We start from the raw sequence: 57,671 nt of genomic DNA on the forward strand, positions 1-57,671 counted from the left end.
ACCCAGGGGCTCGCGGTACTGTCCGCCGTCCTCGTGCCGAAGGCCGGCGACTGGCTCGCGTGGACCGCGCTGGCCCTCTTCCTGCTGGGCCTCGTGCTGTACGTCGAAGCCCTCGCCCGCTTCGACCTCCGCCAGGTCGTGACGGGCGCGGGCGACCAGTGGATCGCGGGTGGCGCCATGGCGATCTCGGCACTCACCGGGTCGAAGCTCCTCGCCTCGGGCGTGTGGTCGGGCGACGCGGAGACGTGGGTGCGGACGGTGACGCTCGTGCTGCTCGGACTCGACCTGGCGTGGTACGCGGTGCTGCTGTGCGGCGAGTTCGTCCGGCCGCGCCTCGCGTACGACGTCCGTCGCTGGTCCACGGTCTTCCCGCTCGGCATGACCGCGGTGGCCGCTCTCTCCACCTCGGCGGCGACGGACATCACCTGGCTGTCCACCGTCGGCCGGGTGTTGCTGTGGATCGCCGTGGCCGCCTGGCTGACGACCGCCTTCGGCCTCGTCCGCTCGCTCACGGGACGGGCCGGCGACCGTTCCCCCGCCGCTCCCCCGGGTTAGCGGTTCCCCTCCGTCAGCCTGTCCACTCCAGCAGGACGGCCGCGACCTCCCGGACGTCGACGCGTCCCTCGGCCACCCGCTCCACGAGGTCGATGGCCTCCTCGGCCGTCACACCGACCGGGTACCCGGAGGCGTGCAGGTAGGCCGCGGCGACGACCACCCCGTACAGCTCGTTGGAGTGTTCGAGGGCCGGGACACGCACGAGCTGTTCCAGGAGCGCGGCGGCACGGTCGTGCGGCTGGTCGTAGACCGGCATGTCCATCACGCGGAAGACGTGGCGGGCGCGGGCCGCTTCGAGCGATCCCCAGTCGGATATCCCGGGGTCGCCGGGGATCTCCTGCTGCGCGACGTCCAGCAGCCAGGACAGGTCGATCTGGAGGAGCACGGTGGGGCCCGCCCGGCTCAGACGGCGTCGGCGCTGTGTTGCGTGGGGCGATCGAATCGCTCCGCGAAGGCGTGGCCGTGCTCGGCGACGAAGGAACGGGCGCCTTCGAGGAACCGCGTGCGCGTCAGGTCGGCGTCGAGCACCCGGCCCGCGTAGTCCTCGGCGGGCACGTGCTTCTCGGCCGCGACACGCTCCAGCGCCTCGTACGCCTCATCGCTGATCTCGATCCTGATCTCCCGTGCCATGGGACCACGGTAGCGGTCCGCCGCCGGGCGCGGCAGGGGACGGACCTGACGGACGTTCCCGCGTTCCGGGTGCGGCGGTGGTCGCGTCAGGGCGCCGTGGCGCCCCGCGCCCGCGGGTGTCGTGGCGTCGCCGCCCCCGGCTCCCGGCGGGGCGCCGCACCTCCCTGTGATCGGATGGGGCCATGGATTCTCGGACCCTGTACCTGTTCAGCAGCGCCGCCTCGCCCGTCTTCGACGTCGCCCGCGTCATCGAGGCGGCACAAGCCGACGGCTGGGACGTGTGCCTCGGTCTCACCCCGACGGCGGCGCGCTGGCTCGCGCACTCCCTCGACGGCCTGGCCGCCCTCACCGGCCACCCGGTGCGCTGGGACTACCGGCTTCCGGGCGAGCCCGACCTGTGGCCCCGGGCGGACGCGATCGTCGTGGCGCCCGCCACCTTCAACACGGTGAACCAGTCGGCTCTGGGCATCACGGACAAGTGGCTCGTCGGCGTGGTGGCCGAGGGCATCGGCAGGGGCGTCCCCATGGCGATGATGCCGTGTGTGAACTCCGCCTTCGTCGCCCATCCCCAGTTCGAGCGCTCGGTCGAGACGCTCCGGGGCGCCGGGGTCAGGGTCGTGTACGGCGAGGGCGGCTTCGTCCCCCATGAGCCCGGGCACGGAGACCCGGCGACGTATCCGTGGCGCGCCGCCCTCGACGCAGTGGCGGACGTCCTCCGGATCGCCGTCTGACACGGCGCACCGGAGGGGCGCCTCGGAGGGGCACCGGCCGCTGCCGCCCGTGGGATGAAGATCAGTCATCATTACCGCAGACCAGACCGGGCCGGGATCGACCGGTACCTGATCCACGGGGGCGTAGATGCGGGGCAACGGCGAGACGGTGTTGTGGCATGTCCTGGCGGGTGCGGCGGAGGCCGCGCCCGGCCGGGGCATCGTCCATGTGCGCGGAGACGGGGCCGGGGACGGCGCACCGGATGGCGCCGGTGGTGGGGGCGAACGGACCGTCACCTACCGTGCGCTGCTCGGCGACGCGCTGCGCGTCGCCGGCGGGTTCCTCCACGCCGGGCTGACGCCCGGGAGTCACGTGGTCCTGCCGGCCGACCGGAGCGAGGAGTTCCTGCCGCTCTTCTGGGGCGCCGTCGCCGCCGGGCTCGTACCGGTGCCGCTCGCCCCTGACGTACGGCGGGTGCTGCCCGTCTGGGAGTTCCTCGACGGGCCGCCGGTCGCCGTCGGCCCGTCCACCGCGCCGCTGCTCGGCGCCCTGCCCGACTCCGTACGCTCCCTGGCCCTCGGCGGGTTGCGGGAACACCCCGCGCCGCGGGCGCTCCCGGAGCGGGCACCGGATGACGTGGCGTTCCTGCAGTTCTCCTCCGGCAGTACGGGAGCGCCGAAGGGGGTCGAACTCACGCACGCGGCCGTGCTGGCCAATCTGGCCCAGATACGCGCCGCGGCCGGCGTCACCGCCACGGACGTCCTGGCCACCTGGATGCCGTACTTCCACGACATGGGCCTGATCGGCACCCACCTCGTCCCGCTGTCCGCGCGGATCCAGCAGGTACGCGTGGAGCCCCTGACCTTCGCCAAGCGGCCCGTGCGGTGGCTGGAGGCGGCGGCGCGGCACCGGGCGACCCTGCTCTCGGCGGCCAACTTCGCCCTGGCGCTCGTCGAGCGGCGCGTACCGGAGGACGCGCTCGCCCGCCTCGACCTCACGTGCGTACGGATGATCCTGGTGGGCGCGGAACCGATCTCCCCGGCGGTGTGGGGGGCCTTCGTTGGGCGCATGCGGCCCACGGGGCTCGCGGCGGGCGCGCCACAGCCGGTGTACGGCCTCGCCGAGGCGACCCTCGCCGTCACCTTCCCCCCGCCCGGCGAGGTGGCACGGCCGCTCGCCCTGGACCGGGCCGCGCTCGGCCGAGGACGGGCCGTGGACACCTCCCCCGGTCCGGAAGCGGTGGAGTTGATGGACGTGGGCCGACCCGTGCCCGGGTGCGTCGTGCGGATCACCGACGACGCGGGTGACCCCGTCGGGGAACGCCGCGTCGGCCACATCGAGGTCCGCGGTCCCCAGCTGGCCCGTGGCTATCACCGCGCGCCGCAGGCCACGGCGGACGCGTTCGTCGACGGCTGGTTGCGCACGGGTGATGTGGGGTTCCTGCGCGAGGGACGGCTCTGTGTGACCGGCCGGTCCAAGGACGTCCTCTTCGTCGACGGCCGGACGTTCCACGCGGCGGATCTCGAAGAGGTGGCCGGGGGCACGCCGGGGCTCGGTCGCTGCCCGGTCGCCGTGGTCGGCTCCACCGATCCGGCGGACGGGGGCGAGCGGGTGGTGGTCCTCGTCGCGCCCGCGCCCGTGGTGCTGTCGTCCGCCGCGCTCCCGGTCCTGCTGCGGGCGGTCGCGGGGCGGGTCCGTGAGGCGTTGGGCCACGACGACGTGCGGGTGTTGGCCGTTCCCGTACGGGCGTTCCCGCGTACGACCAGCGGGAAGATACGGCGCGGGGTGCTGCGCGAACGCTTCGAGGGCGGGGAGTATCCGGAGATCGCCGGGCGGGGGGCTACGGGGGTGGTCGCGCGGGGCGGCGGCTCGTCGGGGGCACGGCGGGGCGACGGCGCCTTGCCCGGGCAGCGGGGGGACGGCTCGTTGCCGGGACAGGGCGACGGCGTCTCCTTGCCGGGGCAGCGGGGTGTGACTTCGGCGGGGGCACGGGACGGGTTCACCGCGGTGCAGCGCCGGGACGACGCGTCGTCGCCCGCGCCACGGGCACGTCAGGACGTCGAGGCTGTCGTGGTCCGCGTCTGGGGGCGCGTACTCGCGCTGCCGGTCGAGGCGATCGGGCCGGACGACGACTTCCGCGCGCTCGGCGGCTCGTCCCTCAAGGCGATGGAGGTTCTGGCCGCTCTGGAGGACGAGTTCGGGGTGACGCTGCGTCCGTCCGAGATCCGCGACCACACGACGGTGGCGGCGCTCGCCGGGCTCCTCCTCCACACCGGAACCGCCGAGACCGCCGAGACCGCCGACAGCACCGAGTCCGCCGAGAGCGCGGGGCACATGGGGAGCAGAGGGAGCACGGGTAGCAGCGTCGAGGGTACGGGGAGCACCGGGAGCTTCGTCGGGTCTGCCGGCACCGGCCGTCCCGAGGTGCGATCGCAAGGTCCCGCGCCGGAGCCGGCCCGTGCCGACGCCGCGCCCGTCGTCGCCGTCTCCGCCATCGCCTGTCGTTTTCCGGGGGCCGATACCCCCGAGGCGTTCTGGGAGCGGCTCCTCGAAGGCTACGACGCCGTCACCGGCGTGCCCGACGGACGGTGGGCGGACCCGGCGGACGGTGACGGTCGCCGGGGCGCGTTCCTCGACGAGCCGGCCGGTTTCGACGCGGGGTTCTTCGGCATCGGCGAGGAGGAGGCCCGGTCGGCCGACCCTCAGGCGCGCATCCTCCTGGAACTCGCGCACGAGGCCCTGGAGCGGGCCGGTCACGCGGGCCCCCGCCGGCGGGGGCGGCGCGTGGGCGTCTTCGTCGCCGCCGGGGACAGCGGCTACCGTCGCGTCCTCGAACAGGCCCCTGAGGGGTCGGAGTTGCCCGCGTCGGCGCTGACCGGGAACCTGCCCAACATGCTCGCCGCCCGTGTCGCGCACTGTCTGGACCTGACCGGACCCGCGCTCGCGGTCGACACCGCGTGTTCGTCGGCGCTGGTCGCGCTGCACCTGGCACGGCGCAGCATCCAGGCCGGTGAGTGCGACCTCGCGGTCGTCGGCGGCGTACACCTGAATCTGACGCCGACCGGGTACGCGCTCCTGGAGAAGGCGAAGGCACTGTCCCCCACCGGGCGCTGCCACGCGTTCGGCGCGGCGGCCGATGGTTTCGTTCCCGGGGAGGGCGGGGCGGCGATCGTCCTGACCCGTCTGGAGGAGGCGGAGCGGGCGGGTGATCCGGTGCTCGCGGTGCTCCGGGGCACGGCGGTGAACAACGACGGCCGCTCGCTGAGCCTGATGGCGCCCAATCCCCTGACGCAGCGTGAGGTCATCACGCAGGCGTACCTCGACGCGGGGGTCGACCCCGGCAGCGTGTCGTACGTGGAGGCGCACGGCACGGGTACGCCGGTCGGCGACCCCGTCGAGGTCCGTTCGCTGGCGCACGCCTTTCCGCCGCGCTCCGACGGGCGGCCGCGGCTGCTCGGTTCGGTCAAGACCAACGTCGGGCATCTGCTCAACGCCGCCGGAATGCCGAGCCTGGTGAAGGTGGTCCTCGCCCTCGGTCACCGGCGGCTGCCGCCGTCGCCGCTCCGGGCCGTCCCCGAGGGCGGCCCCGGGATCGGACCCGCCCAGGGGGCCGCTCCCGCGCTCGACCTGGCCGGTCGCGGCTTCGCCCTGGTGGACGAGGTACGGGAGTGGACGGCGCCCGGGCCGCTGGTCGCGGGGGTCAACGCGTTCGGCTTCGGCGGCACCAACGCCCATGCCGTACTGGAGGAGGCCCCGGCCCGGACCGAGCCGCGTCGGGCGCCGTCGAGCGGCCCCCATCTGCTCACCCTGTCGGCGCAGGGCGCGGGTGCGGACGGGGCGGACGGGCTGCGCGCCGCCGCTGCCGCGCTCGCGGACCATCTGCGGGACCACCCCGGTCTCGACGTGGGCGATGTGTGCGCCGCCGTCGCCGGGGCGCGTGACGAGGGACCCCACCGTCTCGCCCTCGCCGTCGACGGCGACGATCTCCTCGACGGGGACGACCTCCTCCACGGGGACGACCACGCCGACGACGGCCCCGCCCGCAGCCCCCTCGTCCGCGGCGGACTCGCCCGTCTCGTCGAGCGGCTCGATGCCGTGCGCGACCGGAGGGCGCCTGCCCCGGCGGCCCCCGTGGTGTCTCGGGCACGTCTGGTCTTCCTGCTTCCCGGGCAGGGTGTACGGCCCGACGGCCAGGCCCGCGCGCTCCACGCCCACGCCCCCGCGTTCCGGGAGGCGCTCGACGAGGCGTCCGGCCACGCGGGGGTCATCGGCGGCCGCTCCCTCGCCGCCTGGTGCCTCGACCCCGACGTGTCGCCCGACATGCTCGCCGGGACCGACATCGCCCAGCCCCTCCTCGTCGCGTACGGGGTCGCGCTCGCCCGCCAGTTGGGGGCGTGGGGGATCACGCCGGACGCCGTCGCCGGTCACAGCGTGGGCGAGATCGCCGCCGCGTGCGTCGCGGGGACGCTCTCGCTCGGTGACGCCGTGCGGTTCGCCGCCGAGCGTGGCCGGCTGATGGCGGAACTGTGCGCCCCGGGTGCCATGGCGGCCGTGCGGTGCGCCGAGGAGACGGTGGCCGACCTGGTGGCCGAGGCCCGGGGCGCGCTGAGCGTGGCCGCGGTCAACGGTCCCGAGCAGGTCGTCCTGGCGGGTACGGAGGCGGCCATCGGGCGCGCCGTCGCCGAGCTCACCGCGCGGGGCATCGCCGCCCGCCGCCTCGGGGTGTCCCGTGCCTTCCACTCGCCCCTGGTGGAACCGGCCCTCGGCCCGCTCGCCGACGCCGCGGGGGCTCTCGCGCTCCGGCCGTCGTCGACACCTCTGATCAGCACGGTCACCGCCGCGTGGCGACGGGAACTCGACCCCGCCTATCTGCGGGACCACGCGCGGCGGCCCGTCCGGTTCGGCGCGGCCGTGGACCGACTGATCGGCGAGGGGTACGACACGTTCGTCGAGCTGGGCTCCACCTCCCTGCGCGGCCCGGTGCGCTCCGTCGTGGCGGCGCACCCGCGCGGAGCGGGCACGGTCGCGCTCTCGGCGGGCCACCGGGACGGCGCGCGCGGTCTGATGGAGACCGTGGGCGCGCTCTGGCAGCGGGGTGTGCCGCTGGACCGGACATCGCTGGATGCCGGGCGGTCCAGGGTCTCCGTACCGACGTACCCCTTCCAGCGGCGTCGTTACTGGCCCGCCGCCGCTCCCCGGCCGCTGCTGCACCGGTTCGGGTGGGACGACGCCCCGCTGACCGTCGGCTCCGGGCCGCGTTCCGTCCTGCTGGCCGGGCCCGACTCGCCGCTGGCCCGGGCGTTCGCGGCGCGGCTGACGGAGCGGGGGGTCACGGTCGGGCGGGTCGGGGCCGTTCCGGACGGCGGGGCGGCGGACCGCGGGTCCCTCGCCGCTCCGTCCTCCGCCCTGCCCGGTCCCGAAGTGGTCGTGCTGCTCGCCGGTCCGACCGTGGAGACGGACAGCGCCGCCGCGCTCGACACGGCGCACCGGGCCCTCGTGGAGCACCTCCAGGAACTGCTGCCGCACCTCGTCCGCCACCGGCCCCGCGTGCTCGTCGTCACCGAGGACGTCCATGTCACCGGCGCCGGGCCCGAGCGGCCGTGCCCCACGCAGGCGGTCCTGACCGGGCTGACCCTGGCGCTGCCCGAGGAGGTGCCCGGAGTCTCGGCCCACAGCGTCGACCTGTCCTCCTCGGACGGGGTCGACGCGAGGCTCGACGCGCTCCACCACGAACTCGCCGCCCGTCCGGGGGCGGCGCCGCCGGACGGGGGCGCGGATCGGCCCGCGACCGCCATCGCCTGGCGGGCCGGGCGACGTCTGGGCCGGACCGTCGAGCCGGTCGCCACGGAACATGGGCCCCGGGCGGCGCTGCCGGGCGACGGCGTGTATCTGATCACCGGCGGCGCCGGCGGGGTCGGCGCGGCGCTGGCCCGCGTGCTCGCGGGCCGGGGCCGGCCGACCCTGGTGCTGTCGGGTCGTTCGGCCGAGCCCCCCGCCGGGCTGCTGCCCGAGCTCCGCTCGCTCGGCGCCACCGTGGAGTACGTCGCCGCCGACGTGGCGCGCGAAGGCGACGTGGACGCGCTGCTGGCGGGTCTTCCCCGTCTCGACGTGCTGGTCCACGCGGCGGGTGTGGTCCGGCCCGGCACCCTGCGGGCCAAGACGCCCGGGGAGGTGGCCGAGGTCCTGGCGGCCAAGACGCGGGGCACTCATCTGCTCGCGCGCGGACTCCACCGGCACGGCCTGCGCCCCGCCCTCTGCGTGGCGTTCTCCTCCGTCGCCTCCGTACTGCCGGGGCTGGCCGGGGCCGTCGGCGACTACGCCGCCGCCAACGCCTACCTCGACGCCTTCGCCGCCGCCGAGCGCGCGGCCGGGCAGCCGTGGCAGGCGGTGAACTTCGCCGCGTTCGCCGAGACGGGGCTCCTCGCCTCGACGGGTGCGCCCGCCCTGGGCCCCGGTGCCGCACGCGGGCCCGCGCCGCTGGCGACCGCCGAGGCGCTGGAGGCTCTGCGGGCCGCCTGTGGGACCGACGCCGCCCATCTGATGGTCGCCGATCCGGGGCGGGTCGCCACCCGTCGTACCCGCGCCGGCGTCGTCGTACCGACGGTCGCTCCGTCCACCGAGCCGGTGCGTCGTGCCGACCCGCCGCGTCCACCGGCCCCGTCCTTCGACCCTCTCGGAACACCCGTCGGGGAAGCGGGTGGTGTGCGCGCGGAGGGCACGCCCGTTCTGGCGGAGGTCCTGCGGCGGCTGCTGTCCGAGGCGCTCGGCGTGGCCCCGGAGGACCTCGGTGACGACGTGCCGCTGCTGGGCCTGGGGCTGGACTCGCTCATGGCCGTCGATCTCGTCAAGCGGCTGGAGAAGGAACTCGATCGCGACCTTCCCATCACCCTGTTCTTCGAACACCGGACCCTGGGGGAACTCGCCCGTCAGCTGGGCGACTCTCAGGACCGTGCCGTCGCCACCCACGGACCCGGTGCGGAACGGACGACCGACGACGGTCTGCCCTTCGCCCTGACGCCGGTCCAGCTCGCCTTCCACGCCCAGGGCGGGCTGCACCCGGACGTCGCGGCCTACGGGTACGTGACGCAGGACGTCCGCGGTCCGCTCGACCCCGACCTGCTCGGGAGGGCGCTGGGCCTGCTCGCCGACCGCCACGCGATGCTCCGCATCCGGTTCCTGGCCCGCCCTGGACAGCCGGAGCCCACCCAGGCCGCTGTCCCGCCCGGCGGCCACGACGCTCTGCCCGAGTGGTACGAGGTCCACGACCTGCCCGGTGCGCACCGTGCCGATCCCGCCGCCCCGGCGGGTACCCCCGTCGGTTCCGCCGACTCCGCCGATGTCTTCGGCGGGGAGACGGCCCGGCTCGAAGAGGCCCTGTGCAACCGTCCGTTCGATCTCACCTCGGAGGCGCCGATCCGCGCGGTGCTGGTCCGTTCCGCGGTCGCCGGCGCCGCCCGACTCGTGCTCGTCGTGCATCACGCCGTCGCCGACGGCTACAGCCTGAACGTGCTCGGCGAGGAACTCTGGGCCCTCTACACGGCCCTGTCGCAGGGGCGCTCCCCGGAACTACCGCCACCCCCCGCCCCCTTCGCCGCGTACGCGACGCAGATGCGGACCGAGCGGTCCGAGGCGGTGCTCGCCGAGGACCGGGCGTACTGGCGCGAAATGCTCGCCCGGAGGGGCGAACCGCTCTCGCTGCCGTACGACGGTGATCCGCTGAGCCTGCCCGAACCCCCGCTCCTCGCCCACCAGGTGACCCCCGATCCCGAACTGTCGGCCGCGCTGCGCGAGGTGGCCGCGGCACACGGCGTGTCGCTGTTCCACCTGCTCCTCGCGGCGTACGCGCGCTGCCTGTCCCGGTGGAGCGGAGGCCGGGAGGCCGTGTCCGTCAACGTGGCTCGGGCCCGCCGCGAGACCCGGCTGCCCGGCATCGACCGGCTGGTGGGACCGCTGGCCGACACCCTGCCGGTCTCCGTCCACGTCGGCCCCGACGACTCGGTGTACACCCTCGCGGCGCGGCTGCGTGACGCGTGGCCCGAGAGCGAGCGGCACGGGCGGCTCACGAGTCCGGATCTCGCCCGGCTCCTTCCTCCGGACGGGGCGGGACCGCGTACGGCCTCACCCGCGTCGTTCAGCTTCGCCCGGTTCCCGGTCTCCCTCGCCCCCGACTGCCCGGTGGAGGTCCGTCCCACCTCGGCGGGGACGGCCTCCGCGGCCACCCGGCTGAGCCTGCTCTGCTGGGAGTCCGAGGGGGCACTGGCCTTCTCGTGGAACTTCCCCGCCCGGTTGTTCGACCGGACCACGATCGCGCGGCTCGCGCGCGAGCACCTGACCGAACTCGCCGCCGCCGCGGGGCTCACGGAGGCCGCCGCCGCACCCACCGAAACCCCCGACTCCGCCGTACAGGCCGGACTCACGGACGCCCCCGACTCCCCCGTACAGGCCGGACTCACGGACGCCCCCGACTCCCCCGTATCCGCCGGGCGGTCGACCGTCCCGGTCCCCCTCGGCGGTCCCTCGGGCGTCCGCCCCGACATCGTCGACCGGCTCCGTGCCCAGTTCCGGGCGACGCCGGACGTGGTGGCCGTCGACACGGGGGACGGCGTCCTCACCTACGCCGACCTGGATCGCGCGTCGGACGCGCTGGCCGCCCGGCTGCGGACCCGAGGCGTGGTCCCGGGCGACCTGGTGGGGCTGCTGACCGCACCGGGCGCCGACACCGTGGTGGGTGTGGTCGGCATCCTGCGGGCCGGCGCCGGCTGGGTACCGCTGGACGCGGCCCATCCCCCGGCGCGCCTGGCCGACCAGCTGGATCGGTCCCGCGCCCGTGCTCTCGTCTGCCATGCCGCGACCCGGGAGGCGGCGACCAGCCTCGCCACGGCCGCGGACCTCACGCTCGTGACGGCCGACGCCCCCTCGCCCGAGCCGTGGTCCGCGGGGACATCCGCACCGTGGTCCGAGCCGCCGGCCCTGTCGTCGTCCGACCGAGCCGAGGTGGCGATACCCGGCGCCGGACCCGACTCCCTCGCGTACGTGATCTTCACCTCCGGTTCCACCGGGCGCCCCAAGGCGGTGCCGATCACGCGTCGTTCGATGACCAACTACCTCGACTGGGCGCTGGCCACGTTCCGGTACGGCGAAGGCGACCGGCTCGCCCAGACGGCCTCGGTCTGCTTCGACGCGTCGGTACGCCAGATCTTGGCGCCCCTGCTCGTCGGGGCCACGGTGGTCACCCTGCCGCGGCGGCTGCTCCGTGACCCCGAAGCGCTGCTCGACCGGGTCGAACAGGCCCGCGTCTCGGTGTGGAGTTCGGTCCCGAGCCTGTGGTCCCGGCTCCTGGAGGCCGCCGAGACCCGGGTGCGGGACGGCGCGCCCCCGCCGGACCTGTCGGCCCTGCGCTGGATCCACGTCGGCGGCGAGGCGCTGCCGCCCGCCCATGTACGCCGCTGGTACGACCTGTTCGGGCCCGGTCACCGGATCGCGAACCTGTACGGGCCGACCGAGGCCACCATCAACGCCACCTTCCACATCGTCGACAGCCGCCCCGCCGACGACGTACGGGCCCTGCCCATCGGCACCCCCCTCACCGGCACGGAGGTCGACGTGGTGACGGCGGACGGGAGGAGCAGCGCGCCGGGAGAGCCGGGCGAACTCCTCATCTCCGGCGTGGGACTCACCCCCGGCTATCTGCACGCGCCCGAGTTGACCGCCGCCGCGTTCACCGTGCGGGAGGGGCGCCGCTGGTACCGCAGCGGCGACCGGGTCCGGCGTGACGCCGACGGCGTCCTGGAGTTCCTCGGGCGCCTCGACGACCAGGTGAAGATCCGCGGGCATCGGGTGGAGCCCGGCGAGATCGAGTCGGTGCTCCTGACGCATCCGGCGGTCGCGCGGGCCGCCGTGGTGCACCGTGACGAACGGCTGAGCGCCTTCGTCGCGTGCCGGCCGGGAGTCGCGGCGCCGGACTCCACGGCTCTGCGGGCCCATCTGGCCAGGTCGCTCCCGGAGTACATGCTCCCGGCGCGGATCCGCCTCCTCGACGAACTCCCCCTGACCGGGACGGGGAAGATCGACCGTGCCCGGCTCACCGCGCCCGCGCCCGCCTCGGTGTCCGCCCCCGTCTCCGGCCCCCCGTCCGGCACCGGTCCGGGCCGCGTGCCCGCATCCGAGCCGGTCTCGCCGGGAACGCGTCCGGTGACACCGACCGAGGTCCTCCTCGCCCGCGTCTGGTCCGAGTTCCTCGACGCGGAGGAGGTCCGGCGCGAGGACGACTTCTTCGCGCTCGGCGGCGACTCCCTGCTCGTCCTCCAGGTGTTCGCCCGCCTGCGGGAGGAGATCCCGGCCCTGTCCCTGCCGAGGCCCACGGTGGTGTACGGGCATCGCACCCTGGCCGCACTCGCCGCGGCCATCGACCGCGCGGGCACGGACGAAGAGCCTCTCGACACCCGGTCCGCGCCCGGTGAGGGCGAGGGCCTCCACGGGCCCGCCCCCTTCCCGCTCACGCCCTCCCAGCGCGGCTTCCTGCTCGCGGAGGCCATGGCCCCCGGTTCGGACACGGCGTGGCTCGCGTGTCTGCGGGTGGACGGGCCCCTGCGGCCCGAGGCGTTCCAGCGGGCCGTCGACGCCTGCGTCGTGCGCCATCCGATGCTGCGGACCGTCTTCCCCGCCGGGGTGCGGCCGCCGGTGCAGCAGGAGCTTCCGCCGTCCCTGCGGCTCCCGGTCGACTTCGAGACCCTCGCCGAACCCGGCCTTCTCGCGGACCGGGTCGCCGAGGAACGGGAGCGGCGTTTCGAGCCGTGGGCGTGGCCGCTGCTCCGTCTGCGGCTGCTCACCCTGGGACCCGACGAGCACGCGCTCGTCGTGCACGCCCACCATCTGATCGGCGACGGCTACAGCGTGGCGCTGCTCGGCCGGGAGCTCCTCTCCGCCTACGACCGTGTCGTACGGGGCGAGTCGGCCGAACTCCCGCCGCTGAGGGGTACGTTCCGTGATCACGTGGCCCGTCAGGAGCGCGTGGCGGGCGAGAGCGGCGACAGGGCCCGGCTCGACGCGCCCTATCGCCGCCCCGTCCTCGGGCACCGGTCCGGCGCCCGGGCGCCCGGCACGGACCCGGCGGCCCCGCCGTACCGCTCCACCGGGTTCACCCTGGAGGAGAACCAGGTCGCGGTCCTGCGCCGGATCGCCACGGCGGCGGGTTCGACGCTCTTCGCCCCGGTCCTCACCGCGTACTACCGGACGCTGGCCGCGACGGCGGAGCAGCGGGATCTGATCATCGGTCTCGCCGTCTCCGGCCGGGACGACGCCCGGCCCGATACCTCTCGGGTGTTCGGCCCGTACGCCGCCGCCGTACCGCTCCGGCCCGGTCCGCCGCCCGGCCAGGACACGGCCCGAACCTTCGCCGAGGACCTGCGTGCGGTGGTCGACGAGGTCGAGGCGGCCCGTACACAAGGGGTGCGGGCTCCTTCGGGGGAGCTCGGGCTGCCGGCGGCCGCCCAGTTCTTCTTCACCTTCCTGGACTTCTCGGCCCTCGGTCCGATGAGCGGCGAGACCCTCAGCATGCGGTGGGACGACGGCGACGCCGTCCTCGCGCCGCCTCCGGTGGGTACGGACACGTTCCTCGCGGTGCGGCCGGTCGGCGCGGGAGAGGTGCGGGTGACCCTGCGCGCGTCCACCGCCGCCTTCCCCGACCCGGGGGCCTTCGACGCGTTCGCCGACGCCTTGCGGAAGGAGCTGGCCGGGGCGGCGGACGAGGGCGTCCTGGACTCGGCGCTCGTGGGGTACCTGCCGCCGCCCGGTCAACTCGTCCCGCTCGGGGGGCCGGTGGCCGACGCCGCCTCGCGCGAGCACCTCCGGCGGCTACTGTTCCCGGACGGGCGCCCCCGCCTCGTGGAGGAGATCAGCACCCCGCTCGGCCGGTCCGGGTTCGTCTGCCTCCCCCTGTTCGCCGACGAGCTCGCGTCGACGCCCGACCTGGCCGACCGGACGGCCGGAGCCGTCGCGTACGCGTCGGCCCTGGGTGCGCGCTGCGTCTCGCTCGCGGGCATGATCCCCTCCCTCACGGCGTACGGCTTCGGCGTCCTGCGCGAGATGGACACCGGCGCCTCCGCCGGCATCTCCCCAGGCGCCTCCGCCGACACCGACACCGGCACCGGCGCCTCGACGGCGCTCACGACCGGGCACGCGGCGACGGCGGTGTCCGTCGTCAAGACCGTCCACGCCGCGCTCACCCGGACCGGCCGGGAACTCGGCGGCCTCACCGTGGCCGTGGTCGGCCTGGGCTCCATCGGCAGCTCCTCCCTCGAACTGCTCCTGACGACGGCGGACGAGCCGCCCGCCCGGCTGCTCCTCTGCGACGTCGCGGGGAGTGCGGCACGGCTGCGGAGTCTGGCCGAGGACCTGATGGCCCGGGGGCTGGCCCGGAACGTGGAGGTCCACGCCTCGGGTCCGGCCCTGCCCCCCGCCGCGTACGAGGCCGGTCTCATCGTCACGGCCGTCAGCGGGGGCGGTGCGGTGCTCGACGTGGCGGGGCTCCGGCCGGGCACGATCGTCGTCGACGACTCGTTCCCGCACTGCTTCGACACCACCGAGGCGCTGACCCGGATGCGGGAGCGGCGTGACGTCCTGCTCGTCGGGGGCGGCCTGCTGTCCGTAGGGGCGGTGGAACGCAGGACGGCACCGGACCTCCCGCCGGCCGCCGCCGCGGGGTACGCGGCGCGCACCTGGCTTCCCGGCACGGTCGCCTCGTGCCGTCTGGAGTCCCTGCTCCACGCCGCCCACCCGGAACTCCCCCTGGTCCACGGACTGGTGGACGCGGGGATCGCGCTGGCGCACTGGCGGGTGATGGAGGAGGCGGGCATCGAGGCGGGCCCGCTGCACCTCCTCGGTCACGCCCTGGCGACGGAGGAGGGCGATCTCGACGGGTTTCCCCCGCCCGGGCCCGCCGAGGGCCCGTGACGGCGCGGACGCCGGAACGTGACCGTTTCCCGGAGGACTTGGCCAGAAGACGTGCGCACTGTGGAGACGATGCGGAGAGGACTTTAAGAAACCTTGTTGAATAAGCCCTTACCCCTGGTTCCCTCTTGATTTGCTCCTGCCAACCCGCACAGGGTTTGTCTCGAACGTTTGACGCCCCACACGTCAACACGAGGAGAGAACCACCTTCATGGCAACTCACAAGCGATCCAACGGACTTCGCAACGCGGCCATAGCCACTGGTACCGCAGCCGCGGCCGCCGCCGTACTGCTGGCGGGGAACCTCGCCGGCGCGGCCGCCCCCGCCGAAGGCACCGTGCACGGACTCGGCGCCCCGGGCGCCGTGTCCGGCAGCTTCGTCGTGATCCTCGACGCATCCGCGAACAAGGCGGACCTCGCGAAGAAGTACGGCGGCACCCTCGAGCGCGCCTACGGCTCGAAGGTCAACGGCTTCTCGGCGTCCGGCCTGTCCGTCGAGGAGGCCAAGCGACTCGCGGCCGACCCCGCCGTCGGGACGGTCGTGCAGAACAAGCGCTTCCGCATCAACGAGACGCAGGAGCAGCCCCCGTCCTGGGGCCTGGACCGGATCGACCAGGCCGAGGCGGCGGGCGACCAGAAGTACACGTACCCGGACAACGGCGGTGAGGGCGTGACCGCGTACGTCATCGACACCGGGGTCCGGATCTCGCACCAGGACTTCGGCGGCCGGGCGGCCCACGGCTTCGACGCCGTGGACAACGACAACACCGCCGACGACGGCAACGGCCACGGCACCCACGTGGCCGGCACCATCGCCGGCACGGCCCACGGAGTCGCCAAGAAGGCCAAGGTCGTCGCCGTGCGCGTCCTCGACGACAACGGCTCCGGCACCACCGAACAGGTCGTGGCGGGCATCGACTGGGTCACCCAGAACCACTCCGGGCCCTCCGTGGCGAACATGAGCCTCGGCGGCGGCGCCGACGAGGCGCTGGACGCGGCGGTCAAGCGGGCGATCGCCTCCGGCGTGACCTTCGCGGTGGCGGCCGGCAACGAGTCCTCCGACGCCGGCCAGGGCTCGCCGTCCCGAGTGCCCGAGGCGCTCACCGTGGCGTCCAGCACGAAGGACGACGAGCAGTCGAGCTTCTCGAACTTCGGCGCGGTGGTCGACCTGTACGCCCCCGGCTCGGACATCACCTCGGCCTGGAACGACAGCGACACCGGGGTGAAGACGATCTCCGGTACGTCGATGGCCAGCCCGCACGTGGCGGGGGCAGCGGTTCTGTACCTGGCCGCCAATCCGTCGGCGACGCCGGCCGACACGGCCACCGCGCTGACGGGGGCGGCCACCGCGGACGCCATCAAGAACCCCGCGTCCGGCACCGCGAACAAGCTGCTCAAGGTGGGCGTGACCCCGTAGTCGCCCGGCACCTCCGTCCGGCCCGGCATCCGTGCCGCCGGCCGGCCCGGTGAGCAACGCAAGGTGTGGCCCCCACAGCGGTGGGGGCCACACGCGCGTGCCGATGCCGGATAATGCAGAGATGTCGCAGACGCCGCCCGCTGTGCAGCCCGAACCGATATCGGCCGACCCACCGCACCGCACGGACCGCACCCTGCTCACCCAGTCGTGGCTCGACCTCGCGTTCGTCCACTGGGCCGTGGATCCCGCCGCCGTGGCCCCGCTCCTGCCCGCCGGCACCGTCCCCGACACCCACGACGGGGTCACGTACGTGGGCCTCGTCGCCTTCCGGATGCACCGGGTCGGCTGGTTCCGTCTTCCCGGCCTGCCCTACTTCGGCACCTTCCCCGAGACCAACGTCCGGCTCTACTCCGTGGACGCCCACGGGCGCCGAGGCGTCGTCTTCCGCTCCCTCGACGCCTCCCGCCTGATCCCCGTGACCGTGGGCCGGTGGGCGTTCGGGCTGCCGTACGTCTGGTCGCGGATGAGCATCCGGAGCGACGGCTCCACCGTGACGTACGCCAGCAGACGGCGGTGGCCCGGCCCCCGGGGGGCGCACAGCGCGCTCAGCGTCGACGTCGGCGAGCGGATCGAGGAGCCGACGGCGCTGGAACACTTCCTGACCGCCCGCTGGGGCATGCACAGCTCGTTCCTCGGGCGGCCGCTCTACCTTCCGAACACCCACCCCCGCTGGCCCCTGCACCGCGCCCGGCTCCTCGCCTGCGACGAGTCCCTGCTCGCCGCAGCCGGCCTGGACGGGCCCCTCGGCCCGCCCGTGAGCGTGCTCTACTCCCCCGGCGTCCCGGTCCGCTTCAGCGGCCCGCCGCCACGACCGCGCGGCGAGCCGGTTGCACAACCGCGTGACGGCGCCTAGCGCCGCTCCGCCCCAGAGGGGCGAGCGGGCTCACGGGGGGAGGCGACCGGCCGGGCTCAGCGGGCGGCGATCGCGGTCTCGGCCGCCGCCTTGATGCGGGAGCCGAAGCCTTCGGCGTCCTTGCGGGCGGCCGAGAGCGCCAGGCCGACGAGGAGCTTGCCGACGCCGTGGCCCTCCAGCGCGTTGTAGAAGCGGACCCTGGTCCGGCCGCCGGCGAGGGGCTCCAGGTCGTAGCCGCCCTCCCGGGCCGTCACGAGGTTCTTGGACACCTCGGCCCACCGGAGTTTCACCGGCGCCTCCAGCGCCGTGACGCGGATCTCCCTGCCGGTCTTCATCCCGGCGTCCTTGACGGTGCTCCGGAAGACGGTGCCCACGGCGGTCGGGGTGTCGGGGACCCGCTCGATCCTCAGCACCCGGGGGCTGAACTGGGGGTCGTTGCGCCCGTCGGCGAGGTAGGCGAACACGTCCTCGACCGGCCTGTCGATCTCGAACGTCGTCTCGAACTGTCCTGTCATCGCGCACCTCTGATCGGTCGATCCGCGTAGCGGCATCACGACCCTACGTGACCGCCCCGGGCAGCGCCCGCCGAGCATCGCCGACGGTCGGGTGGGGGGACCGAGGGAACGCGGGTGTCCCCCGGCCGTGGCAACGGCTCGGACGCCGCGTACCCTCACAGCGGAACCGGGGAGGAAAGCCCAGGTCCGGCGGACGCGGACACGGGTGTCGGCGTCGGGACGGGCGCGGACGCGGATACCCGATTCGGTGCGGACGCCCGCGTGACGGTGTGACCGTGTGCGCGTGTGACGGTGTGCGGGTGTGACCGTGTGACGGTGTGCGGGTGTGACCGTGTGCGGGTGTGGCGGTGTGGCGGTGTGACGGCGAGCAAGGAACGGAACATGACTCAGGCGCGCGGGCAGCGGACGGAGCCCGGTGGGGACGACCGGGACCGGGCGGCGACCGTCCGCGTGTTCATCGCGCTCGCCCCGCCCGACGACGCGAAGCACGAACTGGAGCGGGCACTGGGCCCCGCGTACGACGCGTACCCCCGCATGCGCTGGAACCGCATCGAGGACTGGCACATCACCCTGGCGTTCCTCGGAGAGCTCCCGGTGGGGACCGTGCCTCTCCTGCGGCCGCCGCTCGCGGATCTCGCCGCCTCGCGCCGCCCCGTCGAGCTGGCGCTGCGGGGCGGTGGGCACTTCGACGAGCGGGTGCTGTGGAGCGGGATCGACGGGGACCTCGAAGGACTGCACGCGCTCGCCGCCGGTGTCCGCGCCGTGGTCGAGGAGTGCGGCGTCCCCTTCGAGGACCGGCCGCTGCGCCCCCATCTGACCCTGGCCCGCGCCCGCCGCGACGATCCGTCCAGCGTGGTGGAGGTGGCGGCGGGACTCGCCGGGTTCTCCGGCAGCCGCTGGCGGGCCGGACGGCTCCATCTGGTCGGCAGCGACTTCGGCCGTGGCCCCGGGCCGATCCGGTACCGCGACATCGAGTCCTGGACGTTCGGCGGACGCTGACGCCCTGTCCGCCCTCGATTCTCCGATGCCGGGCCGTCCCGGACGTCGAGGCTGCGAGGATGCCCGGCATGGAGACGAAACTGAACGGTTCGCGGGCATCGGAAGCGGTCGCCGACCTGGGCTGGCGCTTTCTGCTGGGCAGCCTGCGGACGGCGGTGCCGGTGGGCTCCCCGGCGCGGGCGATCGAGGTGGCGGCGCGCGCGGTCGCGGTCTGCGGTGACGAGGCCGAGGGGCATCTGATCATCGACGTGCGACCCCGGCGGGTCCTGCTCGTCCTGCAGTCCTCGGCGCACGCGGGGGTCACCACCCGTGACGTCGACCTCGCGCACCAGATCTCCACCGCCCTGCGCGGCCTCGGGCTGAGAACCGAGCCCGAGATCGCCACGGGGGCGCCGCGCTCGGTCCAGCTCCTGGAGCTGGCGATTGACGCGCTCGACATCGCCGGGATCCGGCCGTTCTGGAAAGCGGTCCTCGGGTACGCGGACGAGGCGGGCGCCGAAGGCCCCCGCGATCCGATCGTCGATCCGCTCGGGCAGGGCCCGGCGATCTGGTTCCAGCAAATGGACGCCCCGCGCCCGCAGCGCAATCGCATCCACCTCGACCTCAGCCTTCCGCACGACGAGGCGCTGTCGAGGATCGGCGAGGCGCTGGCCGCCGGCGGCCGGCTCGTGTCCGAGGAGCGGGCGCCGGCCTTCTGGGTACTCGCCGACCGCGAGGGCAACGAGGTCTGTGTCACCACCTGGCAGGGGCGGGACGGCTGATACGAAAGGGGCCTCGGCGAAACCGGGCGGGTGTCACGGCGCGTGTTTCCCGGTGCAGTGATCGCTTCGGAAGGGAACCGCCTTGCCCCTCGCACACTTCGGCCCGTCCCGTCGTACCGCACTCGCGCTCGGCGCCGCCGCCGCGCTCTCGTTCGCCTCGCCCCTCGGCGGTACGGCGTACGCCGCCGCCCCGGGCGGTGAGGGTCTCGTCGCGCGGCTGCGGGAGCTGGAGCGGCGGCACTCCGCACGGCTGGGGGTCTTCGCCCACGACGTGCGGACCGGGCGCTCGGTGGCGTACCGCGCCGACGAGCGGTTCCCGATGTGTTCGGTGTTCAAGACCCTCGCCGTCGCGGCCGTGCTGCGCGACCTCGACCACGACGGCTGGTTCCTGGCCCGGCGCATCCGGTACACGGCGGCGGACGTCGCGCGTTCGGGGTACTCCCCCAGGACCGAGCTGCCCGAGAACCTCGCCCACGGGATGACCGTCGCCGAGCTCTGCGAGGCGACCCTCCGCTACAGCGACAACACCGCCGCGAACCTGCTGCTCCGGGAGCTGGGCGGGCCGACCGTGATCACCCGGTTCGCCCGTTCGGTCGGCGACCGCACGACCCGGCTCGACCGCTGGGAGCCGGAGCTGAACTCGGCCGAGCCGTGGCGCGAGACGGACACCAGCACTCCTCGCGCGATCGGCCGGACCTATGGGCGGCTCCTGCTCGGTGGCGCGCTCCCGCGTCCGGACCGGGAGCGGCTCACCACCTGGATGCTGGCCAACACCACGAGTGGCGAGCGGTTCCGCAAGGGACTGCCCGCCGACTGGCTCCTCGCCGACAAGACCGGCGGCGGACGGTACGGCGGCAACAACGACGCGGGCGTCACCTGGCCACCGGACGGAGGCCCGATCGTGCTCACCGTGATGAGCACGCGGTTCGCGGAGGACGCGGCGCCGGTCGACCCGCTGGTGGCCGGGGCGGCCGCTCTGGTGGCCGCCGAACTCGGCTGAACCACGGGTGCCGAACCCCGGGACGGAAACCGCTCGAATAAATGGGTTGAGCGGCGGCCCGGGCCTTCCTAGGCTGTGGGCACACGCTGAAAGGAGGTGATCCGAGAACATGGTTTCTTTTCGGATTCGTGAGGTGACTGCGGGCTAACGGCCTGCCGTCGCACACTCTGTGCACCTCGGCAGGCCACCTGCCGAAAACCACGCAGTCACCCGACCCGTGGGCCGCCGGCACATCCGGTCGGCTCCCGTCCGAACTCGAGCGGACGGGACCAAGGCCCACGGGTCGTCCGCGTTCCCGGCCACTCCCGCACCGGGCCGACGTGAAGCTCCGGCCGAGGTCGACGCAAGGCTCCCGTAGAGGTCGATGCGGGGCTCCCGCGGAGGTCTATGTGAGGCTCCCGCGGAGGTCGATGTGAGGCGGGTCACAGGGAACCTTCGGGCGGTACGGCTCCTCCTTGGGGTGTCGGCGCGCTGCGGCGCCGGCCTCGGAACGGAGGGGGATCCCCATGGCGGTCGTCGACATCGAGCGGCCTCGCACGATCACGGGCGGGCGCGCCGTCGCCGCGCTGCTCGCCGTCCTCGCGCTGGTGCACCTCTACTGGGCCACGGGGCTGACCTGGCCCGCCGCCGACGAGCGGGCGTTGTCGCTGGCCGTCCTCGGCGGTGTCGTGTCCTTCGGTCCCGCCGTCGTCCTGCCGCTCGCGGCCGTCGAGGGGTGCGCCGCGCTCGCCGTCGCGGTCCACGCGCGTGGGAGCGGCCGTCGGCGCGGCCTCCCGCGCCTGGTCACGGCCGCCGTCGCCGTGGGAATGCTGCTCCGCGGGGCGGTCGGGCTGGTGTGGATCGTCGTCGGCAGGGACGGCTCGGGGGCGGCCTTCCCCTGGCTGAACGCCCTGGTCTACACACCCCTGTGCCTGGTCTTCGGACGGGCGGCCCTGCGTGCCGCCCGCTGACCCCCTCGACCGGGGGGTCGCGCTCGTCCGGGCCGCCCGGCGCGGCGACACCCTGGCCCTGCACGACCTGCTGGACCACCTCACCCCGTACATCGCCCGGATCTGCCGGCCGATCGCACTGGACGACGGCCCGGACGCCACGCAGGAGGCGCTGGTCGCCGTCTTCACCTCGCTGGGCTCGCTCCGGGAGCCGCGGACGCTCTACGCGTGGGTGCGGGCGATCTCCGTACGGGAGGCGGTGCGGGTGGCGAAGCGGGCGGGACGGGCCCGGCCGGCCGAGCTCGCCGACGTACCCGAGCGGGGTGATCCACAGCTCGCCGCGGACATCGACGACGTCCTTGCACGGCTGTCGCCCGCGCACCGGGCCGTCCTCGTGCTGCGGGACGTCGAGGGGATGGACGAGGAGTCCGCGGCGGCGCTGCTCGGCGTACCGCCCGGCACGGCGAAGTCCCGGCTGCACCGGGCCCGGCAGAGCTTCCGAAAGGCGTGGTCCGCGTGAACGAGGACAGGGCCGGGCGACCGGCGGAGGAGATTGCGGCGGGCGAGGCGGGCACGGCGGCCGACGCGGACACGGCGCATGGCTCGGCCGCCGCGGCCACCGCCGCCGGCCCCGACGCTGCGGACACGGTCGCGCTCGACGACGTGCGGCGGCTGCGTGTGATGGTCGCCGGGGTCCGGGGCGCCGCGCTCGTCGAGCGGGTGCTACCCGTGCCCCTCCCCCGGGTCTGGCGGGTGATGGGGGACCTGGAGGGCGGCTTCGGGGAGTTCCAGCCGGACATGCGGTCGGTCCGGGTCCTGCGGCGCGAAGGTGAGCGGGTGGAGGCCCTCGCCCGCAGCCGCTTCGGGCTGCGGGCGCACTTCCACGGCGTGCTGCGCCCCGGCTGGTGCTGGTTGCAGAGCCGGTTCCTGGTCATCGGGATGGCGGCGGTGGACGAGGGCGGGCACACCCGGGTCGCGCTCACCGGTGGCGTACGGGTCCCCGGGCGCGCCGCCCTCGTCCCGTTCGGGGCGCGGCGCGAGCTGGAGGAGGCCTTGGCACGACTCGCCGCGCGGGTCTCCTGACGGCCGGCGGCGAGCGGTCGGCCGCCCGATGGGACGGCGTGGCGCGTCGCGAAGGGCACCCGATGGGACGGCGTGGCGCGTCGCGGAGGGCACCGGCGCCCTTCTCATGACGCCTCCTCCGTAAGGAAGTTGGGTGCTGACACCCATGCCGAACCGCCCGTTCAGCTGGAAGGGTGGGGGCGCCGTCGCCGACCGGGAGCGGCACCGGGACCGGTCGGCGGCCGAGGGAGCGGGACCGGTCAGCCTCCAGAGGAGCCGACCATGTCCGTCGTACCCCGGCCGGTGACGCGTCAGCGGACCGGCGGCCCCGGGCGGGGCGCCGAACCCGCGCCCCAGACCGGGCACATGGTCGTCTGCGGGGACGACGCGCTCGCACACCGCATCGCCGCCGAACTCGCCGAGGTGTACCGGCAGAACGTGGTCCTCGTCGCGCCCGCCGGCGGCGGACCGGACGCCTCCGGGTCGCGCGTGCGGGTCCAGCACGGCGACCGGACCCCTCCGGACGAGCCGACCCTGGCCGAGGCGGGGGTACGGCGCGCCCAGGCGCTGGCCCTGCTCTACGAGGACGACGAGGTCAACCTGCGGGCCGCGTTCCTGGCCCGCCGGCTCAACCCGCACATCCGGCTGGTCCTGCGGATGTACAACCGCAACCTCGGCCGCCGTATGACCGAACTCCTCGACCAGGCCCGCGTTCAGGGGCCGGCCGCCGACGAGGGGCGCGACGCCACCACGATCGTCCTGTCCGACGCGGACACCGCCGCCCCCGCGCTCGCCGCCACCGCCGTCGTGGGAACCCGCAAGGTCGTCCAGGCCGACGGACTGCTGCTGCGCGCCGCCGAGCGGATCCCCGGCGGTCCCGGCGAGGCGGCCGACCCCGGCCTCGTCACGCTGGCCCTGCTGTCGTCGACGAGGAGCGACCCCGCGGGCGCGGACGGCTCGGACCGCAGCGGACGGCTGGCTCCCCGGCTGCTGCCCGACGACGCGGAGGTGGAGGCGGCGGCCGGGCACGGCACCGTCGTCCTGGAGGCCGTGAGCCACGAACCCGTGCGGCCACGGCGCCGGGAGAGCCGGGGCGCCTCGCCCCGCGAACTCCTCTCCCCTCGGGTGCGGTGGGCGCTCGCCGGCGTCTGCGCGGCGGTCGTCGCGCTCACCGTCACCTCCGCCGTGACCACCGGGGACCACCTCCTGCACGCCGCGTACGTCACCCTCCTCGACCTGTTCGCGATCGGCGACCCGGCGATCGGCGAGCCCACCGCCCGCCAGGTCCTCCAGCTCCTGGCCGGTCTCCTCGGCCTCGCCCTGCTGCCCCTGCTGATCGCCGGGGCCCTCGAAGCGCTCGGCGCCTACCGCAGCGCCGCAGCCCTGCGGCGGCCGCCCCGGGGGCTGAGCGGACACGTCGTCCTCCTCGGCCTGGGGCGGGTCGGCACCCGGGTCCTGGTCCGGCTCCACGAACTCGGCGTGCCCGTGGTGTGCGTGGAGGACGATCCCGAGGCCCGGGGCGTCGCCCACGCCCGCACCCTGCGCGTCCCGGTCGTCCTGGGCGACGTCACGCAGGAGGGGGTGTTGGAGGCGGCCAAGGTCCACCGCGCCCGTGCGCTGCTCGCCCTCACCAGTGCCGACACCACCAACCTGGAAGCCGTCCTGTACGCGCGCACCCTCAACCCGGACCTGCTCGTGGCCCTGCGCCTGTACGACGACGACTTCGCCTCCACCGTCTACCGCACCCTGCGCGCGGCCCACCCGGACGCCCTCACCCGGAGCCGCAGCGTGTCGACGCTCGCCGCTCCCGCCTTCGCCACCGCGATGATGGGCCGCCAGATCCTGGGAGCGATCGCGGTCGAACGCCGTGTCCTGGTCTTCGCCGCGCTCGACATCGCCGGGCAGCCGCAGTTCGAGGGGAGAACGGTCGCGGAGGCCTTCCGTCCCGGCGCGTGGCGGATCGTCGCGCTCGACACGGGCGGGACGGGCCCCGAGGAGGACGCCGAGGGCACCGAAGCACCCGGACTCCTCTGGGACCTCCACCCGGGTTACGTGCTCCACCCCGGCGACCGCGTCGTGGTCGCGGCCACCCGCGCGGGCCTGGCCGAACTGCTCGACCGGACGGGGGCGACACCGGAGCCACGGCCGCAGGGGTGACCGGGCCCGCCGGGGGGAGGCACGCCGGACGAATGGGGCGCTCCCTCGCGGCACTTGCCTGACGTGGCTCCTCGGAGAGCCGTACAGTAAATCGATCTTGCGTTCGCACTCCAGTCGTGGTCATATGTCATGTCTTTCTCATGATCATTGCTTTGGGGGTAGAAATGACCAGAGGCATGGACCGTCGTTCCATCATCCGCGGAATGGCGACGGCCGGGGTGGGCGCCGCCGCGGGCGCCGTGGCGATGGGGAGCACCCCGGCGTACGCCGCGGGTTCCGGGGACGACCCGTACAGCGTCGACGTCATCAGCAAGGGTGCCGACCCGACGGGTGCCACCGCGAGCGACGCCGCCTTCCGCGCGGCCGCCGCCGAGGTGCTGGCCTCGTTCCAGCCCGGACCGATCTCGGGGGCCATCCCGAAGAAGGTGCTGGTCATCCCGCCCGGCACCTATCTCCTGACCCAGCCGGACTCGCTCCTGCCGAACGTCAACGGCGAGGGCAACGGCGGCATCGTCGACGGTGTGACCATCACCGGCTACGGCAAGCGGCTGTCGCGGATCGTGTACTCGCCCGCGGCGAACGACACGACGCTGTGGACGAACTACCAGCGCTACAAGAACATCCGGATCTCCGGCCTGACGTTCACCAGCACCAACGCCACGTCCAGCTTCAACTACGCCTACTCGTCGGCCGATTACGGCGTCCAGGACACCTGGTACACCGACGTCGAATGGCGCGGCAGCTGGAAGCGCGGCATCGGCCTGGACGGGCCCGCCACCACGTCCAACCTGAACAGCGAGATGGGCTGGGACCACTGTCAGGTCGGCGGCTCGTACTCCGACGCGTTCCTCGTCATGGGGATGACGCCGGCCGCGACGCAGCAGGACCAGTTCCTCAACTACTGGTTCCGCGACTGCAAGGTGGAGTACCAGTCCGGGGTGTTCGTGAAGAACAACCGGGGCGGCTCGATGAACTTCGTCGGCGGCTCCTACATCCTCACCGACGCCGCGTCGACCGGTACGTTCTTCCAGCTCACCGCCGACGCCACCACCCGCGCGGACTCCGTCGCGCGGCTGTACGCGCAGGGCATCCGGTTCGAGCTGCGCGGTGTCGGCCACAAGGTGATCGACTCGCAGTGGTACAAGGGCACCATCACCTTCGTGTCGTGCGACGACACCGCGCTGAGCTTCAAGTCCTGGGCTCCGGACGCGGTGACGCACGTGTACGACTTCAACGCCAACGGCGCCCGGGGTCCGATGGTGCGTTACGAGGACTGCGGCCTCATGGGCTCGCACAAGGTGACGACGGGGTCCACCGCGACCACGAGCGGCAAGGTGCTGTACGACGGTTGCCGGTTCATCGACATGTCGACCGCGACCGGGACGACCGGGTTCCTCCGCTGGACCGGTTCCGCCGCGCCCCGGTACGAGATGCGCGACTGTCTCATCGGCGCGAACTACCTCGCGGACGTGAAGAACCCCGCCTGATCACGGACGGGACGACAGGGGCGCGGGCCGCGACACGAGTCGCGGCCCGCGCCGTCGTTCACCGTGCGTACACCTGGACTTCGGGTCTCCGGTCGGACGGTGGCGCCCTGCCGACACGGAGGGGCACCACGCTCACGCAGGACGTACAAGCCCCCTGCTGAGGAGACCTGCGTGACGCGACCCACCACCGCCCGCTCTCTCGTGCTCGTCGTGAGCACGGCGCTCGCGGCCGCGGCCCTGGCCGTACCGGCGCAGGCCCACCACCGCGGCTCCGGCGCCCCGCTGCCCGCCGTGACGCCCCGCGCCGAGACGCCGGTGCTGCACGACGACGACGCGGGCGGCAACGCCGACGCGGACGACCCGGCGATCTGGCGCAACGCCGCCGCCCCCGGCCGCAGTCTCGTCATAGCGACCGCCAAGGAGGGCGGGCTGCGCGTCTACGACCTGGACGCGCGACCGGTCCAGTCGATCGCCGCGCCGCCTGCCGAGGCTCCGGACGACGCCCCGGGCCGGTTCAACAACGTGGACCTCGTGCACGGCCTGCGTCTCTCCTCGGGGCGCGCCGACCTGGCCGTGACCAGCGACCGCGGCCACGACCGGCTGCGGTTCTACCGGATCGACCGCGACCGCGCGGGCGGCCCGCTCACCGACGTCACCGACCCGGCCGCGCCGGCCGTCTTCTCCCGGGACCAGGCCGAGATCAACGACCAGCGGACCGCGTACGGCCTCGCGACCTGGACGGACCCGGCGTCCGGGAAGTCCTTCGCCGTGGTCAGCCGTCGCGAGCGGACCAGCATCGCCCTGCTCGAACTGCTCCCGTCGGCGGGCGGCAAGGTCACGTACCGCACGGTCCGGACCCTGGACCTGCCGTCCGCCTTCCGGCTCCCCGACGGCACGTCGTGGACTCCCTGCGCCGAGCCCGGCGAGCTGCCGCAGGTCGAGGGCATGGTCGTCGACCCCGCCAACGGCACCCTCTACGCCGGTCAGGAGGACATCGGCATCTGGCGCCTGCGGGCCGACCTCACCGGCACCCCGAAACTGCTCGACAAGGTCCGGGAGTTCGGTGTCCCCGGGACCTACGACGAGGAGACCGAGGAGTGCGCCCCGGGCGCCGATCCCGGCTACGGCGGGACCCGGATCTCCGCGGACGTCGAGGGTCTGACGCTGGTCACCGAGTCCGGCGGCGACGGGTACCTGCTCGCCTCCAGCCAGGGCGACAACACGTTCGCCGCCTACGACCGGGAGCTCGCGGACCGCAACGAGTACGAGGGCGGCTTCCGGGTCGCGCCCGCCGGCGGGTCCCTCGACGGGTCCGAGGAGTGCGACGGCGCGGCGGCGCTGAACGCGCCCCTCGGCTCCAGGTACCCGCGCGGGCTCCTCGTCGTCCAGGACGGGCACGACACCCCCGGGGACGGCGACCGTCCCTCGACCGGCTTCAAGTTCGTCGACCTCGGCACCGTCCTGGACGCCCTCGACGACTGATCACCGCCTCGGCCGCGATCCCCCTCCGGCCGCCGGGTCCTCGGATCCGGCGGCCGGAGGACTGTACGGGCCGCCGCCGGTGCCCGGGTTCACCCGGTGGTGAGGAGCGCCGCCACCGCCTCGGCGGTCGCCGGGTGGCGCACCGTCAGGGACGGCCCACCGGACGGCGGGGCGGCCGGGGCCCAGGGGGCCCCGCAGCCCAGGAGCTCCGCCAGCGCGTCACAGGTGACCCGGTGGGCGGCGAGCAGTGTCGCGCCCGTCGGGCCGGCGCCCGGACCGTCCGCCTCGGACGCCCAGGTGTCCGTACGGCCCAGCAGGTCCGCGACCGCGTCACAGGTCTCCGGGTGCAGGGGAAGGAGCACCGCACCCCGCGGCGCCGTGGGCACCGGGGGCCGTTGTGCCGCGGGCTGCTCCCGCCACGGCGGGACCCAGGCGTCCAGGGCCGTGAGCCGGGCCGGGAAGATCCGCCCCGCCTCACGGACGAGCAGCGGGGCCGTGGCGGCCCCGTTCGACCGCAGGGTGACGATGAGGTTCGGCAGCCACGGGAGCAGCACGCTGTCCGGCAGCCGTCCGAAGGCGTTCGACACGGCCTCCACCACCACGTCCGCGAGCCCCGGCACCGGCTCCAGGGCGTGGACGAAGCCGCTCAGGTAGCGCGGGTAGGAGGGCACCACCAGGGGGTTGCCGAGGAGTTCGTCGCAGCGGCCGCGCAGCTCGCTCCGGGAGAGCGTGCCGAGCTGGACCTGCGCCGCCCAGAGCAGCGCCGTCTTCGCCGGGTCCTTCGGATGGGACTGGGCGACCGCGAGTTCCAGCTGGGTCCGGTCGCAGCCGAGGGACAGGGCCAGGCTCTCCATGCCGAACAGGAAGCCGAGCATCGCCGCCACCTGGCCGACGGTCGCGTCCTCGTCGCGGAACGCCGTCGGCAGCAGCGTGCAGTAGTGCGCGTAACCGGTTCGGACGAAGGACTCGATCCAGGGCGGAAGGACCGGTTCGCTGGTGCGGTAGTAGGCCAGGAGGCCCCGTGCCCGGCGGAGTACCTCCGGCGCACCGTCCACCGTGCGCTCGCCCGCCAGGACGTCGAGGGCCCGGGTGCCCAGCTCGTCCGGGAGGCGGCGGCCGCCGAGGTGGAGGAGGGCGTCCTCGACGGCCCCGAGGACCTCCGCCGTGGTGGCCCGCGGTCCGTACGCGGTGCGGCGCAGGCGCTGTTCGAGCACCTGCTCCAGGCTCACGCCCTCGTAGCCGAGTTCGATGAGGGCGCGCTGGTGGGTGCCGAGGGAGAGGTCCCACGACTCCTGGATCGACCGCTCGCCGAGCTTGCGCTCCCCCATGACGGGGCGGGCCGCGCCGGGCGGCAGCAGCCGGCGCAGCATCCACAGGACGTCCGAGCAGGCGCGCAGCTCGGGCCGGGACGCCATGTCGAGCAGGGCTCGCCGTACTCCGCGCTGCTGGAGGTTCAGCTCCAGGGGCGCCAGCCGGTCGTGGACGTCCCGGGCGAGGGGTGGCAGCGCGTCGTAGCCGACCTGCCCGATCCGGTCGCCGCCCATCATGATCTCGACGAGTCGGCGCACGTCCCGCCGGCCGGGGACGGTGTCCTTCTCGATGCAGGTGACCGCCGCGTCCTGGAATTCGTACGGGGTGGGCCTGGCCCGGTCCCGCAGGGCCGCGAGCAGGATCGAGGTCTCGAAGACGGCGATCGCGTCGGCGGTGGAGGCGAGGTAGCCGCCGCGGCGGGCGGCGCGGACGATGTCCACGGACCAGCCGAGGAGTTCTGCCTCGTCGAGGGCGTGGAGGGCCGGGGGCCGCTGGAGGAAGCCGGAGAGCCGGTCCTCGGTGGGTGCGGGTGCCGGCGTGGGTGTGGCCGGTGCCGTCGCCTTCGTGGCGCGCGGCTTCCTCGTACCGGCCTGTCCTTCCAGGCGGTAGGGCCGCACGCGGGTGCGCTTGAGGTTCTTGGCCCACTCGGCCGCGGCGATGGACACGGAGCCGGAGGCGAGGCCGAACTGGGCCTCGATCGCCGCGTGGCTGGACGGGATCAGGCCGTACTGCCAGGTCGTGGCGGTGCGCGGGGAGATGGCGAAGCCACCCGTCCCGTGGACGCCGAACTCCTCGACGCGGCTGGCGGCGTGGAAGGCGCCGCACACGTAGAGGCAGTCCGCCGGGTCGGTGCCGGTCGCGGCCAGGTGTTCGCGCATCCGGGTCCACATGTGGCGCTCGCGGTCCTCGTCGACGCGGACCCGCTCCCCGTGCCCCGGGGCGAGCCTCCGGAAGAGGCTGCCGATGAGGAACATGACCTGGCGGTAGGTGTCGTGGTCGCTGTCGCCGAGGGGGACCTCCACGTACTGGTGCCACCACTCCGACCAGTGCCGCACCTTGCCGTGGCGCAGCAGGTGCTCCTCCAGCTCGGCGAAGCGCGGGCGCAGGTCGCCGATCTCGACGCCGACGGCCTCCCCGTGGAGGGCGGCCTCGGGTTCGGTCCCGGCCGTGGGCGCCTCGCCCTCTGCCGGGGAGGGCTCGCCCTCGGGCGTGCGCCGGGTGTCCCACTGGAAGACGTGGTCGGAGGAGCGGTCGACGAGGACGAGTTCGACGCCGGGGGTGTCGAGGGCGTACGCGATGGCCTGGTACTCGGCGGAGGCCTCGGTGATCGGGGCGACGACGGACAGCGGCGCCCAGTCGGGCGGGAAGCCGTCGATGTCGCCGGCGAAGGCCTGCACCGCGACCGGCAGCCGGCAGTTCCGCAGTTCGGTGAGGAGCGGCGCCATGTCCTCGCACAGCTCCAGGTACACGACCTTGGGCTGCTTCTCGCGCAGCCGGCGGGCCATGGCGAGGGCGGAGGCGGGCGAGTGGTGACAGACGGGGAAGATCTCCAGCGGTTCGGCGGCGGCGCGGTCGACGTCGTCGACCAGGCCGAGGAGGATGCCTTCCAGGGCGTCCTGCCCGCCGGAGAACTCCGCGGCCGCTTCGTGGAGTTGCCCGCGCAGGGCGGCGAAGGGCGCGCCCGTGGTCCGCCGGGAAGCGGCGGACGGCTCGGCGCTGGGCTGCTCGGGGGCGGCGGGCTGGTCCGGGGTGGTGCTCATGAGAGCTTCGCGATCGCTTCGCGGCCGCCGTCCAGGAACTCGGGCCAGGCGCCGCCCTCTTCCTTGCCGCGCGGTTCGACGACGCCGTGCAGGTACTTGTTGAGGATGGCGAGGTCCTCGGGTTCGCGACGGGCGAGGGTGCCGACCAGCGAGGCGGCGAGGGCGCGGGCGGTCAGGGTGCGCTCGCCGAAGAAGTCGCTGTGCAGGACGGCGTCCTCCAGGACGCCGATCTGCTCGGCGGTGGAGAGGGCGGACTCCAGCTTCTCGTCGTCGCCGCCGGCCGCGGCGGCCGAGGCCCGCAGGTCGGCGAAGCTCTGGAGGAGGACGTCGAGGAGGGTGGGCGGTACGTCCAGCTCGATCGCGTGGCGGCGCAGCAGCTCCTCGGTGCGGAAGCGGACGATCTCCGCCTCGCTCTTCTTGTTCGTGACGACCGGGATGCGGACGAAGTTGAACCGGCGCTTGAGCGCGGAGGAGAGGTCGTTGACGCCCCGGTCGCGGCTGTTGGCGGTGGCGATGACCGAGAAGCCGGGCTTGGCGAAGACGATGTTCTCGCCGTCGGCGCCCGCGAGTTCGGGGACCGAGATGTACTTCTCGGAGAGGATCGAGATGAGGGCGTCCTGGACGTCGCTGGTGGAGCGGGTGAGCTCCTCGAAGCGGCCGATGGTGCCGGTCTCCATCGCCGTCATGATCGGCGAGGGGATCATGGACTCGCGGGACTGGCCCTTGGCGATGACCATGGACACGTTCCAGGAGTACTTGATGTGGTCCTCGGTGGTGCCCGCGGTGCCCTGGACGACCTGGGTGGAGTTGCGGCTGATCGCGGCGGAGAGGAGTTCGGCGAGCCAGCTCTTGCCGGTGCCGGGGTCGCCGATGAGGAGCAGGCCTCGGTCGGAGGCGAGGGTGACGATGGAGCGCTCGACGAAGCTGCGGTCGCCGAACCACTTCTGGGACACCTCCCGGTCGAGGCCGTCGGCGCGCTCGGAGCCGAGGACGAACAGCCGGACCATCTTCGGGGAGAGGCGCCAGGAGAACGGCTTGGGGCTGTCGTCGATCGACTCCAGCCAGTCGAGCTCCTCGGCGTACTTGATCTCGGCGGGGGCGCGGAGCAGGTCGGACATGCGAGGGCCTTTCAGGTGAGGAAGGTCTTGAGTTCGTGGACGAGCTTGTCGATGTGGCCGGAGACCACCGGGGTGCCGAGCGCCTTGAACCGCTCCCGGAACCAGGGGTTGACCTCCTGGCGGCCGGAGCTGGTCACCGAGCCGACGGGGATGAACCGCACGCCGGACCGGTGGACGGCCTCGATGCCCTCGAAGAGGGGCTGCGAGCGGTCGAACTCGTAGAAGTCGGAGATCCACACCATGACGGTGTTCTTCGGCTCGGCGATCTTCGGCCGGGCCATCGCCATGGCCACCGGTCCGTCGTTGCCGCCGCCGAGGTTGGTGCGGAGGAGCACGTCGAAGGGGTCGTGCACCCAGGGGGTGAGGTCGATCGCGCGGGTGTCGTACGCGATGAGGTGGACGTCCACCTTCGGCAGCCCGGCGAAGATCGAGGCGAGGATGGTGCAGTTGACCATCGAGTCGACCATGGAGCCCGACTGGTCCACGACGACGATCAGCCGCTGGGGCGTGGTCCGGCGGACGGTGTGCCGGTAGTAGAGGCGGTCGACGTAGAGCCGCTCCTCCTCGGGGCTCCAGTTGGTGAGGTTCTTCCAGATGGTCCGGTCGAGGTCGAGGTTGCGGAAGACCCGCTTGGGCGGGACCGAGCGGTCCAGCTCTCCGACTGTGGCCTTCTCCACCTGGGTACGGAGTACCTGGGCGACCTCGTCGACGTAGCGCCGGATGAGGGACTTGGCGTTGGCCAGGGCGATGCCGGACAGGTTTCCCTTGTCGCGCAGGAGTTGTTCGATCAGCGACATGCTGGGGGTGAGCCGGGCGGCCAGCGCGGGATCGGCCAGTACCTCGCGCAGCCGCATGCGGCGGACCAGGTCGGCCTCGACGGCGCCGAGTTCCGGTCCGAGGCCGCCGCCGACGTCGGCCGGCCCGGCGCCCCGGCCGCCGGGCGGGCGGCCGAGCGCCCGCTCCAGCCGGCTCGCGTCGGACTGCCAGCGGGCGAGCTGTCCGGCGGAGACCTCTCCCGATCCGGTGGAGAAGACGTTGAGCAGCAGCTTGGAGGCGAGTGCGGCGCGGCGCACCTCGGCCGCCCGGTCCCGGGCGCCGTCCGGGTCGGGCTCCGGGGTCATGAGCCCGTCGAACTCGTCGGCGAGTTCGGGGTGGCGCTGGACGACGGAGTCGACGGACGTCCCCGGGTCGAGCAGCGCCGACGGCAGACCGATGTCCTCGACGACGGCGAGGCTCGCCGCTTCCAGGGCGGCCTGTTCCTCGGAGTCGAAGAGCCGGGCGAGGAGGCGCCAGTAGAGGACCTGGCGGCGGTTGTCGTCGGCGGTGTCGGCGTGCGCGTCCGCGGCCGTGGCGTCGGTCATGGGCGCAGCAGCTTTCCGGCTCGTTCGCGCAGGACGGCGACGGTGTCCGTGGCCGCCTTCTCCGCGCGTGCGCCCGCCTTGTCGGTGGTGCCTCCGGCCCACGCGCCCGCGTGGACGGCGGTGGTCCGCTTCCGGACGGTCGTCTCGACGGCGAGCGGCTGGAGGACGAACTCCCCCGCGTCCCAGCGGAGCAGGCCCAGGCACGCGCCGGACGCGGCGACCGCCTCCGGGGTGAGCGGTCCGGCGACGGGTACGCGGTCGGTGTCGACGGCGAGCCGGTGTCCGGCGAGTGCGAAGGTCAGCGGCCCGCCGTCCTGATGCTCCGCCGTGTACCCCTCCAGGAGGACGGGGACGGCGATCCGGGCGGGGTGGCGGTCCAGCGGGGCGGTCACCGGGTCGGTCGCGGTGGACAGGACGACCCGGGCGGTGGCGAACGGGTCCGCCTGCTCGCCCGTACGCGCCCGGTCGTCGTCCCAGACGAGGTCGCCCTCGGCGGTGAGGGGCATGGCGTCGAGCTCCATGGCGCGGCCCTCCCCCGCGGCGGCGAGCAGCGACATGTGCGGGCGGAGCAGCTGCCACAGGCCCGCGCCGACGACGGTGTCCGGCTTGGGCGCGGACACGGCGGCCCGCACCAGGCGCGGCGCCGTGCCGTCGGCGGGTTCGAGCACCGCGTGGACCTGGGCCTGTACGGCGGTCGCGTGCTCCTGCACGTCGACGCCGAGCGGCAGCAGGCGGCCGGTCGCGGGGGACGGGGCGGGGGGCCGGGCGGCGCCCGGCAGGGTGAGGAGCAGGGCGCGCGTCCACAGGTCGGCCCAGCGGCGCACCGGGAAGAGATCCCGTGTGGCGCCCGGGCAGGACGCGGCGAGTTCGGCCGCGAAGCCGTCGAGCAGGGTCGCCTGCCGGCGCAGCCTCGGGTCCGGCAGCAGGGCGGAGACCACCGGAGCGGCGCCGGCGACGAGATCGTGGTCGATGCCCCTCCAGCCGGCCCGGGCGAGGTCGCACAGCCAGGCGCGGGCTCCGGCGAGCACGTTGGCGCCGGGCTCGTCCGTGGCGGGGCCGGGGGCCGCCCGATCGGCGCGCGGCCGGCCGGTGATGTCCGCGACGCGGTCCGTGAGGGCGTCGTGCACGGAGCCCATGAGGGCGGTGCGGGCGGCGGCGAGGGCGACGAGGTGGTCCTCGCCGGCGGCGCCGGCCGCGGCCTTGTCGGCCGCCTCGGCGACCAGGGAGGCCAGCGGTGTCCCGGCGACGGCGCCCGCGAGCGCCGCCAGGCCGGCGGCCTGGGCGGGCTGCGGTCGGAGCAGTCCGGAGACGAGGATCCGGTCGAAGGCGTCGACGGCGGACAGGGCCTCGTCGAGTCCCTCGACGGCGTCGGTGAGCAGATCCGTACGCATCAGGCGGCCGTCCTCGTCGGCGGGAACCACTGCATCTCGGGCAGCGGCGCGGTGGTCGGCTCCAGTTCGAGATAGGCGAGGTGCCGCAGGAAGCGGCTGAACACCGGGGCGGCGGCCGAGGTGTCGCCCTGCTCGGGCCGTGTGGCGGTCATGAGCGCGACGATCGTGTGGGCGTCGGGCTCCGCGTCCTGCGGGTCGGCCTTCAGATAGCGGGCGACGCGCTCGGCTCCGTACTGGAGGACGGCCTCGGCGACGAGTGCCCGGATGTGGTTGCAGAACGTGCCGCGCGCGCCGCCGCAGGGGCGGTTGTTGTTGGTGCTGCAGGCGAACGCGTACGTCCCGGCCGCGATCGACGACACGTACACGCGTGCCGCGTCGGAGCCGCTGGACACGACTCCCTGCAAGCGTCCGTCGGCCAGCTCGACGAACGGCACCTTGGCGAGTTTCCGCGGTCGCGCGGGCGGGACCACCCGCGCCGTACTCGACGTCTCCCAGACCGGCAACGTACCTCTCCCAACACGTCGAAGGGGTGTTCTCGCCGCTGCGGCGAGAACAAGATCGAACCTAGCCCCGCCCACTGACAACGGCCCCGGCCGGGGCGGGGACGGACCGCGACGGAACAGCCGCTCCGCGTAAGGGAACGGGAACGGCGACGGGCCGAACAAGCGGCGGACGGAGCCGCCGGCCGGCGTGATCGGGGAATCGGTGATGGCGGATCAACGGTGGTTGCTAGCCTTGCGGAACCTCGTCCGATGACCATGGGAGTTCTAGTGAGTGAGGGGCCCGCCCAGGACCTGATGGGCACGGTGCGTCGGATCGACTCGCTGTTGGACCGCATGGGACTGCACCGTCACGACGTGTTGCGCGTGGAGGGCGAGGGCGGGCTCTCGTACGCCTCCGGGGTCGCCGTGGAGGAGGTGCGGGAACTGCTGCGCGGTGAGGGGTCCGCCGGGGCCGGGCACGAGGCGGACGTGGTCGAGGCCCGCCACCGGCGCGTCGTCGAGCGGATCCTGTTCCTGCGCGCGACGCGCCTGCGCGAGGCCGCGGACGGCAGCAGGCGCCCCCACTCCCTGGCGGAGATAGCGGCCGGCGCGGGAACGAGCGCGCAGTGGCTCGACAAGATGATCAAGACGGGCCGTGCTCCGAACCTCGACCACGCCTCCGGGATCGCCGGGTTCTTCGGCGAGCGGATCGAGTTCCTCGTCGCCGAGCCGGCCGAGGCGCTGGACCGCGTCCTCCAGCAGATCCACAAGGACCTGCTGGAGCGGACCGTGGAGCGCCAGGACCAGGACCTTCGGCGCCTGCGCACCACGGGTCCCGCGAGTGAGGTGGATCCCTCGCTCGGCGTCGTCGCGTACGCCGCCCGGGCCCTGGCCGACGTACCGGACGACACGGCTCAGCCTCTGATCGCCCTGATCGAATCCGTCGCGCGGCGCTCCCGGGAGGAGCGTGCCCGGGAGGTCCGCGCCGCTCTTGACACGGCGTTGGTGCACAATGACGTCGACTGATCGCTGCGGCGTGGACATGACGACTCCCGTGCGGTAACTCACAGGTATCGATGCATGGGGCCGTGCATCCGGGACGAGGGACGGGTGGCACGGGGTGGGGGTCTCGCGCGAGATGAAGCGGTATCGCGACGCGCTGTTCACAGGGCTGTCGCAGCCGGTTCCCGAGCGGCCGGTGGAACTGCTGAAGGCGATCTGCGCGTGCGCCGCACGGAACGGCGATCGCGAAGTGCGTCTGATGCTGGAGGAGTTCCCGCCGGGCTCGGTGACGGGTCTGTGGCTGGACATGGGCGACTACGACCTGATCGTCCTGGAGGCGAACACCTCTCCCCTGCACCAGGTCGTGATCCTGGGACATGAGCTGTGGCACCTCAAGGAGGGGCACAGCGGTCATGGCAGCGCGGCCGGCGCGACGGCCGCCGCCCGCATGCTCGGGGACCGCTGGAGCCTCGCCGAGGCGATCTCGTACGTGGCAGCCCGTACGGAGCCGGACCTCGAAGAGGAACGGCGTGCGGAGAAGTTCGGCCGGATGCTGGCCGCCCGCGTCAGGCCCTGCCTGGAGCGCGGACCCGGCGCGACACCGATCGGCGGCGTGGCCGACCGCATCTGGGCATCACTCAGAGGATGACGGGCGAGAAGGCGTGAATCTCTACATCCCGGCCGTCGCGCTGGGCATCGTGCTGTGCGTCAAGCTCCCCTCGTTGGTGAGGCGCCGGCACAGTCCGGTGGTCCGCAGCGTCAACGCCGTCATCTTCCTCCAGGCGTCCGCGTTCTTCTTCTCCGCGCCCCCGACCATCTCGTTCGTCAACGAGGCGACCGGCGTCAGCAACTTCTCGGCGGTGCTGGTCTACTGCCTCCTCTCCGCGTACGCGTGCGCCTGCCGGGTCCTCCTGGAGAACTGGCGCGGGGGCGTCGAGGCCCTCCCCCTCACCCGCCGCCGGGTCCGGCGCTGGCTCTGGGGCCACGGCGTCGTGACGGTCCTGCTCATCGGCTGTTTCGTGCGGGGCGAGGCGCCGGTGGAACGACGGCACGACTTCGAGACGTACTACGCCGGCACTCCCTTCATCCGGGAGATGATGCTGCTCTGTCTGTTCGCCGTCACGGCGGCCGCCGCGGCCGCCGCCGTCGCGTGCTGGAGGTGGGCGCGCGACATCCGCGGGGAGGCCTCCGAGCGGCGGACACCGGCCGGAGACATGCTGCGCGTCGGGCTCACCGTCCTGGCGGTCGGATTCCTGACCAACGTCACCTACGGTGCCGCCAAGCTGGCGGCGATCGTGGCCGTCTGGAACGGCCGGGACTGGGAACCGCTCAACCGCGCGGCCATGTCCTTCGCCTGCCTCGGCACCCTGCTCGTCGCCGCCGGCTTCCTGATCCCGATCGTCGGACCCTGGCTCGCCGCGCAGGTCTTCGGGCCTCTGCGGACTCTGCGCGCCCTGGGTCCCCTGCGGCGGGCGATGGGGCGGTCCGGCGGTCCCGGTGGCCGGATGCGGCTCCCCACTCCGTGGAGCGCCGGCCCCGGGCGACGGCTCACGGACCGGATGACCGACATCCACGACCGGATGCTGGAGCTCGGGGCGTACTGCTCGGACGAGGTGCGTGCGCGCGCCTGCGACGAGGCCCGCCGGGGCGGCGGGACGGAGGCCGAGAGCGTCGCCGCCGGGCTGGCGGCCATGTTCACGGCCGCGGCCGACGCCCGCGCCCGCGGCCTGCCGGCGGACGGGGAGCAGGGCGTGACGGCCGTTCGGGCGCTGCGCGCGGCCGAGGCCGAGCACCGGGACCTCCTGGTCGGTATCTCCCGCGCCCTCGGGTCCGTGGCCGTCCCGCCCTCCGGGCACGGGGCGAGGGGGCGGGCCGCCGGGCGGACCGCCCCCTCGTCCTGACGTCGGGTGTTACGGGGCGACCGGCAGGTCCGGGGTCAGGAGCGTCGGGATGCTCCAGCGCTGGGCCGGAGTGCCGTTGCAGCTCCAGATCATGAACTTCGTACCCCAGTCCCGCCTCGCCTGCGGCAGGTCGAAACAGCTGTTCGACTGCGGGTTGTAGATGCTGCCGTCGGCGCGGGGCAGCCACTGCTGACCGCCCTCGCCCAGGCACTGCCAGAAGATCAGGTCGGTTCCCTGTGCGGTCTGGTTGCCCCGGACCGCGACGCACTGCCCCTTCTGGGTCAGGGTGCCGTTGGCGTTGACGCTGAACTTCTGCGGTTCGGAGCCGTTGCAGTCCCACAGCTGCGGCTGGTTGCCGTTGCCGTTGGCGCCCTGCGGCGTGTCCACACAGAAGTCGGGCGACGCCGCGTACCGGATCGGCAGGTCCGTGGTCGTGACCGGCGGTACGTGGTTCTGGAAGACGGACAGGCCGGCGATGGCGCCGTTCAGGTAGTTGCTCGGCTTGGAGATGTACTTGTACCGGCCCAGGACCAGGGAGCCGCTGGGTGCGGGGCTGGTGCCGGCCCTGTGATGGCCGCTGGAGGCCAGCGTGCCGTTCACGTACAGGCTCATGGCGCCCGTGGTGGCGTTGTAGGTGGCGGTCAGCTGGGTCCAGACGCCCGGCCTGAAGGTGTTGGCCGGGGTGACGGTGGAGTTGAAGTCGTACGGCCAGCCGTCGTCGTCACCGCGGGCGATGGCGAAGCGCCAGTGGCCCGCGTCGGCCCACAGCTTGAACGCGCTGGCGTGCGCTCCGTCCTGGCTGACGATCATGCCGTCGGCCGCGTTCAGCTTCACCCAGGTGGAGATGGTGAAGGACTGGCGGGTGTCGACGGCCTTGACGGGGCCGGTGACGACCGACTTCGCCGCGGGGTCGAAGACCGCGACCCTGCGGGAGCGGCCGTCGACCGTCTCGGTGGCGTAGGTGACGCCGGTGGCGGTGGCGTCGTTGGAGACGCCGCTGCCGTTCTTGGCCGGGATGGCCTTGGTGTCGCCCTCCAGGCGCCACTGGACGGTCGGGGCCAGGGCGTCGCCGCGTACGTGGTAGCCGTCGTAGCCGTTGACCGCGCCGCCGGCGGCCGTGCCCGCCCAGGCGTGCAGCGTGCCGTCGGTGCCGACCGCCCAGAAGTCCGGTACGTCGTCGCCGGTCACGTCACCCTCGGAACCCACCCGCGGGTAGTCCGTGCCCTTGATGCCGTATCCGATACGGGTGGCGGGCTGCGTCGTCACCCCGGTGACCACGACGTACCCGTCGACCGCGCGGGGGGCGGTGGTCAGCCGGTACTGGAAGATGTCGCCGTTGCTGCGGTTGCGCACCCACAGCGCCGGGGCGGTGTCCGTGGCGGCGCCGATGTTCAGGGCGTTGCCGGGGAGCATGAGGTCCTTGTCGTCCCAGGTGCCGCTGGCGTCGACCAGGGTGGGGGCGGCCAGGGTCTGGTTGGTCTTGACCGGGTAGAACCACAGGTTGCCGGATTCCACGGACAGCAGGCCGGTGGCCTCCGTGACCCGGCGGCCGGGGGTGCGCGTGGTGCGGGCCGGACCGGTCGGGGTGATCTGGCTGGAGTACTGCCAGGTCGGCACGTTGCGGTAGCCGGTGCAGGCGGTGGTGTACGTGGTCGAGCACTCCGGCTTCTCGACCGTGGTCTTCGTGCCGAGCGTGAAACGGCCCGGGTCGGAGAGGGTGTTGTCGTAGGCGAAGAGCTGTGATCCGCCCAGCGCGCCGGGGGTGGCCGGCTCCTGGTGGACGAACAGGTCGTCGACGTTGCGGCCGGGGTCGAGCGAGCCGCGGTGGACGGTGCGGTAGTCCTTCCACGTCCGGCCGGAGGACGCCTCGGGGGCCTGGAGCGCGGTGGCGGCGGTGCCGCTGGGGATCATGCTGCGGCTGGTGCCGTCGGAGGCGCGGCCGTGCGTGACCAGGTTGCCCGCGGTGTCCGGGACGAGGATGTCGGAGCGGGCGTCGCCGGTGGTGTCACCGAAGGCGACCGCGCCGTCCTTCCACGGTACGTAGAAGGCGTACGACTGGGTCTGGGAGGCGTTGCCGGCCTCGTCCAGGACCCTCGCGTAGACGATGTTGGTGCCCCAGTGCGTGGGCTTGATGCCTAGGGAGCTGATGGCGAGCGGGCTGCCGCACTGCTGCTGCGCGCCGGTGAGCTGCGGGTCGAAGCCCCACTGGACACAGGCCGGTCCGGAGCTGCGCAGGCCGGCGCCCGGGCTCGGGTCGGAGACGGTGATGGGCAGGGAGCCCGTGTCGCCGAGGCGCAGCCTGGTGATCCGGCCGTTGCCGGCCGGCGGGAACTGGGTGGCCGGGTCGGTGAACGGAGCGAACTCCAGGACCGGCGGGGTCAGGTCGACCGCGAAGTGGCAGGAGGTGGTGGCGGGTCCGCGCAGCAGGCCGTCGTCGCCCTGGACCGCCCAGCCGTAGTTGCGCCCGTCCTTGAGGGCGTCCAACGGAGTGGTGTACGTGGCGTCGGTGCCGGTGCCGACGAAGCCGGACCAGCCCGAGTTCACCGCCGCGCCCGTATCGTGCTCCCACACGCCCACGTACTCGGTGAGCTGGCCCTGGTTGGGGCTGCTGACCTTCGAGGCGATCGTGACGGTCGGGGTGGTGATCCAGCCGAACTGGTCCGCGGGGACGTCGCCGCAGGCCTGTGTGTCCCCCGCGACCACGCGGCGCGGGGCGGGAACGGTGCGCTGGTTCTCCGGGACGCGCGGCGGGAAGTCGTACTCGGCGCTGAGCACAGCGGTGTACGCGAACCGCTTGAAGGCGATCTTGTCGCCGGTGCCCTCCTGGCCGGTCAGGGCGAAGGCGAGCGGGGTACCGGTGTCACGGATGCCGTCGCGCATGGCGTTGGTGACGTTGAAGTCCACGGGGATGTTGGCGTAGCAGTCGCCGTTGTTGCCGTTGCCGCCGATGGACTGGTTCTGGATCCACTCTCGGATCTGGTGGTTGCTCCACTTGACGGAGGGGCCGAACGCGCCGGCCCGGTAGAGGTGCACCGGGTACTTGTTCGTGCACGACCAGTCCGCCGACAGGTACTGCTCCAGGCGGAGGTTGGCGTAGTTGACGGTGGCGCCCGCGTAGCCGTTCAGGTCGAACTCGTACAGCGCGCGCTCGATGCCCTTGCTGGTCTCCCAGCCCTGGTAGCCCACGCCCGGCCGGTCCCGGTCGCTGGAGCCGGTGCGGTCGTAGTTGCCCGCGTCGTACGCCTGCTGGACCCAGGCGTGGTGCTGCTTGCCGCGGCTGTCCACGGACCACGAGGGGTCGACGTAGACGGGGTACTTGGTGGCGGCGCCGTCGAGCAGCTCGGGGCTGGGCGCCAGGGCGATCTCGCCCGTGGCCCGCTTCGCCGCGCCGCCGGTCTTCGCGCCGGCGACCGCCGCGCGGGTGACCGGGATCCTGGCCACGGAGGCGCCGTCCCCGGGGCCGTCGGCGCTGCTGAGGCCGTCCGCGGCCTCGAAGTCCGCGTAGCGGGAGCCACGGGCGCCGGCCGTGTGTGCCTGGCCGGCCGACCACATCAGCGGTGCGGGGGCGCGGAACACCGTCTCCTTGCCCGCGGCCGCCGTGAGGCTGCCGTCCTTGCCCTTGGCCAGGGTCAGACCGTCGGTGACCGTGGGGAACACCAGGTCGCGCACGGCCGGGTTGGCCGCCGCCGCGGGTGTGCGCAGGACGACAACGGTGGTGTAGCCGCCGTACTTGGTGGCGCTCACCTGGAGATCGGTGTCAGGGGCCACGTCCTCGAACACGGCGTCGTTGCCGCGCAGGACGGGCTTGGGCAGCGAGCCCGGGAACGGCGAGGACACCGACAGCTTCCTGCCGTCCTCGGTCGTCATCGTCGCCAGCGGACCGGTGCCGCCGCCGGAGATGACCAGGCCCGAACTCGACGCCTTCGGCGCCACGGTGCCGTCCGTTCGCGCGGTCAGCGTGTCGTCCAGCGTCAGCCAGCCGCCCCGGGGGCCCTTGGTGCGCTGCGGCAGGACGTGGCTCTCGGAGCGCAGCGTGCCCTTCGGGGTGGCGACCGTGGTCGCGTACTCCGTCGTCAGCTCCGGGACCGGCACGTCCTCGCCGGTCTCCGCCGCCCGTTCCCATGCCCGCTCGACCCCCGTACGAGCGGACGTTCCTGACGGTGCGGTGGGCCTGGTCGCCGTGGAGCGCGCCTCGGGCTCCGCGGACGCCGTCGGCGTGGCCGGAGCCTCGGGCAGAGGCACCGGCGCGGCCTCCGCGATGTACGGCGTGGCCAGCAGCAGGACTGCCGAGACCCCCGCCGCCAGACTGGCGGAAACCGGCATCCGCAAGCCGGCTCTTCGTGCATGGGACATGCGAGTGCCCACTCCTCTAGACGAGTTGAGTCCCTGATCGGACAGGCAAGGACCGGGGCACTGTGGCAGGCGGGCACACAGCCGATCAACAGCCGGAGGAGATGATTCCGCCCCTCCTGCGCCGGATCGTGCCCAATTGGCGGTGAGGTGACCTTTCCCACCCGTCCATAAACTGCAGTTGATAGTGACTCAACGATCATTCTCCTGCTAGTTTCCCCCGTTCAGAACGGCATGTGCGGGGATCCGGGCTCCACTCGCGTCCCGCCGACACCCGAATCCCCCTCTTCGCACCTCTTCGCCACAAGGTCTCGGCGCCTGCCCGGCCGGGACCCGGCCCCCTCCTGTCCACAGATGGAGAATCCTCATGTCATTCCATGGCGTGCGCCGAAGAACGCGCACGTTCCGCTCGCCGGTGGCCGGTCCGGTCATCCTGGCGCTCGCCGCCTCGCTGCTCGGCGCACCGGCGGTGCAGGCGGCGCAGGCAGGGACCGAGGCCGCCGAGGCGGACTTCTCGAAGGTCTGGAAGCCACCGCACCGACCGCTGCCCGGCACCACGCCGGTCAAGGCCGCCGATGCCCCCGAGGCCCAGGCGGTGCAGCCCCGTTACCCGGTGCCCGCGCGCTCCACGACGCGGCCCAGGACGCCGTTCTCCGCTCCGGTCGCCGGCAGTGCCGACCTCACGGTCGCGCCCGGCACCGCCCCGGTGCGGGCCGGCCGGCTGCCGGTGTGGGTGTCCCGGAAGAGCATCGCCGCCAAGACGGGCGCGGCCTCACGTGGTCCGGTCGGCCAGGTCGCGGTGGTGCGCGCCGATGACCGCTCCGCGCGTGACGTCGGGGTCAACGGCGCCCTGTTCGCCCTCGCCGCAGGGGCGTCCGGCACCTCCCCCGCGGGTTCCCGCGTACAGGTCGGCCTTGACCTGGCCGGCCTGCAGGCGGCGACCGGGGGCGAGTTCGCGTCCCGGGGCCGCCTCGTGACGCTGCCGGCCTGCGCGCTGACGACACCGAAGGTGCCGTCCTGCCAGGTGCGTACCCCGCTGACCACACGCTACGACAGGGCGACCGGGCGGCTCGTCGCCGACGTGACGCTCCCGACGGCCGCGGCCCCGGCTCCCGCCCCCGGAGCGGCGAAGGCGAAGGGTCTCCTGCTCGCCTCCCCCGCCGCCCCGATGCTGCTGGCCGCCGAGACGGACTCCTCGGGCCCCGGTGGTACGTACGAGGCCACCGCGCTCGGCTCCTCGCAGGGCTGGGCGTCGGGCGGCAGCTCGGGCGCGCTCACGTACGACCAGTCCATCCAGGTCCCGCCGGCTCTGGGCGGCACCGCCCCCGAGGTGTCGCTGGGCTACAACTCCTCCTCCGTGGACGGCAGGACCTCCGTCACGAACGCGCAGGCCTCCTGGATCGGCGATGGCTGGGAATTCAACCCCGGCTACATCGAACGCGTCTTCAAGCCCTGCGACAAGGCGGGCATCCCCGACTCGGGTGACGCCTGCTGGGCGGGGTTCAACGCCTCGCTGTCACTGGGTTCGCACGCGGGCGCCCTCGTGCGCGACGACAAGGCGGGCTCGACGACGGCCACCACCGACGCCGCCACCGGTGTGTGGCGCCTGAAGAACGACGACGGCACGAGGATCGAGTTCGGCTCCGGCGCCGCCAACGGCGTCCGGGACGGCTCGTACGCGAAGGTGACCGACTCCTCGGGCACCACGTACTACTTCGGCGTCAACCACCTGCCCGGCGGTGACAGGACCGATCCGGCCACCCGCTCCGTGTCCTCCGTGCCGGTGTACACGCCCAAGAGCGGCCAGCCGTGTTACGAGGCCGCCAAGGGCGCCGGCTCCTGGTGCCAGATGTGGCAGCGTCTGTCGCTCGACTACGTCGTCGACCCGCACGGAAACCTCACCACGTACACGTGGGCTCCGGAGACCAACTGGTACAAGCGCGGCGCCGGCCAGAACAACGGCAACGGCACCATGACCGAGTACACCCGGGCCACCACGCTGGCGAGCATCGGCTACGGACAGAAGCTCTCCGAGCAGATCGCGGCCAAGGGGGCGCTCCAGCCAGCCGCCAGGATCGACTTCGCCGTCTCCGAGCGCTGCGTCGCGGCCGGCACGGCCTGTGAGACCGTCAACCGGACCGTCGCCAACAAGGCCAACTGGCCCGACGTGCCGGTGGAGAACGAGTGCAAGAGCACCGGCACCTGCGTCTACTACGCCGCCACGTACTTCAGCACCAAGCGCCTGACCCGGATCACCACCAAGGTGCGGGTCGGCAACGCCTGGCAGGACGTGGACTCCTACCAGCTGGCCCACTCCTTCCCCGACCCGAAGGACGCGGGCAGCCAGCGCGCCCTGTGGCTGGACTCCGTCCAGCACACCGGCAAGACCGGCAGTACCGCCACGCCGAGCATCGACCTTCCTCTCGTGTCGTTCACGCCCGTCATGCTGCCCAACCGGGTGGACGGCACGAACCTGGTACCGGCTCCTCCGATCATGAACCGCCCGCGGATCCAGCAGATCCGCAACGAGACCGGCGGCGTCCTGAACGTCGACTACAACCTCCCCGACTGCTCACGGATCAACAACGTGATGCCGACGGCCGAGGACGACAACAACCGCGCCTGCTACCCGGTGCGGTGGTCCCCACCGGGCTCGATCGCCGACGCCGACCCGGTGCTCGACTGGTTCCACCACTACACGGTCAAGTCCCTGACCGAGAACGACACCGCCACCGACACTCCCCAGAAGATCACCTCGTACGCGTACGAGTCCGCCGCCTGGCACCGCGACGACAGTGAGCTGACCGAGACCAAGGCCCGTACCTGGGGTGACTTCCGCGGCTTCGCCAAGGTGACCACCACCGTCGGCTCGGGCAACGACGGCCCCAGGTCGCAGACGGTCACCGCATACCGCCAGGGCATGAACGGTGACATCCGCAAGAACGGCACCGCCCGTTCCGCGCACCTGACGGACGCGCTGGGCCGGGACGTCACCGACGTGGACTGGCTCGGCGGCCAGGTCCTGCAGACCGAGGCCTACGACCGGGCGGGCGGCACCGTCGCCACCCAGACCGTGAACGCCTCCAGCGACCCGGTCGACACGGCCACCCACACCCGCACCGGACTGCCCCCGCTCGTCGCCCGGTACACCGGAACCAGGCTCACCACCACGACCCGGGTGAAGCTGGCGGACGGCACCTGGCGGACGAGCACCAGCAGCCAGGTCACCGACCCCACCAGGAACAACCGGACCGTGACCTCCCTGGAGCAGGCGGACGGGGTCCCGGACGAGTGCACCCGTACCGGCTACGCGAGCGGGCCGGACGCCCAGCGGACGTCCCTGATGTCCGAGGTCCTGAAGGTGTCGGGCGCCGACGCCTGCACCGCGGCCCCCGTCGCCGCCAACACCGTCTCGCGGGCCCGTACCCTCTACGACGGACTCGCCCACGGTCAGGCGGCCGCCACCGGCGACGCGACCGGCAGCGAGATCCTGGACCGGTACGCCACCGACGGCACCCCGGTCTTCGTCACGGCCTCCACCTCCACGTACGACGGCTACGGACGCGTCACCTCGACGACCGACCCGAACAGCAAGGACGCCCAGCACCCGAACGGCACCACCACCGGCACGGTCTACACCCCGGCCGCCGCCGGCGAGCTGCCGGCCACGGTCACGGTCTCCGCACCCGTCCCCGGTCAGGCCACGGGCACCTGGGACACCGTCACCACCTTCGATCCCCGCAGGTCCCTGGTCCTGAAGGTGACCGACCACAACCAGCTGACCACGACCAGCACCTACGACGCGCTGGGCCGTCTGACCGAGGTGTGGCAGCCGGGGCGCTCCCCCGCGTCCCACGCCAACGCCGACGTGGTGTTCGGCTACAACGTCTCCAACAAGGCGGGCGTCCCCTCCACGGTCACCACCGGCAAGCTGACCGTGGACGGCACCACCCCGGTGCGGACCACCTCGATCCAGCTCATGGACGGCTTCGCCCACGCCCGGCAGACGCAGTCCACCCCGGCCAACCCCGCCTACACCGGCCGCCTGGTGACGGACAACCGGCTCGACTCGCACGGCCGGGCGAAGTCGGCCAACGCGGCCTGGTACAACGACGCCTCGGGCCCGAAGGGGGTCCTCGTCACCGCCGCGGACAGCACCGTCCCCTCACAGACGCGGACGAGCTACGACGGCCTCGACCGGGTGACCACCGTGTCGACCTGGTCGCTCGGCACGGAGCAGAACCGCACGACGACCAGTTATCCGGGCGCGGACCGTACCGACGTCCTGCCGCCGAAGGGCGGCGCGCCGACATCGGTGTTCACGAACGCCCTGGGGCACACCACCGAACTGTGGCAGTACTCCACCCCCACCCCCACCGGTCGGGCCGCCGACGCGGCCGTCACCCGCTTCACCTCGACCCTCGACGGCGAACCCCTGACCCGCAAGGACGCCGCGGGCAACGTCTGGTCGTACACCTATGACCAGCGGGGCCGCCAGGTCGGCGCGAGCGACCCGGACGCCGGTACGACCACGCGGACGTACGACGAGGCCTCCCGGCTGTCGACCATCACCAACGCCAAGAACCAGAAGCTCGTCTACACCTACGATCTGCTCGGACGGAAGACGGGCCTGTACGACGGCGGCGTGAGCGCCGCCAAGCAGCTGGCCCGGTGGACCTTCGACACGGCCGCCAACGGCAGGGGCAAGCCCGCCGCGTCCACCCGCTTCGTCGGCGGTGCCGGCGGCAAGGCGTACACCAGCACCGTGACCGGGTACGACGAGGGTGCCCGGGTCACGGGCACGACGATCACCATGCCCGGCACGGACGCGGGGCTCGCCTCCGGCACCTTCACGTACAGCGTCAGCAGCACCCACGACCGGCTCACCGGAAACCCGAAGAGCACGCTCCTGCCGGCGCTCGGCGGGCTGCCGCTGGACGACATCGCGTACTCGTACAACGACTACGGCCAGATGTACAAGTACGCCGGCGCCACCACCTACGACACGCAGACCGAGTACGACGCCTTCGGGCGCGTGATCCGGTCCACCGTCAACCCGTGGGCCTCCCAGATCGTCGCCACGTCGGTGTACGACGAGGCCACCGGGCGGCTCCGCGACCAGTTCGTCGACAAGCAGACCTCGGTCAACGGCGCGGTGCAGCAGACCGGCTACACGTACGACCAGGCCGGCCGGATCACCTCGCTCACCAGCATCGCGGACAACACCCCCGCGCAGACCGACCGCCAGTGCTTCACGTACGACCACCTCGGCCGGCTGACGACGGCGTGGACGGACACGGGCGGCATCAGCCGGCCCGACCCGCTCACGCGTCAGACCGCCGACCAGGGGTCCTGCGCGAACACCACCCCGACCGGCGGCGCCGTCGCCCCGGCACTCACCACCGTCGGCGGTCCGGCCCCCTACTGGCAGGAGTACGCGTACGACCTGACGGGCAACCGCTCCAAGGTGGTCCGCCACGACCCGGCGGGTGACACCGCCAAGGACGCCACCACCACCCAGACGTTCGGCGCCCCCGCGCAGCAGAACACCCCGACGTCCGCGCCCACCACGGGTGGCGGCACGGGCGGTCCGCACGGACTGCTGCTCTCCGCGACGAAGACCGGTGCGACCACTGACCACAACACGTTCCGGTACGACGAGAACGGGGCGACCACCTCCTACCGGGCCGGCAAGGCCGGCACCAGCAGCCTCACGTGGAACAGCGAGGGCAAGCTCGCCTCGCTGACCACGGCCGCCCAGATCAAGGGCATCGGCGGCAAGTGCCTGGACGCGGCGGGCGGTTCGACCGCGGTCGGCAGCCCCCTGCAGATCTACACGTGCAACACGGGCGCGGGACAGAAGTACTCCAGCGCCAACAGCACGCTCTCCAGCGGCAACCGGTGCGTCCAGGCCATGGGCACGGCGGCCGGATCGCTGATCACGTTCCAGGACTGCGACGGCGGCGCCGACCAGACCTGGTCCCAGCGCGCCGACGGCACGCTCCACAACCCCGCTTCCGGCCGCTGCCTGACGGTGCCGGGCGACGTCGCCACCGACAGCACGGACCTCGTCCTGGGCGACTGCGGCACGACCGTACCCGCCGGGCAGAAGTGGACCGTTCCGCAGACCACCACGACATACCTGTACGACGCGGACGGCAAGCTGCTGATCCGCCGGAACCCCGGGACCGCCACGCTGACCCTCGGCAACGACGAGCTGACGGTGAACACCACCACCCAGGCCCGCACCGGAGTCCGCTACTACCCGATCCCCGGCGGCATGACCATCGTGCGCACCGGGGCGGGCACCGCCGCCGGGGCGTTCGTCGCCCAGGCCTCGGACCACCACGGCACGAACAACCTGAGCATCGACCTGTCGACGCTGACCGCCACCCGCAGCCGCACCGATGTGTTCGGCAACGTCCGGGGCGTCCAGCCCTCCGGCTGGGCCGGCAACAAGGGGTTCGTCGGCGGCCAGGAGGACGACGTCACCGGGCTCACCAGCCTCGGCGTCCGCCAGTACCAGCCGGCCACGGGCCGGTTCATCAGCCCCGACCCCCTGCTGTCACCGATGGACCCGCAGCAGTGGAACGGCTACGCCTACGCGAACAACGACCCGGTCAACAACACGGACCCGGACGGCCGCATGTGCCTGCACGGCTCTCCGGGCGGCGGCCGCGACGGCATCTGCGCCGGTGTCGAGGGCGACACCGACGGAGTGGTCGGCGACAACTCCAACAACTGCAACCGTGACTCCTGCCGCGCGGCAGCGGACGCCATGACGCAGCAGGCGCGGAAGAAGGGCACGTACAACCGGACACCGAAGGGGCGCGTGAGCAACCCCAAGCCCGTCAGCGACTACAAGTTCTCGTACACCTACTCGTACAAGAACTATCTGGGACAGGCGTCGATCCTGGGGTCGCCGGAGTCCGTGATGGCCGCGTTCAAGGCGAACCCCGGGGAGGTCTTCCCGTTCCGGGTGAAGGGCTGCGACGAGTTCGTCGGCGGAGAGGTCTGCACCCTGTACCCCGGGCTCAGCGACTACGGCATCAGCCCCACCCTGGCCGGAGGCCCCGGTGTGGTCCTGGTGACGACCGCGGAGACCAGCTTCACCTTCGAGGTGATCGAGGAGGGGTACTTCGACGACCGGGGTTCCACGATCACTTTCACGGTCGAGCAGAAGGGTGAGGACCTGTACCTCAGGCAGGACGCCATGACCACCGGCACCAAGCCGCTCCCCCGTCTGGGGGTGGCGCTGGGCATGGCCAAGAGCGATTGGCGGGAGCAGACGTTCAACCTCCAGAGGCTGATCATCGGTGACGACCTCATCAACCGCTTCGACCCGAGGGTCATGCCCCGTGACCGTGTCCAGGAACTCATGAACCCCTACTTCAAGAAGTACATGGACAAGGCGCGGAAGCACTGAGCCGGAGCGGACCGCTTCGGGCCTGACCGGGGAAGCCCCCGGCCGCATCCGCGGCCGGGGGCTTCCCCGTGTCCGTCCGCTCTCAGGACGGGAGCGGGCCGGGAGCGGCCGGCGGCGTCCCCGCGTCAGGCCCTTCGAGAGCAGGGTGCGACGGCTGGAGGACGCTGTCGGCCACGTCGAGGAGCGACTGGCCGTCCCGGGAGCTCACCTCCTGGAGGCGGGCCAGCCCCTCGGAGGCGGCGCAGTCCTCCTGAGCGGCGACGTAGCCGGCGGCCTGATGGATCCGCTCCCAGCGCGCCGCACGCGTGTCCGTGGCCCAGAGCGGGCGTCGGCTGTCGGCGCCCGCGTGCACGGGCCGCCAGCGGAGCAGGGCCTCCAGGGCGAGCCCGGCCGCGCTCTGCGCCTGGGTGATGTGGGTGTCCGTCACACGAGCGGACTCGGTGAAGTACAGACAGATCACGCCGATCGGGGTGTGCGGGGTGTGCAGCGGCAGCGCCAGTACAGGCCGCGTCCCCGGGGGCTCCTCGGACGGGCCGGAGCCGCGCGGAGGGTCGAGCAGGTCGGGGACGTACACGGGCCGCATCTCCAGGGCGGCGCTGACCGAGGGCCCCTGGGCGCGGGCGAACTGCGCGGCCTCCGCCTGCAGCGCCGACTCGTCGGTGGCGTGCAGGAGCTGCCAGTGCTCGACGCGTGGCAGCAGCGAGAGCGTCGCCCCCTGGGCACCCAGTGATCGGGTGAAGGCGGCGCAGAGCCGGTGGGGCAGCGCGCGCCGCCCCACGGCCGCGGCGATCGAGATGTCCGGCACGATCGACAGTGGTTCGTCCAGCATGTCCTCATCCCTTTCGGTCACGCTCGGTGTCAGCGCGTCGGGCGCACCGGGCGGCGGGAGCCAGCGGTACCGGCGGCCCGGAGGGCAGAGGGTTCGTCTACCACGGAAGGGCCATCTCATTCGTGGCGGGTACAACCGATTTCCGGTGGGCCCGTGGTGACACCGCGCCACGAGGGCGGCTCCGGTCGTCCGTCGGTACCGGACATCAGGGACCGGGAGGGGGGTAGTCGTGCGGTATGACCCTTCACGAAGAGAGACGACAGGGCGAGGAGCCCTTGGTGGGCACGCGGGCCCGTGCCGACGTCGAGCTGGCCCGGAAGCGGCTGGGTGCGGGGGCGGCCGGTCCCGGGGACCCGTCGCCCCAGTTCCGCGGTGGGGCGGCGGCGGCCTTGAGCTGGGCGCTCGGAGGTGCGGAACGCGCGCCCGTCACCGGGTCCGGCGCCGGTCAGGAGGTCCCCGACCTGCAGACGCTCACCGCCGAGGTGGACGCGGCCGTGGTGCAGGCCGAGGATCCGACCAGCCCCCTGGGCCCCCGGGAGTACAACCGCGGCGTGCATGCCGCGCTCGCCTGGGTGTGCGGACACAGCGACGACGCCCCGTGACCTCCGCCGGTCGGCGGAGGTCACGGGTTCCGCCCGGACGAAGGGTCCGGGCCCTCCCGGAGGGTCAGGCCTCCAGGGGGTCGATCCCGGAGGTTCAGGCCTCCAGGGGGTCGAGCATGCCCTTCCGCAGGCGCGCGATGGTGCGCGAGAGCAGTCGTGACACCTGCATCTGGGAGACACCCAGCCTCTTGCCGATCTCCGCCTGCGTCAGCTCCTCGACGAACCGCAGGTGGAGCAGGAGCCGGTCGCGCTCGGCGAGCCCGCTCAGCAGGGGGGCGAGGTCGTGGACGTCCTCGAAGAGTTCGAGCGCGGGATCCTCCGCTCCGAGGATGTCGGAGAGCGTGGCGCCGCCGTCCTCCTCCTCGCCGGTGACCGCCGCGTCGAGCGAGGTGGAGTTGTAGGCGTTGGAGGCGACCCTGGCCTCGATGACCTCGTCCTCCGAGAGGTTCATCAGCGCGGACAGCTCCGCGACGCTCGGGGCCCGGCCGAGGCGGGAGCTCAGCTCGTCGGTGGCCTTGGCCAGCTCCACCCGGGCCTCCTGCAGCCGGCGCGGTACGTGGACCGCCCAGGAGGTGTCACGGAAGAAGCGCTTGATCTCGCCGACGATGTACGGGACGGCGAAGCTGGTGAACTCCACCTCGCGTGAGAGGTCGAACCGGTCGATGGCCTTGATCAGACCGATCGTGCCGACCTGGACGATGTCCTCCATCTCGTGGGCGCGGGAGGCCCGGAACCGGCCGGCCGCGTAGCGCACGAGCGACATGTTCATCTCGATCAGCGTGTTGCGCGCGTACTGGTACTCGCGGGTCCCCTCCTCCAGTACCGCCAGCCTGTCGAAGAACACCCGCGACAGCTCCCGCGCGTCCTTCGGCGCGACCTTCCGGGGCGCTTCGACGACGGGCAGCACCATCGTCTGCTCGGTCCCGGCCTTGATCTTCGTCGGCACTGGAGCCAGCACTCCGACCACCCCTCCCACGGTGACAACCTGTCCTTCTCCGAGCGGCCGCGTACCCCGACTCCGGGGGGCCATGCCCGCGCGATCCGAAAAGATTTTGTTGCGCGACGATCGGAGGGGCGGGCTCAGGTGAGGAGGAGGCGGGCCCTGACCCGCTTGCCCGAGGGGAGCGGCTCCACGCTCACGCTCTCGCAGACGGCGACGAGGATCTCGACCCCGTGCTGGCCGATGCGGCCGGGGTCGTGGCCCCGGGGAACCGGCGAGGTCTCCGCGCGGTCGAACACGGAGATCTCCAGGGCGTCCTCGAACAGTTCGAGCAGCAGGCGGCAGGGCCCCGGCGCGTGGCGCACCACGTTGGTCACCAGTTCGCTGACCACCAGCCGTGCCAGATCGACGCACGCGCGGCTCACCTGCGGTCCCTGTCCCTCCGCCGAGGCGGTGAGGAAGTCCGCGGTGGCATCACGGGCGGAGCCGATCATGCCGTCGTCGGCTCCGTCGTAGTCGACAGCCACGGACCGCACCGGCCCCCGGGTCGCCCGCTCCGCGGTGATCGCGTCCGTCATCGGCCCTTCCTCCCCCCTCACACGGCTTCGTGCCATGCTTCCCTCTCGTAACGCGCCCTTCCCTGCATTGCGCGTTCCATTCTCCCGTGGCAGAGAGTAAAGCCTACGTACCGCACCGCCCTCCTGGTGCGAGGATGACGGAATCGTTTCCTCGCGCGCCTCTCCGCGGGGTCCCGCCGTGCCGCGTCAGACCGTCCGCGCGTCCTCGCCCGCCGGCTCCCGCCGCTCGGTGCCGGGGTCGCGGCCGTGCCAGTCCAGACAGAGCACGAGGATGTCGTCGGGCATGGTGCCGGGCGCCTCCCGCAGCGCCCGCACGACGGCCTGGGGCGTGTCCCGGCCGGCGACGTGCCCGGTCCGGTCGACCGCCGGTCCGACCGAGCGGTCGAGCGACTCGTCGTCGCCGTCGGGGGTGGTCTCGCCCCGGTCGCACGCCACGAAGACCAGCCGGTCGCCGGGGAGGACGCTCAGGCGCTGGGTGGCGTAGACGGTGTCCTCGAACATCCCGAGGGGCAGTTGGCGCTCCAGCTCGATCCGCTCGGTCACGCCCCCGCGCAGCCGCCAGACGGTCGGCGAGCCCGCGTCGACGACCCGCACCTCGCCGGTGGCACGGGCGAAGCTCAGCAGAAGGGCGGAGAGCGATCTCTCCCCCCGGTGCTGCCCGTAGAGCGCCTGGTCGGTGAGGCTCGCCTGGCCGACCAGATCGAGTCCGGCGCGGCGGGCATTGCGGATCGCGTTCAGGGCGAGGTTGCTCAGGAGGGCGGACCGCGTGCCGGGGCCGGTGCCGTTGCCGACGACCAGCGTGAGCTCCTCCTCCGTCACGCACCAGTCCAGGACGTGCCCGCCCGAGGTGTACGAGGGTTCCCAGTAGGCGTGCAGGTCGAACTCGGCGCCTGCGCACGACCGTCCGGGGAGCACGCCCCACTGCATCTCCGCGGCGACACTGAGAGGGTGGGCCCGGCGCGTCCGGCGGTACAGATCGGTGTGCCGCTCGGCGACCCGCAGCGCGTGTCCCAGCGACTCCGCGACCTGGGCGAGGTCCTCGATCGACCGCGGTGCGACCCGGTCCGAGGGCAGGACGACCACGAGGACGCCACACCGTTCGCCACGAACCGTCACAGGAAGGAACGCGGTCGCCGTGGGCCCGTCACCACCGGAAAGATATGGTTGCTGTGTGGCGAAGGCGCGCCCCGCGGGCCCTGACCCCATGGGTACGTGCTGCACCCCGGCCCGAGCCTGCACGGGTTCGACGGGACGCAGTGACGTCAGCCCGTAGTCGACGAGCAACAGGTCGACGGAGAGTGCGGCGATGTGCCGCGCCAGACTGACACGGAGGGAGTCCAGAAGCCGGTGTGGCGGCGCCCCGCGCAGCGCGCGTTCCGTGGTCACGCGTCGATCCACCGAGTCCGTACCGCCTTCTGGAGAGATGTGGAGATGACCGGCGTGTCGCAAGGCCGAAGTCCCCGGCCCCGGACGTCTGAGGAGTGTCGGTAGCCATGGCCACGAACCCCGCCCCGTCCCCACGGGAGCCGCAGGAGACGACACAGGCCGCCCGCGAGCTCATCGAGCTCCTTGAGGTGCTGTGGGAGCGCGGCCGGGACATGGTGTCGTCGACACCGGTGTCGGCGACTCAGCTGCGCGTGCTGTACAGCCTCGATCGCGAGGAGGGCATCAGCCTGCGCACCCTGGGTGACCTGCTGGGCTCCGCGCCGCCCTCGGTGAGTCGCATGTGCGATCGCCTGGAGGCGCTGGGATTCGTACAACGGCTGCCCAGCCCCGTCAGCCGCCGACAGCTCGAACTGCACCTGACGGCGCGCGGCAAGGCGTACCTGAGGGACCTCCGGATCCAGCGCGAGGAGGCCCTGCTGACCGTCATCTCGGCCATGTCCCCGGCGAGCCGCAAGGCGCTGCTGCGCGGGCTGACCGGGTTCCAGGACGCCCTGGGCGAGGGTTCCGCCTCGCCCACGTCACGCCCGGGCGCACCGCTGAAGGACGTCCGGACCGCCTGACGTCTGCGCGCCGTCCGCTCCGGCCGGCCGCGTGCCCCATGTCCCACTCGCCACCCTCTGGTCACCTGCTGCGTGTCTACCCCGGGCACGAGCCAGGTGTTGCCCCAAGGATACAGTTGCCGCACGGCAACTGTGGACACGGGTGGGCCACCGGCACGGCCCCGGACGGGACACGGGGCGCGAGCGGGCGGACGGGGTCAGGAGCCGGCGGCCTCCGGGGGCACGGAGCCGGTCGAGCCCTCCCGCCCCCGCCAGTCGAGACAGACGACGAGCGCGTCGTCCTCCAGCGGATTGGCGCCGTGATAGGCGGCGAGTTCCCGCAGGACCGCCCCCGGGACCTGGGTGGGCGGCAGCAGCCTCGTCGCGGTGAGCGCGCGGGCCAGCGCCCGGTCTCCGTAGCTCTCCCCGTCGGGTGAGGCCGCGTCGTACACCCCGTCGCTGCCGAAGAGCAGCCGGTCCCCCGGGCGCACCGTGAAGCGCTGGGGGACGTAGACGGACTCCTCGAACATGCCCAGGGGCAGCTGGGCCTCGAAGGTGACGGGCTCGACGGAGCGGTCCCGCAGGCGCCACAGGCGGGGCGAGCCCGCGTCCACGGCCTCCACCTCACCGGTGGCGAGGTGGAAGCGCAGCAGGAGGACGGAGACGAAGGCGCCGCCGCGGTACTGCGCGTACACGGCCTGGTCCGCCAGGGCCGCCTGGTCCGCGAGGCCGAGACCGGCCCGACGGGCGTTGCGGAGCGCGTTGATGGCGAGGCTCGTCAGGAGCGCGGCCTCGATCCCCTCCCCCATCCCGTTGGTGACCGTCAGGGTCAGGTGGTCGGCCGAGGCCGACCAGTCGTAGTTGTCCCCGAAGATCGCGTAGGCGGGTTCCAGGTGCGCGCCGAGCGCGAACTCGGCCCGGGCGCAGGAACGCCCCGGGAGGAGCTGCCACTGCATCTCGGCCGCCAGGGTCAGGCGCGCGGCCCGTCGCGCCAGGACGTACAGGTCCGTGTCGCGCTCCGCCACGAGGATCTCGTGGCCCAGGGCCTCGCAGATCTGCCACAGCTCGGGCAGCAGCCGCGCGAGATCGCTCCCCGTCGGCAGGGCCACGGTGAGGACGCCCATCCGGTCGCCCCTGACGGTCACCGGCAGATGCGCCTCGACGGCGTCGGCCTCATGGGTGACGTACGGCTCCTGGGCACCGAAGGCGCGCCCCTGGGGACTGTCGTGGATCAGGACCGCCGGTGCCGCGTGGGGCGTGTCCCCGACGAGCTGGAGCGAGCGCAGTCCGTAGTCGGCCAGCCGGAGCTCCACGCGCCGTGCGCCGCAGTGCTCCCGCAGAGCCTCGTCCACGACGCTCACCAGCAGGTGCGGGGCGGCCAGGCGCAGCGCCCGCTCGACGTCGGCGATCTCTTCCACGTGCTCTTGTTCCTCCTTGTGCCTTCGGTGCGGTCCCGTCCCCCGGCGGGACCGCACCACCCTTCGTCTACGCGGCGCGGTCCACCGCGACCAGCGCCTCGGCCACATCGGCGTGCAGCGGCGTGGTCATCGTCAGACCGGTGATCTCCAGGATGCGCCGCACGGCGGGGGCGGGCGCGGCGAGATGCAGGTCGCCCCCGGCTTCCCGGGCCTCCCGCGCCGCCCGGATGAGGACGTTCAGTCCGGACGAGTCCATGAAGTTCAGAGCGGTGAGGTCGAGCACGAGGTGGCGCCGGCCGTGCAGGAACTGGTTGGCCAGGTGGTGATGGAGCAGTGTGGCCGTGTCCAGGTCGAGTTCGCCGCCGACGGTGAGCACCGCCGTGCCGGCGTCGCGGGTCTCCACCTCGACGTCGAGGTTCACTTCTCGCTCGGTCATGTTCCCTGCTTTCCACGGTGGGGGAATGGTCGGTGGTGCCGTGCGGTCAGGACACCCGCACGCCGATCAGGCATGTGTCGTCGTCGGTGTCGGACTTGCTGTGCGTGAGCAGCAGGTCGAGCCGCCGTTCGAGGTTCTCGGCGGGTGCCTGCGCCATGGTCAGGAGCTGGGTGACGGAGTCGTGCACGGAGGTGTCCCGTCGTTCGACGAGACCGTCGGTGTACATCAGCAGCGTGTCGTCCGGCTCCAGCTGGATCTCCGCCTCGTCGTACTCGGCCTCGGCGAGCGCCCCGAGCAGCATCCCCTGCAGCATCGGCAGGGCGGTGGCCCGCGGGCCCCGAACGAGGACCGGCGGCAGATGGCCGGCTCTGGCCCAGCGCAGGGTTCGGGTCCCGGGGTCGAAGACGCCGCAGACGGCGGTGGCCGTGACCTGGGCCGTGAGGTGGTGCGCCACGCTGTTCAGCCACGACAGCAGCTGCGCGGGGCCCGCGCCGGTCACGGCGAGGCCGCGCAGGGCGTTGCGCAGGACCACCATGCCCGTGGCGGCCCCGATGCCGTGGCCGGCGATGTCCCCGACGCACAGCAGGATCTTCTTGGACGGCAGCACGACGGCGTCGTACCAGTCGCCGCCGACCAGGGACTCGGTCTCGGCGGGGCGGTAGCGCACGGCGACGTCGAGGCCGGGGGCGGCGAGCGGAGCCCGGGTCGGCGGCATGATGGCGTGCTGCAGCTGCAGGGTCAGACGGTTGCGTTCCGCCGATTCCTGCTCCGTGACGGCGAGTTGGTCACGGGTGGCGGCCAGGGCGACCTCCGTCCAGTGCTGCGCGGAGATGTCCTGGTAGGCGCCGCGCACGGCGAGGAGCCGCCGGTCGGCGTCGACGGTGGGTTCGGCGATCACCCGGATGTGGCGGGTCACACCGTCCCGGCGCAGCATGCGGAAGTTCGCCGAGCCCGGTCTCCCCTGGTGCAGCACCGCCCGCAGGAAGCGGCCGATGACGGCGGCGTCGTCGGGGTGGGCGTGGGAGGTGAGGGCACGCACGGAGACCGGCGCCTCGCCGGCGTCCCGGCCGAAGAGGTCGTAGAGCTGTCCGTTCCAGGTGATCTCTCCGGTGAGGACGTCCTCCTCGAAGCCGCCGATGCGGCCGAGCCGCTGCGCGTGCTGCAGCAGGCTGGCGAGCCGGGCGGACTCGTCCTCGATGCGCCAGACGAGCAGCA

At 73.3% G+C, this 57,671-nt stretch carries 36 protein-coding genes (2 of these 36 cut by a window edge); 20 read left to right on the forward strand and 16 right to left on the reverse strand.

Annotated elements, in window-relative coordinates:
- Positions 1–555 carry the 3' portion of a tellurite resistance/C4-dicarboxylate transporter family protein gene (locus tag ABT129_RS04115; RefSeq protein WP_351896254.1) on the forward strand. The gene continues 420 nt to the left of window position 1, outside the view, so the window shows 555 of its 975 coding nt (coding positions 421–975); its start codon lies beyond the left edge, outside the window; the stop codon is at positions 553–555.
- A gap of 13 nt (positions 556–568) precedes the next feature.
- Here ABT129_RS04115 and ABT129_RS04120 read toward each other — a convergent pair whose 3' ends face one another.
- Together ABT129_RS04120 and ABT129_RS04125 are read right to left on the reverse strand one after the other, a co-directional pair.
- Entirely contained in the window at positions 569–940 is a 372-nt protein-coding gene (locus tag ABT129_RS04120; RefSeq protein WP_351896257.1) for a fic family toxin-antitoxin system, toxin component, read from the reverse strand.
- Positions 941–957: 17 nt separating this feature from the next.
- Positions 958–1,185: a hypothetical protein gene (locus ABT129_RS04125; protein ID WP_351896259.1), complete on the reverse strand. Its 228-nt coding sequence runs from the start codon at positions 1,183–1,185 to the stop codon at positions 958–960.
- Between the two features lie 182 nt (positions 1,186–1,367).
- Here ABT129_RS04125 and ABT129_RS04130 point away from each other — a divergent pair, with 182 nt between their 5' ends.
- From ABT129_RS04130 to ABT129_RS04145, 4 genes are all read left to right on the forward strand, one after another.
- Positions 1,368–1,916 carry a flavoprotein gene (locus ABT129_RS04130; protein ID WP_351896261.1) on the forward strand — a complete coding sequence of 183 codons (549 nt, stop codon included), beginning with the start codon at positions 1,368–1,370 and terminating at the stop codon, positions 1,914–1,916.
- Between the two features lie 127 nt (positions 1,917–2,043).
- On the forward strand, positions 2,044–14,847 hold the full coding sequence (locus ABT129_RS04135) for a non-ribosomal peptide synthetase/type I polyketide synthase (protein WP_351896264.1): 12,804 nt from the start codon (positions 2,044–2,046) through the stop codon (positions 14,845–14,847).
- A gap of 208 nt (positions 14,848–15,055) precedes the next feature.
- On the forward strand, positions 15,056–16,261 hold the full coding sequence (locus ABT129_RS04140; protein ID WP_351896266.1) for a S8 family peptidase: 1,206 nt from the start codon (positions 15,056–15,058) through the stop codon (positions 16,259–16,261).
- 121 nt (positions 16,262–16,382) lie between these two features.
- Entirely contained in the window at positions 16,383–17,174 is a 792-nt protein-coding gene (locus ABT129_RS04145; protein WP_351896269.1) for a YqjF family protein, read from the forward strand.
- A gap of 56 nt (positions 17,175–17,230) precedes the next feature.
- Here the strand turns inward: ABT129_RS04145 and ABT129_RS04150 are convergent, their stop codons facing one another.
- Complete coding sequence (locus tag ABT129_RS04150) at positions 17,231–17,689, reverse strand: SRPBCC family protein (protein WP_351896271.1); 459 nt, start codon at positions 17,687–17,689, stop codon at positions 17,231–17,233.
- 381 nt (positions 17,690–18,070) lie between these two features.
- On the opposite strand from ABT129_RS04150, the gene thpR reads away from it, so the two are divergent.
- The 9 genes from thpR to ABT129_RS04195 all read left to right on the forward strand — a co-directional run bounded on the left by thpR (position 18,071) and on the right by ABT129_RS04195 (position 27,566).
- A complete protein-coding gene (gene thpR / locus ABT129_RS04155) occupies positions 18,071–18,688 on the forward strand; it encodes an RNA 2',3'-cyclic phosphodiesterase (RefSeq protein ID WP_351896273.1) in 618 nt (205 codons plus the stop codon).
- Between the two features lie 68 nt (positions 18,689–18,756).
- Positions 18,757–19,449: a 4a-hydroxytetrahydrobiopterin dehydratase family protein gene (locus ABT129_RS04160; RefSeq protein WP_351896276.1), complete on the forward strand. Its 693-nt coding sequence runs from the start codon at positions 18,757–18,759 to the stop codon at positions 19,447–19,449.
- Positions 19,450–19,531: 82 nt separating this feature from the next.
- Positions 19,532–20,449, forward strand: coding sequence for a class A beta-lactamase (gene bla, locus ABT129_RS04165; protein ID WP_351896278.1), 918 nt, complete (start codon positions 19,532–19,534; stop codon positions 20,447–20,449).
- Between the two features lie 506 nt (positions 20,450–20,955).
- Positions 20,956–21,399, forward strand: a complete 444-nt coding sequence (locus ABT129_RS04170; protein WP_351896280.1) for a DUF3995 domain-containing protein — start codon at positions 20,956–20,958, stop codon at positions 21,397–21,399.
- Positions 21,386–21,898: an RNA polymerase sigma factor gene (locus tag ABT129_RS04175; RefSeq protein WP_351896283.1), complete on the forward strand. Its 513-nt coding sequence runs from the start codon at positions 21,386–21,388 to the stop codon at positions 21,896–21,898. Before ABT129_RS04170 ends, ABT129_RS04175 begins: the two co-directional genes overlap by 14 nt.
- Positions 21,895–22,461, forward strand: coding sequence for a hypothetical protein (locus ABT129_RS04180; RefSeq protein WP_351896285.1), 567 nt, complete (start codon positions 21,895–21,897; stop codon positions 22,459–22,461). Before ABT129_RS04175 ends, ABT129_RS04180 begins: the two co-directional genes overlap by 4 nt.
- A gap of 345 nt (positions 22,462–22,806) precedes the next feature.
- Entirely contained in the window at positions 22,807–24,597 is a 1,791-nt protein-coding gene (locus ABT129_RS04185) for an NAD-binding protein (RefSeq protein WP_351896522.1), read from the forward strand.
- A gap of 176 nt (positions 24,598–24,773) precedes the next feature.
- On the forward strand, positions 24,774–26,084 hold the full coding sequence (locus ABT129_RS04190) for a hypothetical protein (RefSeq protein WP_351896287.1): 1,311 nt from the start codon (positions 24,774–24,776) through the stop codon (positions 26,082–26,084).
- A 171-nt stretch (positions 26,085–26,255) separates the two neighbouring features.
- The gene (locus tag ABT129_RS04195; protein WP_351896289.1) at positions 26,256–27,566 is read left to right on the forward strand and encodes a phytase; all 1,311 of its coding nucleotides are present in this window, start codon (positions 26,256–26,258) and stop codon (positions 27,564–27,566) included.
- Positions 27,567–27,655: 89 nt separating this feature from the next.
- Here the strand turns inward: ABT129_RS04195 and ABT129_RS04200 are convergent, their stop codons facing one another.
- From ABT129_RS04200 to ABT129_RS04220, 5 genes are read right to left on the reverse strand one after another with little or no spacing between them, the layout of a single operon-like run.
- Entirely contained in the window at positions 27,656–30,637 is a 2,982-nt protein-coding gene (locus ABT129_RS04200; protein ID WP_351896292.1) for a hypothetical protein, read from the reverse strand.
- Positions 30,634–31,755, reverse strand: coding sequence for an ATP-binding protein (locus ABT129_RS04205; RefSeq protein ID WP_351896294.1), 1,122 nt, complete (start codon positions 31,753–31,755; stop codon positions 30,634–30,636). The genes ABT129_RS04200 and ABT129_RS04205 overlap by 4 nt, the downstream gene beginning before the upstream one ends.
- An 11-nt stretch (positions 31,756–31,766) precedes the next feature.
- Positions 31,767–33,116, reverse strand: a complete 1,350-nt coding sequence (locus ABT129_RS04210) for a VWA domain-containing protein (RefSeq protein ID WP_351896296.1) — start codon at positions 33,114–33,116, stop codon at positions 31,767–31,769.
- Positions 33,113–34,507, reverse strand: coding sequence for a hypothetical protein (locus tag ABT129_RS04215; protein ID WP_351896299.1), 1,395 nt, complete (start codon positions 34,505–34,507; stop codon positions 33,113–33,115). The genes ABT129_RS04210 and ABT129_RS04215 overlap by 4 nt, the downstream gene beginning before the upstream one ends.
- The gene (locus ABT129_RS04220; RefSeq protein WP_351896301.1) at positions 34,507–35,010 is read right to left on the reverse strand and encodes a hypothetical protein; all 504 of its coding nucleotides are present in this window, start codon (positions 35,008–35,010) and stop codon (positions 34,507–34,509) included. Before ABT129_RS04220 ends, ABT129_RS04215 begins: the two co-directional genes overlap by 1 nt.
- 267 nt (positions 35,011–35,277) lie before the next feature.
- Between ABT129_RS04220 and ABT129_RS04225 the strand changes: the two genes are divergently transcribed.
- The 3 genes from ABT129_RS04225 (at position 35,278) to ABT129_RS04235 (ending at position 37,892) form a co-directional block, all read left to right on the forward strand.
- Positions 35,278–36,015, forward strand: coding sequence for a hypothetical protein (locus ABT129_RS04225; protein WP_351896303.1), 738 nt, complete (start codon positions 35,278–35,280; stop codon positions 36,013–36,015).
- Positions 36,016–36,127: 112 nt separating this feature from the next.
- On the forward strand, positions 36,128–36,640 hold the full coding sequence (locus ABT129_RS04230) for a toxin-antitoxin system, toxin component (RefSeq protein WP_351896306.1): 513 nt from the start codon (positions 36,128–36,130) through the stop codon (positions 36,638–36,640).
- Positions 36,641–36,653: 13 nt separating this feature from the next.
- Positions 36,654–37,892 (forward strand): MAB_1171c family putative transporter, encoded by a 1,239-nt coding sequence (locus ABT129_RS04235; RefSeq protein ID WP_351896308.1) that lies wholly within the window; start codon positions 36,654–36,656, stop codon positions 37,890–37,892.
- A 9-nt stretch (positions 37,893–37,901) separates the two neighbouring features.
- Here ABT129_RS04235 and ABT129_RS04240 read toward each other — a convergent pair whose 3' ends face one another.
- Positions 37,902–42,215, reverse strand: a complete 4,314-nt coding sequence (locus tag ABT129_RS04240) for a ricin-type beta-trefoil lectin domain protein (protein WP_351896310.1) — start codon at positions 42,213–42,215, stop codon at positions 37,902–37,904.
- A 394-nt stretch (positions 42,216–42,609) separates the two neighbouring features.
- Between ABT129_RS04240 and ABT129_RS04245 the strand changes: the two genes are divergently transcribed.
- Positions 42,610–49,668, forward strand: coding sequence for a ricin-type beta-trefoil lectin domain protein (locus tag ABT129_RS04245; RefSeq protein WP_351896313.1), 7,059 nt, complete (start codon positions 42,610–42,612; stop codon positions 49,666–49,668).
- 82 nt (positions 49,669–49,750) lie between these two features.
- On the opposite strand, the gene ABT129_RS04250 is transcribed toward ABT129_RS04245, so the two are convergent.
- Positions 49,751–50,497, reverse strand: coding sequence for a GAF and ANTAR domain-containing protein (locus ABT129_RS04250; protein WP_351896316.1), 747 nt, complete (start codon positions 50,495–50,497; stop codon positions 49,751–49,753).
- A 278-nt stretch (positions 50,498–50,775) separates the two neighbouring features.
- Between ABT129_RS04250 and ABT129_RS04255 the strand changes: the two genes are divergently transcribed.
- A complete protein-coding gene (locus ABT129_RS04255; protein WP_351896319.1) occupies positions 50,776–51,099 on the forward strand; it encodes a hypothetical protein in 324 nt (107 codons plus the stop codon).
- Positions 51,100–51,193: 94 nt separating this feature from the next.
- On the opposite strand, the gene ABT129_RS04260 is transcribed toward ABT129_RS04255, so the two are convergent.
- The 3 genes from ABT129_RS04260 to ABT129_RS04270 form a co-directional block, all read right to left on the reverse strand.
- Positions 51,194–52,009 carry an RNA polymerase sigma factor SigF gene (locus ABT129_RS04260; protein ID WP_351896524.1) on the reverse strand — a complete coding sequence of 272 codons (816 nt, stop codon included), beginning with the start codon at positions 52,007–52,009 and terminating at the stop codon, positions 51,194–51,196.
- A 170-nt stretch (positions 52,010–52,179) separates the two neighbouring features.
- The gene (locus tag ABT129_RS04265) at positions 52,180–52,617 is read right to left on the reverse strand and encodes an ATP-binding protein (RefSeq protein ID WP_351896322.1); all 438 of its coding nucleotides are present in this window, start codon (positions 52,615–52,617) and stop codon (positions 52,180–52,182) included.
- Between the two features lie 186 nt (positions 52,618–52,803).
- Positions 52,804–54,003 carry a PP2C family protein-serine/threonine phosphatase gene (locus ABT129_RS04270; RefSeq protein WP_351896324.1) on the reverse strand — a complete coding sequence of 400 codons (1,200 nt, stop codon included), beginning with the start codon at positions 54,001–54,003 and terminating at the stop codon, positions 52,804–52,806.
- Positions 54,004–54,110: 107 nt separating this feature from the next.
- Here ABT129_RS04270 and ABT129_RS04275 point away from each other — a divergent pair, with 107 nt between their 5' ends.
- A complete protein-coding gene (locus ABT129_RS04275; RefSeq protein ID WP_351896327.1) occupies positions 54,111–54,623 on the forward strand; it encodes a MarR family winged helix-turn-helix transcriptional regulator in 513 nt (170 codons plus the stop codon).
- A gap of 197 nt (positions 54,624–54,820) precedes the next feature.
- Here ABT129_RS04275 and ABT129_RS04280 read toward each other — a convergent pair whose 3' ends face one another.
- The 3 genes from ABT129_RS04280 to ABT129_RS04290 all read right to left on the reverse strand — a co-directional run.
- Complete coding sequence (locus tag ABT129_RS04280; protein WP_351896329.1) at positions 54,821–56,020, reverse strand: PP2C family protein-serine/threonine phosphatase; 1,200 nt, start codon at positions 56,018–56,020, stop codon at positions 54,821–54,823.
- A gap of 67 nt (positions 56,021–56,087) precedes the next feature.
- Positions 56,088–56,456 carry an STAS domain-containing protein gene (locus ABT129_RS04285; RefSeq protein WP_351896331.1) on the reverse strand — a complete coding sequence of 123 codons (369 nt, stop codon included), beginning with the start codon at positions 56,454–56,456 and terminating at the stop codon, positions 56,088–56,090.
- A gap of 46 nt (positions 56,457–56,502) precedes the next feature.
- A protein-coding gene (locus ABT129_RS04290) for a SpoIIE family protein phosphatase (RefSeq protein WP_351896333.1) crosses the window boundary here: on the reverse strand, positions 56,503–57,671 show its final stretch. 1,303 nt of this gene lie beyond the right edge of the window; 1,169 of the gene's 2,472 nt are visible here — the last part of the coding sequence; its start codon lies beyond the right edge, outside the window; its stop codon occupies positions 56,503–56,505.

It is taken from the genome of Streptomyces sp. NPDC002057 (assembly GCF_040296665.1).
Taxonomy (GTDB): domain Bacteria; phylum Actinomycetota; class Actinomycetes; order Streptomycetales; family Streptomycetaceae; genus Streptomyces.

Bases quoted from the DNA above. Each gene is read 5' to 3' on its own strand.
- ABT129_RS04125 (WP_351896259.1), bottom strand. From the start codon at position 1,185: ATGGCACGGGAGATCAGGATCGAGATCAGCGATGAGGCGTACGAGGCG.
- ABT129_RS04130 (WP_351896261.1), top strand. From the start codon at position 1,368: ATGGATTCTCGGACCCTGTACCTGTTCAGCAGCGCCGCCTCGCCCGTC.
- ABT129_RS04135 (WP_351896264.1), top strand. From the start codon at position 2,044: ATGCGGGGCAACGGCGAGACGGTGTTGTGGCATGTCCTGGCGGGTGCG.
- ABT129_RS04140 (WP_351896266.1), top strand. From the start codon at position 15,056: ATGGCAACTCACAAGCGATCCAACGGACTTCGCAACGCGGCCATAGCC.
- ABT129_RS04145 (WP_351896269.1), top strand. From the start codon at position 16,383: ATGTCGCAGACGCCGCCCGCTGTGCAGCCCGAACCGATATCGGCCGAC.
- ABT129_RS04150 (WP_351896271.1), bottom strand. From the start codon at position 17,689: ATGACAGGACAGTTCGAGACGACGTTCGAGATCGACAGGCCGGTCGAG.
- thpR (WP_351896273.1), top strand. From the start codon at position 18,071: ATGACTCAGGCGCGCGGGCAGCGGACGGAGCCCGGTGGGGACGACCGG.
- ABT129_RS04160 (WP_351896276.1), top strand. From the start codon at position 18,757: ATGGAGACGAAACTGAACGGTTCGCGGGCATCGGAAGCGGTCGCCGAC.
- ABT129_RS04170 (WP_351896280.1), top strand. From the start codon at position 20,956: ATGGCGGTCGTCGACATCGAGCGGCCTCGCACGATCACGGGCGGGCGC.
- ABT129_RS04185 (WP_351896522.1), top strand. From the start codon at position 22,807: ATGGTCGTCTGCGGGGACGACGCGCTCGCACACCGCATCGCCGCCGAA.
- ABT129_RS04190 (WP_351896287.1), top strand. From the start codon at position 24,774: ATGGACCGTCGTTCCATCATCCGCGGAATGGCGACGGCCGGGGTGGGC.
- ABT129_RS04200 (WP_351896292.1), bottom strand. From the start codon at position 30,637: ATGAGCACCACCCCGGACCAGCCCGCCGCCCCCGAGCAGCCCAGCGCC.
- ABT129_RS04205 (WP_351896294.1), bottom strand. From the start codon at position 31,755: ATGTCCGACCTGCTCCGCGCCCCCGCCGAGATCAAGTACGCCGAGGAG.
- ABT129_RS04210 (WP_351896296.1), bottom strand. From the start codon at position 33,116: ATGACCGACGCCACGGCCGCGGACGCGCACGCCGACACCGCCGACGAC.
- ABT129_RS04215 (WP_351896299.1), bottom strand. From the start codon at position 34,507: ATGCGTACGGATCTGCTCACCGACGCCGTCGAGGGACTCGACGAGGCC.
- ABT129_RS04230 (WP_351896306.1), top strand. From the start codon at position 36,128: ATGAAGCGGTATCGCGACGCGCTGTTCACAGGGCTGTCGCAGCCGGTT.
- ABT129_RS04240 (WP_351896310.1), bottom strand. From the start codon at position 42,215: ATGCCGGTTTCCGCCAGTCTGGCGGCGGGGGTCTCGGCAGTCCTGCTG.
- ABT129_RS04245 (WP_351896313.1), top strand. From the start codon at position 42,610: ATGTCATTCCATGGCGTGCGCCGAAGAACGCGCACGTTCCGCTCGCCG.
- ABT129_RS04250 (WP_351896316.1), bottom strand. From the start codon at position 50,497: ATGCTGGACGAACCACTGTCGATCGTGCCGGACATCTCGATCGCCGCG.
- ABT129_RS04260 (WP_351896524.1), bottom strand. From the start codon at position 52,009: ATGGTGCTGCCCGTCGTCGAAGCGCCCCGGAAGGTCGCGCCGAAGGAC.
- ABT129_RS04265 (WP_351896322.1), bottom strand. From the start codon at position 52,617: ATGACGGACGCGATCACCGCGGAGCGGGCGACCCGGGGGCCGGTGCGG.
- ABT129_RS04275 (WP_351896327.1), top strand. From the start codon at position 54,111: ATGGCCACGAACCCCGCCCCGTCCCCACGGGAGCCGCAGGAGACGACA.
- ABT129_RS04285 (WP_351896331.1), bottom strand. From the start codon at position 56,456: ATGACCGAGCGAGAAGTGAACCTCGACGTCGAGGTGGAGACCCGCGAC.